Source organism: Massilia eburnea (assembly GCF_009720745.1).
GTDB classification, from domain to species: Bacteria; Pseudomonadota; Gammaproteobacteria; order Burkholderiales; family Burkholderiaceae_D; genus Rugamonas; species Rugamonas eburnea.
Window position 1 is genome coordinate 1 of record NZ_WNKX01000021.1, and the last position, 57,671, is coordinate 57,671.

Consider the following 57,671-nt stretch of genomic DNA (forward strand, 5'->3'; position numbering starts at 1 on the left):
GCCATTGCCGGCAGTAGCGCTGCCGTTCACAGCCACCCCGCCTGCAGCGCCGGTTGCCCCAGCACCGCCATTGGCCGTTCCGCCGCTGCCGCCGCTGCCGCTGGCGCTACCGCCGGTCGCGCCGCCGCCCACGCCAACGCCGGCCGCGCCGCCGTTGGCATTGCCGGCATTGGTGGCCACGTTGCCGATATTGGTGATGGTGTTGTTGGTGACGGTGCCGGTCAGGTTGCTGACCGCTGTCGCCGTCGAGGTGTTGAAGGCATTGCTCATTGACGATGTCGACGTGGCGCCGTTATTTGCGGCCGCAGCGCCAATGGCTGCGGCGTCGGCTGCCCCGCTGCTGTTGTTGTTGGCATTGGCCTGGCTGCTGTCCTGGGTCGAAGTGGAGCCATCGTTGGACTGGGCGCCCGGCCCGGATTGCGTCACGTTCGGTGGCGTTGTCGTTTGCGCGAATGCACTACCCATCGCCAAAGCGATGGCTGCTGCAATCAAAGTTCTCTTCATCTCGTCCTCGCTCATGTCGTGTTTTCAAGTGCCCGCAACACTGGGGCCAGAAGCCATATCGCAAGCTTGATGCCACCCTCCCTAAACCCTTGATATTCCTGGCTTTTGATGTGGTATTGCAGCATTCGACGGGCCCCGGCAGAGGTCAGACTGTCACGCCGTTGTGACATGCATGCGTCAATGCGGGCCAAGCCACAGAGGGAAGTTCAGGAGGCAGCGCATGTCACAACTTTGTGACGCGGCCGTTCGCCTGCTCAGTCGTTGCCGCGGCGCGATGGGCGCTGGATGCCGTGCTTGGCCATCAGGCGGTAAAGGGTCATGCGGGACACGCCAAGCTCGCGCGCCACCGCAGTAATGCTGTGTCCGGCGTCAATCCGGCCTTGCAGCGCCATCCTTTCGGCGCCGGCGCGCGCGCTGTCAAGGTCTTCGGCGCCGGGCGCACCGTCGAGTCCGTCGAGTTCCAGGTCATGCGGCTGGATCAGCGCGCCATCGGCCATCACGGCTGCGCGCCGCACGCGGTTCAACAGTTCGCGCACATTGCCTGGCCAGTCATGCGCGCGCAGCGCACGCAGCGCGCTGCTGCTGAAGCCGCGCACCCGCCGCGCGCGTTCGGTGGCAAAGCTGTGGAACACTTCTTCCGCCAGCGGCACCACATCGTCGCGCCGTTCGCGCAAGGCCGGCACCTGCAGGGTCAACACGTTGAGGCGGTAAAACAAGTCTTCCCGGAAATGGCCGCGTTCGACGGCGTCGCCCAGCTTCACGTGCGACGCGGCAATCACCCGTGCATCGACCGGTACGCTGCGCGTGGCGCCCACGCGGTAGATGGTCTTCTCCTGCAGGAAACGCAGCAGGTTGGCTTGCAGTTCGAGCGGCAAGTCGCCGATCTCGTCAAGGAAAATGGAGCCGCCGCTGGCCGACTCAACAAGCCCGACCTTGCCGACACCGGCGCCGGTAAAGGCCCCTTTCTCATAACCGAACAGCATGGACTGCACCAGCGAAGCGGGAATCGCACCGCAGTTGATGGGCACGAAGGGGCCATCGCTGCGGCCCGAATGCTCGTGTATCGCGCGCGCCACAAGTTCCTTGCCGGTACCGCTTTCCCCCCAGATGAGCACCGGCGCATCGGCGCCTGCGACTTTCAGTATCTGCTGGCGCAGCAAGGCAATGGCAGGACTGTGGCCCGTCAGGCGCATCGACTGGTTGACCTCCGCCGCATGGGGTGAGGCCGACAGTGCAGCCAGCCCAAGCGCATGGCCGAGCGTATGGCCGAGCCGCGCCGCATCGAGCGGCCAGGTGTGGAAATCCACGCAGTGGTCGTGCACCAGTTGGCGGAACGGCGCCTGCTCCAGCGCCTGCGGACGGAATACCGCCACCCAGCGTGGACGGCTGTGGCGGCGCAGGAAATGGTCCAGTTCGTCGAGCGGACCGCTCCAGCCGTCCAGCACCAGCAGGCCGACCGGGTAGTGCTGCTCGCGCAGGGCCGCTCCCGCCTCGGCCAGACCGGCCACCAGGCAGACATCGAAGCTCTGGACGGCGGCAAGCAAATCTGCCGGCAATCCTGCTGTTGTAGCAGCGACGCACAAGACTTGTCTTGTCATAATTTCACCTTGCTGCCCCATTGAGCGGCGCGATAGAATACCGCCGCATAATTTTTCAGCACCAAAAGTCAAAAACTCAACGGTGCCAATAAAACAATGGGTGAGGAATGGATCAATATAAGCTAGAGGCGGGCAATCTGCCAACACTGAAGCAGCGCCTTGCCCTGCGCACGCTGCACGCCTTTGGCTGGCAAATGAAGTTCAAGCCTTTACCCGAACCACGAGGCATTGCCGTGGTGTATCCGCATACCTCCAACTGGGATTTTGTGGTCGGCGTGCTGTGCAAATGGGCGATCGACCTGCCCTTCCGCTGGCTGGCCAAGGACAGCCTGTTCAAGATCCCGCTACTGGGCCGCTGGTTCTATTACCTGGGCGGTGCGCCGGTCGACCGCAGCGCGCCGCAGGGCCTGATCCAGGCCCAGGCCGACGCCATGATGAAGGAAGACTGGTACTGGGTCGGCATCACGCCGGAAGGCACGCGCGGCTACAAGCCTTACTGGAAGAGCGGCTTTTACCAACTGGCGCTGGCCGCCAAGGTGCCGCTGGTGCTGGTGTATCTCGATTACCCGAACAAGACGCTGGGCATGACCGAGCATGTCTGGCTCACCGGCGACGAGGAAAAGGATATGGCGGCCATCCGCGCCGGTTTCGACGGCCACCTCGGAAAGCATCCCGAGCTGATGGCGCCTATCGTCTTGCGCCAGCGCTGAAGCCAGCTACCTCCGCATCGCCTTCAAGGCGCACCAGCGCGATGGTGTGCGCCTTGCCTGGTTCGAAACGCAGCGCCGTTCCCGGCGCGATATCGAGCCGCATGCCATAAGCTTTCCAGCGCTCGAACTGCAGCGCCGAATCAACTTCAAAAAAATGAAAATGGGAGCCGACCTGGATAGGACGGTCCCCCTGGTTTGTTACGGTAAGCGTGGTGCGATCGGTCATATGCATCAAATTGCAAAATGCGTGCCTGCGAAAACCACGTGTTTACGTGCTGATCGCCGCACCAAAGCGGCCCACCCGCACCAGGCTGGTGCAGCGCATCAGCAGATAATACAGCTGTAATGCGCGGGCCGGACTAGCTTGCTGCTCGAAGTTGCGGATGGCATCGCATATCAGGTCGATCCCCGCCGATTGCAAGGCCTGTCGCAAGCCCGCAAGTTCTGCGCGCTGCGCAGGATCCGGCGGCAGGCGGCCGCTCATTGCAATGCGCTCCAACACAGCGCTGGCCTGTTCAAGCAGGCGTTCCATTGCGCTGGGAGCGGCCAGGGCCGGCGCGGCGCTGCGGCCTTCCACCATGCCGGCCAGGGCGCGCATGAAGCGGCCCATATTCCCCAGGCGATGTTCGTGGGCGAAGTCCAGCGAGACCACGCGCAGCTTGCCGTTCTCCACCACCGTCAACGCGACGGGTTCCAGCGCCGGCGCCGCTTCGCCGCGCGGAATGCGGGCCAGGACCAATGGTATGGGCAAAGCTTTTTCCGCCAGCTTTTCCAGGTTGCCGATGCGCTGCTCGCAGGCCTGTTCGGCGGGGATGCGCAGCACCAGGCCCCGGCCTTGGCTGTCGTTGACGCGCCATTCGAATTGCTGGCGCACTTCATTCAGCACCGGCTGCGCATAGCTCCCGGGCCGCAGCAGCACGCAGTCCGGCGCACCGCCGGCCAGGCCGCCGCTATCGCGCAAGACCGCTTGCAACTCCTGCCAGTCGCCGAGGCCTGGTGCAGCCGCCTCCAGCTGCGCAGGATTCCAGAGCGGAGCGGTGCTGGCCTGTGCGCCCGCGCCTGCAATGCGGCCGTCGTCGGCAACACGCGCCCCTTCCAGGCGCAGCATGTGCTGGCAAATGCGGCCGGGACTCCCGGCGCCGGCCCACACGCTGCCCGCGTCCCAGATCGTATGCCGGTGGAAGGTTGGGTCGCTGCCGTCCGGCCGGGCCAGCACGCCCTGCACGATGGCGCGTGCGTCCGGGTCCCACAAGCTGAGGGTCATGCCGCGCGCCCCGCCGCGCGTCGTCCACCAGTAGCCGCCCAGTGGCAGCAACGCAGGCAGCGTGCTGCCTTCGAAGTCGCGCCGGACTTTCCCGCGCAAGCCCTGAAGCCGCACGGCGTCGGCCTGCTCCAGCGCGACGCATAACGCCTCGATGCGCGCCATGTGCGACAGTGCCTGGCGCTCGTCGGCGTGGTAGCTGCGCTCGGCCAGCAGGTCGATGGTGCCGCCCAGTTCGCGCAGCATGGCGGCAAGGCGCGGCATGTCTTCAGCGCGTGCCGACATGTTCAGGGCGCGCAGCTGCGGCGGCACCAGGGCACTGACGTGGGACAGGCCGTTGCGCAGGATGTCGTGCAACAGCGCGCGCAGTTGGGCGATGAAGGCGCGTTCGCTGGCACTCAGGGCACCGGCGCCAGGTTCCAGCGCATCCCCGGCGCCGCCCTCGCCCGCTGCCAGCCCGCCTGGTTCGCCGGGTGCAGCGCCTGCCGCTGCGGCCTGGAGCGGCACGCCCTGCTCGCGGCGCACCGCCAGCAAGGCCGCCAGGTGCAGCGCGCGTTTGCTGCCGGGCGCCGCTTCCGACAGCATGCCATCGTAGCCCAAGCCCGCGACATAGATGGCGCGCTGCTGCAGCCCCGGCAGCACGATGGTGGCGCTGCCGCCTTCCACGCTGACTTCAGGAGCGCCGCAAGTCGCCAGCCAGGCCAGCGCTTGGGTGCGCCCTGCCTTGCCGGCCGCCTTGAGCAGCGCGGCCTCCGGCAGCGCACAGATTTCCGCGACGACGTCGACTGCCGGCGCCGCGTCTTCCCCGGCCGGCTGGGCGCGCAGCCAGAGCGCGGCTGCAAGGATATGCTTGCACATGCCCGGCGCCGGACAGTCGCAGCGCGCCTGGCGCGGACCGGCAGACGTCAGTTGCACCTGCTGGCCGTCCGCCAATACCGTGGCGCCGTCCTTGGCCGCATGGAGGACTGCGTCCAGGCCGGCGCCTTGCGGCCAGCCGACCTTGCCCGCTTCCACATCCTTGGCCGCGCGGCGCAGCAGGCCGGCGTTGGCCAGCGCCTCCAGCGCGGCATCGTCGATATTGCGGTAAACCGCGTACCAGGAAGCGCTCACGCCATCACCTCGCCCAGCCATTCCGCAAAATGCAGGGGCGTCAGCGCCGCCACCTCCATGCCGGCAGCGGCCAGCTTCTGCGCCATCTGCACGTCGTAGATCGGCTGCGCCTCCGCATCCAGCGCGGCCAGGCCAAGCAGGCGCACGCGCGACTCGGCCAGGCGGCGCACGGCCGCCAGCAGGGCCTGCGGCGGCGCGCCTTCGCACATATCGCTGACCAGGGCCACCACGGTGCGCTGCGGCTGGCGCACCAGCTTTTCGCAGCGTTCCAGCGCCAGGCCGATATTGGTGCCGCCGCCCAGCTGGACGGTCATCAGCACTTCCACCGGGTCGGACGCAATGTGGCTCAGGTCGACGACGGTGGTGTCGAACACCAGCAAGCGCACGTTCACGCCCGGCAGGCCGGCCAGAATCGAAGCGACCACCGCGCTGTACATCACCGAGTCGCTCATCGAGCCGCTCTGGTCGACGCACAGGATCACGTCCCACGGCAGGCTGCGCTTGATGCGGCCGTTGAACAGCGGGCGCTCGATCACCAGCCGCTGGCGCTCGGGGTCGTAATGGCGCAGGTTGGCGCGCACCGTGGCGCGCCAGTCGAAGTTCTGCGCCGACGGCAATTGCGAACGGCGGAAACGGTTGCGGCGCCCGGTCAGCGCGTTGACGAAATCCTGCCGCAGCTTCTGCACGATCTCCTCGACCGAGCGGCGAATCACCTTGCGCACGGCTGCCAGCACGTCGGCGCGCAGCTTGCCGCGCATCGACAACAGGGAGCGCGCCAGCGCCTGGCTCGGCTCCAGCGACTCGATCACCTTGGCGTCGTTCAGGACTTCGCGGATCTGGTAGCGGTCGACTGCATCGGCCTGCAAGCGCTCGTAGACATCGCGCGGGAACAGCTTGCGCGTGGTCTCAAGCCAGTCCACGGCGCGCAACTGGCTCGGATCCAGGGTGCCGCTGCCGCCGCGCTGCACCAGGCCCTTGCGCTCGTATTCGCGGCCATACAGGTAGTCCAGCGCCTGGTCGATGCGCCCGTCCTGCCGGCCCAGCGCCTGCGGCATGGACTCGCTGGCGTAACGCCCCAGCACCAGGCGCCAGCGGCGCAGTTTGTCAGTGCTCATGCGGGCTCCTTCCCGGCCAGCCAGCTGTGCAGCCCATCGCGCTCCAGCCCTTCGCGCAGCAAGGATTGCAGCTCGGCGCCGGCCAGCATATCGGCTTCGGACAGCACGGCGCTGGCGGTCTGCAGCTCTCCCGGCTCCACACCCAGGCCTTGCGCCAGAAGGCGCGCCACGTCGCTGGTTTCGGCCGGTTTCAGGGCGCTGAAGGCGCGCCGCAACTCCGGCAGGCAGCGCATGAAGTCGCGCTCGTCCCAGCCATCCAGCACCTGGTCCAGTGCCTGCAACAAGGCGGGCTGCGTAACCAGCAGCTCCGGCGCCGCGGCCATCAGGCCGGAGAGGAAGCGCACTGCGTCGACCGGCTGGGCGCCGGGACCGAAGCGCCGGGCGGCGGCCTGGGCAAGCTGCTGCTGGTCCCACGCAGCATCCAGGTAAAGGATGGCGGCGGCGGCGCCGGCGATGCCGGGAGCGCAGCCCTTGCGTGCCGCCATGCCGCCCAGCAAGCCGTGCAACTGCTGCAAAGGCTCGCCGCCGGCGTCTTCGCGGCTGTATTCGCTGCGGCCGAATTCACGCAGGGCCAGGACCGCATCGACCAGCGCAGCCTCCTCTTCCTCCTTGCAGCCGGCCAGCGCCGGCAGCAGGAACAAGGCCGCCGGCCAGCAAGACTGCATCAGACGGGCCAGGCCCGGCTGCCCCTGCATGCCAAGCGGTTCGCGCGCTCGCCACAAGGTTTGCAGCTGGCGCGCGCACTGCACCACCGACACGAAGGAGGCATCGGCTTGCAGATGGCGCGAAAGCAGGTCGAGCAAGGCCGGCAAGCGCTCGTGCAGCCCTACGGCTGCCGCCTGCACCAGCAGACCCACCGCACGGCCGGCCGATTGCGCCTGGCCCGCCGCCCCCAGCGCGGTTTCCTGTTCGCGCAGGCGGCGCAAGGCCACCTCCTGCAACGTGGATCCTTGCGGCGCCAGCTCCACCAGGCGCGCCTCCACCAGCGGTGTCCAGGCCACCTCCCATTCTTCGACCATCAGGTCCAGGCGGGTGCCGGCCAGGTAGTCCGGACCCGATACCTGGCGCCCCAAGCCGCAATCGAGGTAGCGCATCAGGTGCAGGAAGCGGCTGCGCAGGCGGTGGGCGGGCTTGCGGTAAATTTCCAGCCGGCTGTTGCGCGGCTGCGCATCATCGAGCCGGATGCGGCACTGGCGCGCCAGGCGGCGGCCATCTTCCAGCAAGGGCGGCGCACCGGCGCTGGCGGGCACCTGGCCCAGGCGCGAACCACCGAGATAGCGGCGCAGGATGTCCGGCAGCCCGTGCGCGGATTCGCCCAGGGCGCCCTTGATGAAACAGGACTGCATCGCATCCATCAGGTCATGCCGTCCCGGGCCGGGGTGGCCGCGCAAGCCGGCAAGGCGCATCGCCTGCAGCGCCGCCGCCTGCACGTCGGCAGTGCCGATGCGCTCCACCAGCCCCAGGCCGCTGTATTGCTGCGCAATGCCGCCCAGGCAATCGAGCGTGACGCTGCGCTGCGGCTCCTGGTCGCCCGCTTGCAGTGCCTCCCAGATACGCTGGTAATAGGCCGGCGCCGGCATGCCGGCGCCATAGCCGTTCAGCGCATCGAGCTGGTCGAAGCTATAGCGGATCAGCCAATCCTGCGCTGCCGCGCTGCCCGGCGCACTGCCGCCGCCGCTGGCGCACAGGTCCAGCAAGGCTGGCGTATGGAAGCCGCCGGTCAGCACGACGATGTTGCCTTGCGCTTGCGTGCGCCAGTGGCGCACGTGCGCCGCCATGTGGCGCTCGCGCGGCAGGCTGCCGTCTCCTTCCAGCACCTCGGCCTCGTAATCGACGCGCGTTTCGGCGCAATAGTGGTAGATGTCGCGGAACAGGCTGCGCCAATCGGCCAGCGCGGCTGGCGGACGCAATTCAAACAGGTGGTCCCACAGTTCATTGTGGTCGCGGCAGCCGACGCGCGCCGCCAGTTCATCGATATGCCGGCTGTGCTGGAAATAGCGCTCGGCCATCAGGCTGTGGTCTTCGTCTTCGCCCCGCCCGCGCAGCTGCGCCTTGTCCGCCCAGGGCAAGTCGATGAAAGCCAGCTGCGCGCCAAGTTCCTGGCCGGTGCGCAGGCCCACCCATTCAGGGCTGTAGTCGCAGAACGGGAAAAAAGCGCTGGCCGGGCTCTCGCCGCCGGCATCGGCCTGGCACAGGACCGCCAGCGGCGGCTGGCACGCGGGGTCCAGCAGCAATGGCAGCAGCGGATTGAAACTGTCCGGCCCTTCCACCAGCACGGCGCACGGACGCAGCTCGTGCAGCATGGCGCGCACCGCCCAGGCGCAGGCCGGGGAATGGTGGCGCAGCGGCGCAAAGTAGATGCCCTGCGCCTGCAGGCTGTCCAGGGACGGGTAAGCTACTGCCACAGTTGTTTGGCCGCGTCGTGGAAGGTCTTCCACAAGTCGTCGCGGCGGGCACGCTCGCGCATGACGGTATCCACGTAATGGCGCATGCGGCGCGCATCGTCCGCGTTATCCTTCAGCACCACGCCCTGCAGCTGGTTGGCCAGCTCGCGCGGCGTCAGGCGGCCCTGGCCGAAATGCAGGGCTTCCAGCGCCGCGGCATAGCTCAAGTTGACCGCTTCCGCGGTGGACAGCACGGCGTCGGGCGATTTGATGGCCGTGCCTTCGGCGGTCTGCCCATTGCGCAGCTCCTGGAACGTCGTCACCAGCAGCGCCACCACGTCGCGCTCGACCTGCACCTCGGCGCACACGGCGCCCAGTTCGCGTTCCAGCTGCTGCATCACCAGTTCGGTCTCGAAACGATGGTCGCGGATCGGGCGCACCGTTTCGAAATTGAAGCGCCGCTTCAGCGCCGAACTCATTTCGTGCACGCCGCGGTCGCGCAGGTTGGCCGTGGCGATGATGTTGAAGCCGCGCCGAGCGTGAAGCCGGGAGTCGCGGCCCAGTTCAGGCACCATGACCTGCTTCTCCGACATCAGCGAGATCAGCACGTCCTGGATTTCGGGCGGGCAGCGCGTGATTTCCTCGAAACGCAGCAGCCGTCCGGATTCCATCGCGTGGTACATCGGCGACGGCACCATGGCGCGCGGGGTCGGCCCCTCGGCCAGCAGCAAGGCGTAATTCCAGGAATACTTGATATGGTCTTCCGTGGTGCCGGCCGTCCCCTGGATGGTCAAGCCCGAGTCACCGCTGATGGCGGCCGCCAGCAGTTCGGACAACAGCGATTTGGCGGTACCCGGTTCCCCCACCAGCATCAGGCCCTGGTGGCCCATCAGGGTCACGATGGCGCGGTCGACCAGCGGGTCGTCGCCATAGAACTTGCGGCTGATGCCGCGCTCCTTGTCACCCAGGATAAAGCTGCGCACGGCGCGCGGCGAGAGCAGCCAGCCTTCCGGCCGCTTTGCCTTGTCGTCGGCGCGCAGGCGCTCCAGTTCGTCCTTGTAGCGCTGTTCCGCGCTGGCACGCACGACGGCGTGCGATCCACCCATAATGTCTACCACGGTACTTTCTTCTCCCAGTCGGGGTCAAAGCCAACACATTGCTTCGCTACCGCATGGTAATCGGCATAACACTCGGCCAGCAAGACCGGCGGCACTTTGTCCAGCCCAACCTCGTTCTGGGCGTAGCGTCCCCCCGACATGGACTCGAAAGTAAGCCGCTTGAGGGCTGCGGCGACGTTTTCTTCCGGCAGCGTATTACCGCTAAATTCCATCACGGTGCGGATCCGCGCCGGTCCGAATTCCTTGAAATAGCTGCAGAAGAAGCCACCGTCTTCGGCTGCGCTGCGCTGGTAGCCTACTTTGGTAAAGGCGCCGCGCAGCGTGAAGGTGTCGCTCATCCAGCCCTTGCGGTCCTCCACCGCCTTGCCCTCCAGGCTGTCCGGCGGCAGCGGGCGCGCCATCTGGCCAAACAGGACCGGCACCTTGTAGTCCTTCAAGTGGGCCTGCCACTGGCCGGCCAATGCCGCATCCACCAGCGCGCTATGCGCCAGTTGCAGCTGGCTGCCTTCGTCAAGCTCGACCTCGTTGTCGTCGGCGTCAATCAGGCTGCCGTCCTCCGTCGGGCGGAAAACGTGCAGCAGCTTGCCGTCGGCGTCCGTCTCCATCCACACCAGGCGCTGGACCAGGCGGCCCATGACCGGGTGGGCGTGCAGGAATTCGCGCCACTCCGGCACGCTCCAGCGGCGGCCTGCGCACATGGCGTCGTACAGGCGGGCCTGCTGCATGGCGACGATCTGCTTCAGCTCTTTTTTGCACGACGAGAATTGCGACTTCGCTTCCTTGCCTGCGTCTTCCGGTTCGCCCTGGCGCGGATCCGGCAATGCTTTCAGCACCTTGCCCTCCTCGTTGCTGAGGCGCGGCTTGAGGTCTTCGTCCAGCGTGACAAAGAAGCGGCGCTCGCCGATCGTGAGTTCCAGCGTGCCGCCATCATCCAGCCCGGCGGTCGGCACGGTGCGGTCCGACAGCTGGTCCTCGCTCCAGCCATTGCGTTCGGCCACGCGCAGCACCAGCAGTCGCGCCTTTTCCTGCACGCTGGCGGTACGGTAGCGGCGCGCGATGCCCAGCAGGAACTGGATCACCTGCGGGTCGTCGTTGACGGAGCCGCCCTCGATCATGGCCTCGATCTGCGAACGGCGGATGTAATGGTTCTTCATGAACGGCTGGACAATGGACACGAACTCCTGTCCCTGCATGGCCGCCGTCAGCGCCAGGGCGCCCTTTTCGCCGATGGCGCTGCCAAGGTACTCGCCCATTTTTTCCTGTTTGGCGCGCTCGAACACCTGCTCCATCGACAGCGCCGCCAGCGTGGCGTAGTAATCCGGCCAGCGTTTGGCGCCATCCTGGTATTCCTTGTAGCGCGCCGCCGCCACCTGGTTGGCGAAGGCGATACCCTCTTCCAGCGATGGGCCGCGCGTATCCTGCGCAATGAACATGCGCAGCACAGTGCCGCCCAGCGCAGCGGCGCTGGCAGGCGCCAGCTGCTGCAGGTACAGCTGCAGCAGCGCATTCGCAGCGGGTTCCTTGAGTTTGCAGGCCAGCACCACCCACCATTGGACGATGGCGGGATCGACAGTGCCGCCCTTGCGCCACGCGCATTGCGGCAGCGTGGCGTAATTGAACCAGGCCAGGCCCGCCGGAGCCTTGCCCTTCAGTCCCTTCTGCGCCTCTTTCAACAGCATTTCCGGCGAGAGGTAATGGCTGATGTCTTCGCCCAGCCGCTCCAGCGCCGCCAGCAGCGCTGCCTTGGCCGTTTCGCGGCTTTCCTTTTCCAGCGCCTTGTTCAAGGCAGGAATGGCGGATGCCTCACCCATTTCCGCCAGCCAGCGCGCCGCCTCGATACGGGTTTCCTGCTTGCCCGAGCCGAGCGCTTCTATCACGCGGCCAGCGATGCCGGGCGTGCGCAGCAGCACCTGCTGCGCCTCGCGGCGATAGCTCTTGCCTTCACCCAGCGCGATCTCGAGGAGGCGTGGCAGCCAGCGCGCGGGGACCTGCGGGAATTTGCCAAGCAAGTCGATGGCCAGGCCTGAATCGGGCTGGTCGGGCGACCACGAATTATCGCCAATCCGGGCCAGCGCCCTGTCGATCAATTCCGGATGCTGCAGGAAGAACGGCCAGACGAAATCCGGCGGCAATACATCGGTCGGTCCGCCTTCCGAGCCCCAATATTTTTTCAGGCAGGCCTTGGCCATTTCGTCGCTGCCCAGGCCAACACGCGTCATGGCTTTTTCCAGCACCCGCAGGTCGACGCCGCCTTGCCCGTTGCGCTGCAGCCACGCGTCAAACTCGGGGAATCCAACCACGCTGACCTTGTTGTTGCGCAGGCGGGAGGTGCGCACCAGTTGCATCACCCCGAATTCGGGCAGGGCCATCAGTCGCCCTTCACGCGAGATCATCTCGTAGGTCAGGTGCCACTGTTCGCCAGCCACCTTGGCGGCATCGCCATCGCCGTTCAGCACAGCGACCAGCTTTTCCGCAAAACCCTTTCCGAGTGAGGACAGCTGACGCTCACGCCGTTCGGCGTAGTTGGTCTTGTACTGCGCCTCCTTGTTGCGTTCGCGCTCCTCCTCCGCCCCTTTGCGCGCAGCGGCCATCATCTCTTCCCAGTTCCTCTGCAGGATCTCGACGGCATTGCTGCCAAGGCGAGTCTCTTCCAGCTCAGGACAAGGCGGCGCAACCAGGTCCTCGACGGCTTGGGCCTCGCTCACCGCTTCCAGGCTCGCAATGGCGGCTCGGATATCGGTCTGCACTGGCTTGCTGGTCTCCTTCGCCAGCGCTTCTTCGAGATGGGGCACCGCATCGCTGCCGAGCAAGCGCGCAACCAGGCCGGCCGCGTAGCCACGCTCATCGCGGTCGCCAGTGGTGAGCAGGCCAAACAGCAGTGCGCGCAGCTTTTCCGGCTCGACCGCGGCCAGGTAAGGCGCGGAGTCGCGCCGCACGGTGGAAGAGCCATTGACGGCCAGGCGCACCAGCATGCCGGCATATTGCGTCGCTACCGCCTTGCTGCTGCCGATGCGTTTGGCGAGCAGCGCACGGCCTGCCGCCGACATTGCGGGGAATGCCTTGTCGATATCATCCCGGTGCGCCAGCATGAAATCGTCCAGGGGACCGGGCTGCAGCATGCGGTCATGCTTCAACTGGTCGAAATAAGTGCCACCCGAACTTTTGCGTTCGAAGACCATCAGCACGCCCAACACCAGCGGCAGTTCTTCGTGCGCCAGGATCGTCTGCAGCAGCCTGATGTCCCAGGCCGAGCGCTTCTTGAAATCCTGCTTGCTGTATTGATCGAGGACGCTGGCGCCCAGCGCGTCGTTGAACAAGACCTGCAGCCAGTCCGGCACCGATGGCGCGCTGCGCTCAATCTTGTTGCCGCGATCGGCCGCCTCCAGTACCTTGCCGAGACGGACCAGCGCCTCAAGCGGCGCCTCTTCCAGGCTGATGCCTGCGTAAAACTGGCTGCGCGCATGCAGCCGGTCGCGGATCGCCTGCGGATGGTAGCTGCCCCACGCGCCGGGATTGGACGCTGCGCCAGGCGAACCCAGTTCCTCGCCAGCCTTGGGTGCATGGCGCGCCACATCGGCCAGCACGGCCGGATCCCCGCCATCTTCAATGAATACCAGGCAGCGCTGCGTCAGGCCGCGCTCGAATTTGTCCAGGCCATCAAGGCCGTTTCGCAGATAGGTGCGGGAGTCCAGCGAAAACGCATTGCGCACAGCGCGCAGCAGCTTGTCGAACATGGGCGTACAGCCTCCAAACAATGACAGATGCAGGATTGTGCCTGTGCGAGCCGCTGCTAAAACTCACACATTATCACCATCAGCGTTTTATTCTTTCGGATAGGGGCTCTTGCCGCCAGCTGCAATGAATTCATCGATGCGCGCTTTCAGCACCGGCAGCGGCACTGAGCCCAGTTCCAGCACGGTGTCGTGGAAAGCGCGGATATCGAACTTGCTCCCCAAAGCCAGTTCCGCCTTCTTGCGGGCTTCAAAGATCGCCATCTCGCCCAGGTAGTACGACAGCGCCTGGCCGGGCCAGGAGATATAGCGGTCCACCTCGGTCATGACTTCATGCGAGGACAGTGCGGTGTTCTCCATCAGGTATTTCTGCGCCTGTTCGCGGGTCCAGCCTTTGGCATGGATGCCGGTATCCACCACCAGGCGCGAGGCGCGCCAGGCCTGGTAGCTGAGCATGCCGAACACCTCGTACGGCGTTTCGTAGATGCCCATCTCCGTGCCCAGGCGCTCGGAATACAGCGCCCAGCCTTCGCCATACGCGGAAATATAAGCGTTGCGGAATGGCGGGCGCCCCTTCTGCTCCATCGCAAGCGGCATCTGGAAGGCGTGGCCGGGCGCCGATTCGTGCAAGGTCAACGCCGGCAGCGAATACAGCGGACGCGCCGGCAGGTTATAGGTATTCACCCAGTATCCGCCAGGCCCGCCGCGGCCGGAGGTGTAGAACGGCGCAATCTCCGGCGCCACCGGCAGGATGGCGAAGCGGCTGCGCGGCAGGCGGCCAAAGTAATCGGCGGCCTTGCCGTCGAATTTTTTCGCAATCCAGGCTGCGCGCATCAGCAGTTCTTCCGGCGTCTTGGCGTAGAACTGCGGGTCGGTGCGCAGGAATTGCAGGAAAGCCGGCAGGTCGCCCTTGAAGCCAACCTGCTCCATCACTTCCTGCATCTCGCCGCGGATCTTCGCCATCTCGTCCAGGCCAATCTGGTGGATCTGGTCGGCCGTCAGGTTTGTGGTCGTGAATTCAACAATCTTTGACTGGTAATACGCCTTGCCATCCGGGTAGCTCTCGGCGGCCAGCGTCACTTTGGCGTGCGGGATGTATTCATCGCGCATGAATTTCAGCAGTTCGGCGTGGGCCGGGATCACTTTTCCGCTGATCGCCTTCAAGCCCTCTGCCTTCAAAGCCTCCTGTTCAGCGGCCGGAATCGTGGCCGGCATCTGCCTGAACGGCTGGAAGAACACGACGTCTTCCGGCTTGGCTTCAGTGACCGAAGAAATCGACTTGTCGCGGCCTTCCAGCGTGATCTTCGGCGGCGTGAAGCCGCGCGCCAGGCCGGCACGCATATTAGCGATCTCCTCTTCGAAGTAGCGCGGCACGTCGTTCAGCTGCGCCAGGTAATTGCGGTATTCTTCCTTGGTGTGGAAAGTGCGGCGCGCTTCGGCTGCGAAATTGGACCAGAACGAAGAATCCCCGTTCAGCGGCTTTTCGTATTCCCGGAAACGCTGGTTGTCCAGCAGTGCTGAGATCTGCGCGCGGTAGACCTGGTAGTTCACGCGCTCCTTGCTCGAAAGCTGCGCGGGTTTGATGCTTTCGAGTTGGCGCAGCGTTTCTTCCCACTTCTTCTGGCGCTCCATCTGCACCGCAGCTCCCACGTGCGGCATGCCGCTTTCGACGCCCTTCACATCGTCCTCTTCGTCCTCCAGGCGCTGCTGCTGACGCCACTTCCATTCCGCGGTGTAGATGGCGGTGAAGCGGGCATCGGCGCTACCGGGTTTGGCTGCTGCATAGGATGGAGTGTGGAAGGCTGCTGCGACGGCAAGTGCTGCGACAAGCTGTTTCATGGTGCTCCTGGAGCTCAGATTGGTAACGGTCCCGGGAGTGTACCTTACGGTGAAATAGCCGGTGCCGTCAATGCCCGCATTGTGCAGCTTCCACCCGTCGCAGGCGCGAAATCAGGCGCTCCGCCGCCAGTGCGAAAGCAGGACCAGCACCAGCCCGGCCAGCAAAGCGATGATGGCAATCGCGCCCAGCATCGCGCCGCGATAGGCTTGCCACAGCGACGGCGGCCGATTCACGAAACTCGCTGCCGGCAGGAGCGATGGATCGATCTTCCAGCGTTCCAGCTGGCGCCAGTCGTACATGCTTTGCACCGGCCCTGCCGGCACCTCGGTCAGGGCCGCAGCGGCAAGCTGTTTGCCGGCCAAAATGGCCATCACATGGTCAGCCAGTTCAACGCCGGATTGCTGCAAGTTGCGTACCGCGCCGCCAACGGCGCCTTCGCCGACCACGGTATCGAACAAGGAAAACACTGGCACGTTCGCGGCACGCATCGTGTCGCGTGCGGCATCGATGGTGGGCAGGGTATAGCCGTCCCGGTCACGGTTGAACATACCCGTTACCACTACCGCATCCGGTGTCAGGTTCGCGATATAGCGCATCTGCTCCGCCCAGCTCATATTCTGTAAAAACTCCACCTGGAGCTGGCGCAGCCAGGGCGCCAAATCGACTTCCGCCTGGCGCTGGAAGGCCCGATCGGCCTCGCTTACCCCGCCGGGAATCACGATGCGCCGGGTGCGCGGCATCAGCTGCATCGCTTCCTTCACAGTGGCGCCAACGTCCGGCACGATCGGATAGTGGAAGATTGGGCGCTTGTTGACGGCCATCTGCTTCGACAGCGGCTGGCTGTCGGTCAGCAAAGGCGCCGACGGTGCGAGCTCCGCCAGCTGGTCAAACGCAAAGTTCAACGCCGGTTGCTGCAGCGCCAGCAGGATGTCGACCCGCTGCCCGCCATACTGCGCCATCAACAGCGCCCGCCGCGCCTGCGCCACGAGGTCGGCATTGGGCTGGTTCAGGTGGAGGTATTCGACGTGAATATGCTCAAGCGGGATGCCGCTGGCGTGCAGGCGGTTCACGAAAGCTTCCGTAACGCTGTCAATGCCAACCCTGCCCGGCCCATAAGAATTGAGCAGCAGGACATGAGCCTCGGCCGCCGCTCGTTCTGGCGCGGAAGGCGCATCCGCGCAGAACACCGCGTGCGCCCATGCCGCCAGGATCAAACCGGCCAAGAGTCGAATGAAGGATATGCCGCCCATGTTGGCAAGATCATACCCAATCCAGTGTCTACTGCAACTTTTTATCGGCGATATCGATACTGAGGAAGACTTCGCCGTTCAAGGCGTGCAGCAGGTCGGACTGGCGCAGGCGGTCCATGACGGGGCCTTTGACTTCAGCGAGGTGCAGGCCGATGCCTCGGCGGCACAGGCTTTGGTTCAGTTCCGACAAGGCGAACAGCGCGGAAGTATCGATCGAGCTGACGGCCGACATGACCAGAACGAGGTTGCGCGCCTGCGGGTGGCCGCGCAATTCATCTTCTATGCGCTGCTGCACCGCTTCCGAATTGCCGAAGAACAAGTTGGCGTCGATGCGCAGCGCCAGCAATTCCGGGCGGGTATCGGCCGAGTAGCGCTCGATGTTGCGGAAGTGCTCCGACCCGGGTATGCGGCCAAGCACTGCGATATGCGGGCGGCTGGCGCGCCAGATCAAGGTGCCCATGGACAGTGCCACGCCAACCAGCACGCCCGCTTCGACGCCCAGCACGACCACACCGGCGCCGCTGGCAAACCACGCCAACGCGTCGCCGCGGTCGTAGCGCCAGGCGGTGCGCAAGGTGTCCAGTTCCAGCATCCCCAGCACGGCGACAATGATGGTGGCGGCCAGCACGGGCATCGGCAGCAAGGCCAGCCAGCCGGTCGGCGCTACCAGCGCCATGGCCAGCAAGGCTGCGGTGATGACGCTGGCCAGCGGCGTTTGCGCGCCGGCCGCGAAGTTGACGGCGGAGCGCGACATGCTGCCGGTGACAGGGAATGCGCCGGACAGCATGCTTGCCACGTTCGCGGCGCCCAGGCCAACCAGTTCATGGTTGCTGGCCAGCTTCTCGTTGCGCTTCAGGGCCAGCGATTGCGCGGCCGACATGCTGATAAGGAAAATCACAAACCCCACCAGCAGGCCCGGTTGCACCAATTGCTGCCAGTGGCGCGACGACATGGCAAGGTTCAATTGCGGCAAGCCGCTTGGGACCTTGCCGGTGGTCTGCACGCCCATCGCTTCCAGGCCCAGCGCCTGAACCAGCAGCAACCCAAACACGACCACGAACATGGGCGCCAGGCGTGTCGCCATCTCGGCGCCGGGCGCCTTCATACCGCATGCGCGCAGCAGGTGCGCCAGATGGCTGCGCGCGAGCACGAGCAATAATACGGAGCCAAGGCCCAGGGCGGCGCTCGGGCCGTGCCAGTGCGGCAGGTCGGCGCCCAGCAAGGGCTTCAGCTGCCCCCCGGCGATGACCAGCGCGGAGCCGACGGTGAAGCCGCTCATCACGGGACGCGAAAAGAAGTTGGCCAGAAAACCCAGCCGCAGCAGGCCGCACAAGAGCAGCACCCCACCGGACACCAGCGCCAGTTGCGCGGCCAAAACCGAGTACAGACCCGATCCGGCAGGAGCCATCTGGCCGACGATGGCGGCCGTCATCAGCGAGACGATCGCCATCGGGCCGACCGACTGCGTCATGCTGGTGCCGAAGATCGCGTAAACAATAGGCGGCAGGATGCTGGCGTAAATGCCTGTCACGGGCGGCAAGCCGGCCACCAGCGCATAAGCCATGCCCTGCGGGATCATCATCATCGCCACCACGATGCCTGCGCTGATATCACCCGGCAGCAGCGCGCGCCGGTAATTCTTCAACCAGGCCAGCATCAATTGCCCTGTTCCAGCGAAGACAGCACGGCCGCCAGGATTTCGTCGGATTGCTTTTTATCGGCGACAGAGCGGGCCAACACCAGGCCGCCGACCAGGGCGGCATAAGTGGCGATGGCGTCGCGGCGCTGCTGGGCGGGATCGCCGGGCAGTGCTTGCGCCAGGGCTTCCAATTGCGCCTGGAAGCTGTCGGACATGGCTTGCCGTACTTCGGCGCCGACGCGCGAAACGTCGGGGCCCAACGCCGCCAATGCGCAGCCTTTGCCGGGATTGTCGCGGTGCTTGGCCGTCAGGTACATGTGCGCGAGCGCTGCCTTGGGCGCGGCGGGCTTTTCGGCCAGCAGTTCGCGCCAGCGCTCGGCCGAGTGTTCCATGGCTTTGCCGAAGGCCTCCGCCAGCAGGTCTTCCTTGGAGGCGAAATGGCCGTAGAAGCCGCCGTGCGTCAAGCCGGCGCTTTTCATCAGGTCGGCTACGCCGATGCCGTCATAGCCTTTCTCCCGGAACAGGCGGGATGCGGTTTCTACGATGCGCTCCCGGTTCTGGGCCGCTTGCTCCCTGCTAACACGCATGATCTTCTCCTTGATTATTTTTATTATGGATGTAATATATCACACGTGGATGATGATCGTCATTTATATCGATCGTGCTTTGCGGCGGCTGCGGCCGCCGTTTTTTTTAGCGGGCCATAGCGAGCTCGACACAGTTGCGGCCGCTGCGCTTGGCGCGGTGCAAGGCTGCTTCGAGGCGGGTGACCAGTTCGCTGGCACCTTCGTCGGGCGCCAGCTGGGCGACGCTGAAGCTGGCCGTGACCGTGTCGGCGCCGGGCAGCTCGGTGGCGGCGATTGATTGGCGCAGTTCTTCCGCCAGTTTGTAGGCGTCGATTGCGACGGTGTGGGTGGCGATGACGAGGAATTGTTCGCCGCGCATGCGCGCGAGCGTATCGGAATTACGCAGGCGCGACTGGACAGTGCCGGCCAGCGCCGCCAGGGCCCGGTCGCCGCTGGTATACCCGTACAGCTCGTTGATGGTGCGGAAGCTGTCGATGTCGAAGGCGATCAATGCCAGCGGCAGGCCGTAACGGCGTGCGCGGCGGATTTCATCGTCGAGCACTTGCTCCCCCTGGCGGCGGTTGGCGACGCCGGTCAAGCCATCGAACGGCGTGATCTGCGTCAGCTCCAGGCCAAGCGCATCGTTCTGATGGCGCAAGTCACTCATCACCATGCCGAAGCTGATCAATTGCGCAGCGGCGCCGAAACAGCTGAAATGTTCGCGGCTGAAAGTCAGCGGCCGGTCGAACAGCATGCAGATCGCGCCGAGCAAAGGCCCGCCGGGTTCGCCGCGCAAGGGAAACGCCAGCAGCATATGCACGCCCTGCTCTTCCAGCATGTCGGCCAGCCCGGTGTCGCCCGATTTCGCTGGTGCGTCAAGCAACACCAGCTCTCCACGCCGCACCGGCGCATCAAGCAAAGACATGCGGCCAGCCAGGACATCGGTGATATCCAGGTCGATGCGGCCGTCCTGGGCCACCAGCTGCAGCGTATCGTCGCCGATACCCTGGAACAAGGCTGCATGGCTGATGCCCGGATAACTGCACAGTGCATTGCAGATACGCGCGCCCATCCGTTCGAGCTCTTCCGAACCGTACAGTGCGCGCTGCAAGCTGCGCTGGATCGCCAGCAAATCGTTCAGTTCGGCTTCGCGGTCGAGCAGGTGCTGCTGGGCGGAAGCCAGGGTGTCGGCGGCTGGCGTGAGCAGGGCCGCGACGGCGTCGCGCAGGCATTCGGGGCGGATCGGTGTGATGCGGTAAGCCAGCGGCCCCTGCGCCATCAGCTCGGCCATGGTGGCGGAACGCGTGAACGGGCACAGCACCAGCACCGGCTTGCCGGCACGGCTGCGCACCAGCGCCGCCAGTTCGGTGCCGGCGGGGGTGACAGGGCTGTCCAGGTCGATTACCAGCAGTGAAATCTTGTTGTGCGCCATCGCATGACGTGCGCTGGCAATGCTGTCCGCAGTCAGCAAACGGTCGAACGATTCGGCGCACGCCGCGACAAATTCCTGGCGCCGCGCGGGATCGGGATGTAGGAAAAGGCCGGTGCGGTGACGGCGGCCTGGAGCGTTAGGCATATGGCTTAGTTTGCCACAAGATCAGGGCGACAACATCCCTATTATGTGAGGGAGCGCACGGTTAGCAACGTTGCCGGGGCGAATACTGGTCTTCCGAGCACAGGAGGAAGCCATGTCGGAAAACAGCTCACATTCGCAGCAAAAGTCTGGCGCGGGCAGCGAGCAGCGCACCGTCCAGCAGCAACAGGACCAGCGCGATGCTTCAGCACCGAAAGCCGGGGAAAAGAAGGAACCTGCCCAGGCGGGCAAACACGATTATCCCGCGCCACCGCTTCCTGGACAGCACCTGGAAAAGCCCGGCCTTGAACACCAGATGCAATTGAAGCCGCAATTCATGGCGCCCGACTATTGCGGCAGCGGCAAGCTGGCCGGCATGAGCGCCGTGATCACGGGCGGCGATTCCGGCATAGGCCGCGCCGTCGCTGTGCTGTATGCGCGCGAAGGCGCAGACGTGGCCCTGGTCTACCTGGCTGAGGAACAGGAAGACGCAGTCGAGACGAAAAAGCATATCGAGGCGGAGGGTCAGCGCTGCATCCTGATTCCCGGCGATGTGCGCGACCCGGCATTCTGCCGCCACGCCGTCGATGAAGTCCTGCATGCATTCGGCAAAGTCGACATCCTGGTCAACAATGCCGCCTTCCAGGAACATGCCGGGTCTCTGGAAGAGTTGTCGGAAGAGCGCTTCGACCTGACCATGAAGACCAATATCTATGGCTACTTCCACATGGCCAAGGCCGTCCTGCCCCATATGAAGCGCGGCAGTTCAATCCTCAACACCGGTTCGGTAACGGGCCTGCGCGGCTCGAAGAAGCTGCTGGACTATTCGACCACCAAGGGCGCAATTCATGCATTCACCATGTCGCTGGCTTCCAGCCTGCTGGACAAGGGCATCCGCGTCAACGCGGTTGCGCCCGGTCCGGTCTGGACGCCGCTGAATCCATCCGACCAGTCCCCCGACAAGGTCAAGGAATTCGGCGCCCAGACCGATATGCACCGGCCGGCGCAGCCGGAAGAAATTTCGCCGGCCTTCGTTTTCCTGGCAGCGCCATCTTGCGCCAGTTATATCACCGGTATCGTCTTGCCGATCACCGGGAGCGTGGGAGAATAAATCATGGCACGAGCACTCTGGAAAGGCGCAATCAGCTTCGGCCTGGTGCATATTCCGGTGGAGCTGCACAAGGCGGTCGAGTCGCACGACCTGGACCTGACCATGCTGGACAAGCGCGATTTTTCGCCGATCGGCTTCAAGCGCTACAACAAAGGCAGCGGCAAGGAAGTCACCTGGGACAATATCGTCAAGGGCTACGAGTATTCGGATGGCGAATACGTTGTGCTCAGCGATGAAGACCTGCGCCTGGCCAATCCCAAGGCAACGCAGACCATTGACATCATGGCATTCGTCGATGCCGATTCGGTGCCGCTTACCTACTACGAGACGCCCTACTACCTGTCGCCGGGACGCGGTGGCGACAAGGTCTACGCCCTGCTGCGCCAGACCTTGCAGAAAGCCGGACGCATTGCCATTGCCACCGTCGTGATCCGCACCCGCCAGCACCTGTGCGCCCTGGTCGCGGTGGGCGACGGCATCATCATGAACACCCTGCGCTATGCGACCGAAATCCGCAGCGTCGAAGACCTCAAGCTGCCCGGCGATGCCGGCATCACGGACAAGGAGCTGAAAATGGCCCTGTCGCTGGTGGAGGACATGAGCGAAAAATGGAATCCCAAGGAATATCACGACACTTACCGCGAGGACGTGCTCAAGCTGGTCGAGAAAAAGGTCAAGGCAGGACAAACGCATACGCTGACCGAACCGACTGGCGAAGCGCCGGTGCCCAAAGCAAGCAATGTGGTGGACCTGGTGGCGCTGCTCAAACAAAGCCTGGGCAGCAAGGGACGCCGCGCCAGCGCGGAGGAAACGGACGAGGAAGAGGAATCGGCGCCAGCACCACGTGCCCGCCGCAGCAGCGCCGGCGGCGCCAGCAAAACACGCAGCGGCACCAGCAGCAGTAGCGCCAAACGCAGCAGCGCCAGCAAACCCGCAGCCAAACGCAGCACGGCCACGAAAACTGCGACGACACGCCGCAAAGCCGCCTGACAATGAAAAAGACCTCCCACGGCAAACCAGCAGCCATGGAAGGAAAAGCCGGGCGCATGCAGTAAGCACCCGGCCAAAGAACGCTTACTGCACCGTCACCACCAGCACTGGCCGGCTGGCCGTCGTGGCGTTTTCACGCGACGCGTAATCCACCGAGCCTGCCGAACCATAGTTCTGCGCAGCCTCGATCTCAAACGACATCAGCTTGTTGCTGCCCATCGCAGCCTGCGCCTGCGCCGTCAGGTCCACCTGCATCTGGGTGTTGAGCACAGGTGTCCAGCTGGTCACCAGCGCACTATTCGCGGGACGGTTGTTCCATGTCACAGTCGCCTCGCTCCAGTTGGCGTCCACCGTCTGGTACAGGTTGTGGGTGATGCCCGCCATGCCCACCGAGACGGGCATCAGCTTCAGGGTTGCACCGGTGATGGTGCCCTCGACGCTGGACAAATCAAATTTCAGCAGGCCCTTGCGCGAATAGCTCAATGCATCGGACTTCACGGTAATGGTCGAAGCGGTACCAAAGCTGCTGCTGGCGTAAGTACCGTCGCGCACGTAGGCATCGCCGGCCGGCGTCAAGGACGACGTGCCGTTGATCGTGAAATGCGAAGCGAACGATTTGCCTGCCGCCCCATTGACCGCGACCTGAAGCTTGAGGGTCGGGCTGGTCTGCACCACTGTCACACCGGGGTCGGTGGACAGAACCGCCGTCACATTGCGGTTCACCTCAATATTCAGGTTGCCGGTATTGAGCTGGGTCGGATCAGCGATGCTGACTTGCAGGTCGGTGCCGTTCTGCTTCAGCATGACCGCCGACTTCTTGTCGCTGGTGATCAGCGGCTGCCCGCCGGCGCTCAGGACCTTGGTCGCATCGTTCCAGAATACGGCGCCGGTGACGCCCTGCGAGGTGTCCTTGACCGCCGTCGCCGAAGTAGAACGCTCCAGCACCGTGATGCCAGTATTGGCCGCCATTGCCGCGGTTTCGGCTGCCGTTTTGTTCGGCACCACGATATAGGTGTAGGCCGCGGCGGCCGGATTGACGCCATGGTCCAGCGCCAGGCTCAGGTAATTCTCCGCAACCTGGGTCGTGTCTCCCAGCGTGTACACGTCGCTCCAGGCGCCGCTGCGGCGTTCGCGCAGGCCGGTAACGGTCGGCGCATCCGGGAAGATGTAGCCGATGTCCGAACCCGGCACATTGCCGGCCAGATGGGCCCAAGTCACGCCCGGCATGGTCTCGCTCCAGGGCATGAACGCGTCCTTTTCCGTGCCGGCGACCGTCAGGGTATTGATCCCATCGTCGCCCAGGCGGCGGTTCTCCACGATGGTTTCGACGTCATTGCCATTGGTGTTGGCAATACCGGCGCCGACCGCCACCATCTTGTCGCCGAAGTAGAACCATGCCTTCTTGCCGGTCAACGGACTGCCGGTCACGTTGGTCATTGCGTAGTCCATGCCCACCGCCGCGTACTGGCCAAGCAGCTCGGCGCCGCCGGTACCGGTCTTGGTGTTGGCATAGAACTTCCATGCTACCGGCGTGCCGCTGCCGGTATGGTCGGTCGTGGTGCCGGCCAGGCGCGTCATGTCGACCGTGGCCCAGTAATTGCGGCCGTATTGGCTGTGGTCGGCATTGTGCAAGGCCGTGCGGCCGACGCCGCTCCACCAGCCCTTGAGGTTTTCGCCGTTGCCCGACTCAAAGGCGCCGGTGCGCTTGGACAGCAGCGACAGGTCGAACGCATAGCCCGGCTTGCGCTGCACCACGCGGTCCACCGAAGCAAAGATATGCGTCTGGTCCGGTTCGGCTGCCTCGACGATGGAAGGATCGTTCAGCACCGCCTTGAGCTGGGTGATGTCCGTTGCGCTCAAGCTGCTGCCGGAGACTGCCGCGAAATAGGACGGTCCAAAAGTATCGTCGCGCTGCATCCAGCCCTTGATCAGGGATTTGACCTGGTTCGCCTGGTCCGCAGGCAGCGAGCCCGCCAGGTTGACCAGAGTAGCGACGATGCCACGCCCTGCCGAATGGTCGGTCGTGAACTGCCGGCTCAACTGGCGGCCGCGCTGGCTATCCATCACCGCACCATCGTAAATGAATGGGCGGAATGCCTGCATGACCCAGTCGTACGGTTTGTTCACGTTGGGATCGTTGCTAATCGTCCAGCTGGAACCGTTCAGCAAATAGTACAAGCGGGAGATGTCGCTCAGCAGAACGGCGCCGTAGCCGCCGATATAGGGATGATGGGTGTGCTGGATGAATGAACCGTCGACGTAGAAACCGTCACCCGCCGTGACATAAGGCAGGGCCGGGCTGACGGCATTGCGGCCGGCCGTCATCTTGGCGCTATCCTTGCCCAGCAGGCCGCGCATGACCACCACCCACGCCTTGTCCAGCAGGTTGGCGCCGGTCTCGGTCGTGGTCGACGGCGTGCCGTCGGCATTGGCGCGGTTCGTGGGATCGGGCACATAGAAATCGATGATGGCCAGCCAGGATGCCAGCTGGTCCGCAGGGATATTGGCATACAGCGTCACCATCATCGAATTGAAGGCTTGCGGGCTGCCGATCTGCCAATCCCACCAGTTGTCGTAGTAGTTCATATTGACGTGGTAGTGGTTATCTACCAGCCATTGCGTGGCGCTCAGGATCGCTGCCAGTACATCGGGATTGCCACGCAAATTATCGTTGCCGTTGACGTAGGCTGATGCCAGGGTGTTCAGGCGGCCGAAGTTGGTGGTGATCGTCGCCGACGCGGCCCAGTTGGATGCGTTGTCCCACAAGAGCGTGCGGCCATCTTCGCGGTGCATGGTGTCCCACAGGTTTTGCGCAATTGCCTGGCTCGCCGCGACCTGCACCTGCACGTCCGCGTCATTCATGTCGACCGGGCCGCCGCGCGCCAGCCATTTGGCGCGCAGGTCGTCATATTCATCCGCCTTGGCCGCACCGCCCAAAGCCAACTGCGCAAGTGCTGCCGCCAACAAGCCGCGTAACAGCCAGTTCTTCTTTTGAAGCATATCTCCTCCAGCTTCGAATCCCCTGCATGGATAACGTTATCACTTTTACCTCAAAAATAGGGCGTGATAGACGCCTGCGCTGTATTTGTAATTATCGCGTGATAACGATACCACCAAACGAATTGCCCACACAACAGGCAACTCTACAGGCGTTGCTAATTTGCCGACAGGCCGATCGCCTTGATGGCCGGCGCCAGGCCCACGGCGGCTTTGGCGTAATCGGCCCACGGCGCATTGCCGACGTCCAGGCGCGTGTGGGCGTTGGCGACGGTCCACTGGTCGCCGCTGCGCAAGCCGGCCAGTTCATCCCAGGCGACCGGCACCGATATGCCCAGCCCTGCCCTCGCCCGCGCCGACCATGCGGCGACCGTGGTGGCGCCGCGCCCATTGCGCAGATAATCGATGAAGATCTTGCCGACGCGGTTTTTCGGACCGCTCTTGAAGGCAAACCTGTCCGGCAGCGTGGCTGCCATATGCTCGACGACCGGTTTGCTGAAGGCTTTCACTGTGTCCCAGTCGTAGTATGGCTTGATCGGCACCACGACGTGCAAGCCCTTGCCGCCGCTGGTCTTGAGGAAGCATGGCAGCCCGAGTTCATCGAGGAATGCGTGTACCAGTTGCGCGGCTTCCTGCATCTGCGTCCATTCCACACCGGAGCCGGGGTCGAGGTCGAACAGGATACGGTTCGGCTTTTCGTAGGTGCGGCCGAAGGCGTTCTGCGTGTGGAATTCGATCACGTTGAACTGCGCGGCGGACAGCAATGCCTCCGTGGTGCCGATTTCCAGCATGGGCGGATGGTCGGGATCGAGCTCGCGCGGGAATTCCTTCAGGCCGCGCAGCTTGCTGACGTCAGCGTGCTTCTGGAAAAACAGCTCCCCACCCACGCCTTCGGGCGCGCGCAGCAGCGCAATGGGACGTCCGCGCGTGTGCTCAAGCATCATGTCGGCCACCAGGGCGTAGTAGCGCACCACGTCGATTTTCTTCATGCCGCTGGCCTGGTCGACCATCCGGTCGGGATTGGTCACCTTGAGTGAGGCGGGCAGTTTGCTTTGCACGGTTTCCTCCGCTTCCATCGGCGCAGCTTGTTCGCGCTGGATTTCGCCAGCTTCCTTATCCTTGCGCAGGCCCTGGAACACGGCATGGCGCACGGAACCGCCGCGTGTCCATTCGCCGAAGCTGACTTCCGCCACCAGCTTCGGCTTGACCCAATGCGCCTTGCGGGCCACCGCTTTGCTGGCGGAGAAAGGACTTTCGTCAGCCTTCAGGCGCTTCAGCTTGTCGGCCAGTTCGCGCAGGGTCTTGTCGTTAAAACCAGTGCCGACGTTGCCGGCATAATGGAGTTTCCCATCTTTGCCATAGACGCCCAGCAGCAGGGAGCCGATGCCAGTACGGCTGCCCTGGGGATCAGTGTACCCGCCAATCACAAATTCCTGGCGCTGGGCGCATTTGAGTTTGATCCAGTCGCGCGAGCGGCGCCCGGTGTAAGTGGAATCGCGGCGCTTGCCGATCACCCCTTCCAGGCCCATCTTGCAGGCGGCGGCCAGCACTTCTTCCGGCGGGGCGGCCAGTTCGGCGCTCAAGCGCACCGTGTCGCCCTTGATTCCCGCCAGCACGGCTTGCAGCCTGGCGCGGCGCTCTTCCAGCGGCAATCCGCGCAAGTCCGCACCGTCAAGGTAAGGCGCATCGAACAGGAAGTAGACGATATCCTTGGCGCGCTTGCCGTCAAAGGCTTGCTGCAGCAGGCCGAAGTCGGGGCGGCCTTCTTCGTTGTGCACAACGATTTCACCGTCATACCAGCCGTCAGGCAGCTTGGCTTTTGCCAGCGCCGCGCGCAGCGGTTCGAGCTTGTGTGTCCAGTCGTTGCGGTTACGGGTGTGCAAGGTGATGTCGTCACCATGGATCCGTGCCAGCAGGCGGTAACCGTCGTATTTGACTTCGAACAGCCAGTCTTCCGGCGTTGCGGGAGGCGCATCGACCAGCGTTGCCAGTTCGGGCTCCAGCTCGGCTGGCAGGCGCTTGACGCGGGGGGCATCGGCATGGCGGGCGGCGCCAGCACCTTCATGCCCGTCGGGTACGGGGCCGAGCGTCTTGACGCTGTCGGGCATCTCATCGACCACGCTGAACTCATCGGCGGGTCGGACATATTCGTCCTTCTCCTTGATCAGCAGCCACGGTTCCTTGTCCTCCCCCTTGCCGCGCATGCGCACCAGCGCCCAGCGCCCATGCATCTTGTGGCCGTGCAGGTTGAATACCAGCTTTCCGGCGCGCAGCCCCTTGTGCGGGTCTTCCACCGGCTCCCAGGTGCCGCGGTCCCAGATGATCACTTTCCCGGCGCCGTATTGCTTTTCGGGAATCGTGCCTTCGAACTCGTTATAGGAAATCGGGTGGTCTTCAACGTGCACCGCCATCCGCTTGTCGTGCGTGTCGTAGCTCGGCCCTTTCGGCACAGCCCAGCTTTTCATGGTGCCGTCGAGTTCCAGCCGGAAGTCGTAATGCAGCCGCCGCGCCCAGTGCTTCTGGATGACGAATGCCAGGCGATCCTGTCCTGGCCGGCCACCCTCGGCAGGTTCCGGTGTAATGCTGAAATTGCGTTTGGCCTTGTAGGTCTTCAGTGCGTCCTTCATTCCCCTACTGTACGGGCAGCCGTGGGCGCAGACGGTTACTTGCCGCACTTTGTAAGAAGTTCTGGCAGTTGTAACGAGGTGTAATACCCGTCAACTGCTCGCGTCCAGCCGCCGTTTTTTGCTCAGTGACACGGCAACCATGCACGACACACGAAACGCAGTATCCACTTTACTAAGTTAGGAGCTTGACCATGAAGAAGACTATCGCCACCCTGATCGCCGGCCTGTTCGCAACCGCTGCCTTCGCACAAGCTCCGGCTCCAGCCGCTGCCCCTGCTGCCAAGCCAGCCGCCGCTGCCGCTCAAGTTTCCAGCGCTGCAACGCCAGCCACCCCTGCGACTCCAGCAACCCCGGCTACCCCAGCGGAAAAAGGCGCCAAGGCTACCCCGGCAACCGCAGCCACCCCGGCCGTCGCTGCTGCCCCAGCCGAGAAGGAAGTAAAGAAAACGACCAAGCATCACAAAAAGCATTCGACCAAAGTAGCCGCCGCTAAAGAAGCTGCTCCAGCTAAATAAGCTGACCGTTTCCCCGCCCTTCAGCGCGCCGCGCCCGCCCTGCCTCCATTCCGGGGCGGCGTGCTGACCCGGCGGGGACCAGAACCGAAAAACGACTTTCACCCCAATCATTGAGGAGCTTGACCATGAAGAAGACCATCGCCACCCTGATCGCCGGCCTGTTCGCAACTGCTGCCTTCGCACAAGCTCCGGCTCCTGCCGCAGCCAAGCCAGCTGCCGCAGCCCACGCTGCCAGCGCTTCGTCCGCTACTGCGGCAACGCCAGCTACCCCAGCTACCCCGGCGACCCCTGCCGTTCCAGCCGAGAAAGGCGCCAAGGCTACGCCAGCCACTCCTGCCACCCCAGCAGTCGCTGCTACTCCAGCCGCTTCGCAGGAGAAGTCCAGTGAGCACAAGGAAATGAAGAAGGCCAAGCACGAAAAGAAAGCTGCAGCAGCCAAGGAAGCGTCGTCCATGAAAGAAGCCGCCCCGGCCAAGTAAGCTGCAGCCAAGGCTCCCCAGCCGCCAGCGCGCCGCGCGCAAGCCGCCTCCAAAACGGTGCTGCGTGCTGGCCCGGCGGGGAGCCCCGCCCTTTCCGCCCGTCCTGGTTGGCGTCCCGCGCCGGCCAGGCGGGCTTGCCGCTTTCCTTCAGAGGCGAGGCACCGTATCATTGCCTTCTTTGGCAAACGATAGGAGTGCCCAGTTGAGACCTCGCACAAACCTGGTCATTGCGGTCGTCGCTGCCGCGATCCTCGCCGCTTTCGTGTTCAGAAGCTTTACCCGGCAGCCTGGCCACCTCGCAGCATCCAAGGCCACAGTTGAAAGCTGCACACCTGAAGCGATCAGGCAGGTGGCCGACGCGCTTGAACGCTCAGTACTTTCCGCCAATTGCGCGAAGCTGGACAAAGCGAGGGCCGAGACGCCGCGCTGATCAGCGCTTTTCGCTCGCCAGCCGGGTATCCAGGCGTTCACGTGCGGCCTTGACGATGCTCTTGCAGCCATCGGTGTTGATATAGGCCACGTTGCCCTCTTTTGCAGCGCGCTCCTGGCTGCCCCACAAATCGTTCACACCCGGATGCGCGGCGATGGCGATGTCGCAGGCCATGCCTTCGACCGCGGCAAAGCTGCTGCGGAACTGCGCCACCAATTCAGGATGGTCGGTGAAGCGGTAGCCATCGGCGGAAATCGCCGTCAGGCTGTCGGCAAAGACCACGGTCTTGCACTGCCCCGCTTCACACGACTGCCAGCTCCAGGTGGTGCCGCCCGGCGTATGCCCGGGAGTGCTGTGGGCGGTGACAGCCAGCGAGCCCAGTTTGACTACCTCGCCATCGGCTGCGGCACGCACCTTGGCCACGCCGGGGAATTGATCGAGCGTGCCGAATTGCGGATCCTCTTTCGGCGCCAAACCCGTGCGCAGGGTCTCCACATTGCCGGCGCCGGCCAGCACGGACGCTCCGCTCAGTTTCTGCAGCAGCGCAATGCCGCCGGCGTGATCGTGGTGGGCATGCGAACTGAGGATGTATTTGACGTCCTTCAGCTTGTAGCCGAGCGCGCGGATATTGTCCGCCACCACCAAACCGCCCTTCTCCGTCGCGCCATCAACCAGGATCAGGCCCGTCGGCGAAGCAATCAGCACGGCGCTGATGCCGGCCGTACCGACATAGTAAGTGTTGCCGTAAATTTTGAACGGCTTCTGCGCGCCGTTCCAGTCGTCCGAATGCCCGGCGGCGCCTGCAACGCTGGCGAATGCGGCCAGTACCATGGTGGTGATCAGTTTTTTCAAGTTGTCTCCTGGGAGGTGATGTACAGCCCCGAATGCATTTGCGACCCACGGTCGCCGCGCCGGTAACTGCGGTAGATTGGTTCGCCAGCGGCATCGCAAGTACAGCAAGTGCAGCCACCAACATGTTCGATTTCTTCCACGCCCGCTGCACGCAACTGCTGTTCGGCGATAGCGCGCAGGTCCAGGTGGCGAAATGCAGGCACCGCCGACGGTCCGAATTTGCCTGCAAAATCGTTCGCCAGCTCCTCGCTGACTTCGTAGCATTCGACGCAGATCGTAGGGCCGACGGCAGCCGCGATGGGCGCGCCCTCACCCATTTCCGCCAGTGCCGCAGGGATAATGCCATCGTACAGCCCGCGCCAGCCGGCATGCACGGCGGCTACCTGCGTTGCATCGCGCCGTGCCAGCAGCAAGGGCACGCAATCGGCGGTAATGACGCTGACCGGCAGGCCCGCAACGGCGGTCACGAAACCGTCCGCCTCGCCTACCGCTTGTTCGGGCAATTCAACTGGTGCAACATGTGTGCCGTGCACCTGGCGCTTCACTGGCCGCAGGCTCCACATGTTTTCCAATACGGGCGGGACCAGCGCGGCGGCGCATCCGAAGCCATGCCGGATGCCGGGAATGCTGTTTAAAAGACGGCTTGTGACCATGTTAGCCTTGTTGTGACATTTGTCGCAATCATAGGCTGATTCTGCTGGCTTGGCAAGCGAATCGGATCGTGATCAGCTGCGGTTATGGCGGGCCAGCTTTTCGCAGTGATGGCTGCCGCCGGCAAAGGACAAGGTACCGACGTGGCCCTCTTTTTGATCGTAGCGGGCGGAATATCCCTGTTTGCAGAACATGGCCATCTTGTCGTTTTCGGAGGAGAGTTTCAGCCAGCCCTGTGAAGCCAGGATGGAATCGGTCTGCTGCGCCGGGATGTCCGACCGGCCAAGATATGTAGATGCTGTCCAACGCTGTCTTTCAGCGATCTCGGTGGCCGGACAAACGCCGTCGGTATAGAGGCCGCCGCAAAAATCCTTCAGCGCCCCGCTGACGAAGGCCTTGGCTTCAGGACTGTGCGCACGCGCATTCAGCAACGGTTCCGGATTCAGGACCAGGAAGGACCAGACGACAACGAACACTGTGAACAGCGCAATAGTCACTTTATGCAGTAGCGGCATTTGAACGAACAGTAGGCCAAAGCCCGTGATTATACGTTGCTCGACCTGACCCCGACTTTCAAAAAAAAGACGGCGTCCGCGGGGAGCGGTACGCCGTCAAGGGCTAATCAATCGGGATGTCTTAGTTCCAGTCGCCGCCCAGGGAACGTATCAAGGCCACGGTGGTCACTGCGCGGTCACCGCGCAACTGCACGGCGTTGCGTTCAACGGCGGCCAGGTTGCGTTGCGCGTCCAGCAGGTCCAGGTAGCTGGAACGGCCGGCGTCGTACAGCTTCTGCGCCAGGTCGGCCGAGCGGCGCGCCGAGACCAGGGCGTCGTCGATCTGCGCGGTCTGGCCGCCCAGGATGCGCAAGCCCGCCAGGTTGTCTTCCACCTCGGCGAAGGCGCTCAGCACTGTCTGGCGGTAGGCGCCGACCGATTCTTCCAGGGCCGCTTCGCTGCGCTTGACGTTGTTGCTGTTACGGCCGCCGTCGATCAGAGGCATCGACAGCAAGGCGCCCAGTACCCAGGAGCGGCTGCTCCATTTGAACACGTCGCTGAAGTGGCCGGCCGCGCCGCCGCCGGTGGCGGTGATGTCGAGCGCCGGGAACATGGCCGCACGGGCTACACCGATGCGGGCGTTGGATGCTTCCATTGCCTTTTGCGCGGCGGCGATGTCGGGACGGCGCTCCAGCAGCGAGGACGGCAAGCCGGTCGGAATCGCCGGCAGCAGGGCCGAATCCAGCAGCGGGCTGTTGCCGGCCGAGTAGGCCGCAGCCGGCTTGCCCAGCAGGACAGCCAGTGCGTGCTCGGTCGTTGCGCGGCGGCGCTGCAGGCCGATCGCTTCCGAACGCGTGGTCGACAGCTCGGTCTTGGCGCGGGAGAGGTCGAATTCACCGATATCGCCCAGGTCGAAACGGCGCTGGGTGACCTTCACACTCTCTTCGCGCAAACGGACCGTCTGCTCCACAGTCGCCAGTTCGGCGTCCGTGGCGCGCAGGCGGAAATAGGTCTGTGCCACGTCGGCTTGCAGCGACAGCAGGACGGAGCGGTAATTCGCTTCCACCTGCAAGGCGTCGCCACGGGCCGCGGCCACATTGCTCGATACGCGGCCGAACAGGTCCACTTCGTAGCTTGCCGTCAGGTTCGCGTTGTAAGTGGTCTGCGGCGCCACGTCGGTGCCGGCTGGAAGGCCCAGGGACAGCGCCGAGGCGCGGCCGCGCTGGGCGCCCACGCCGACGCCGATTTGCGGAATGCGGTCCGCTTCGGCGATGCCGGCGATGGCGCGCGCCTGCTTGACGCGGGCGGCCGCCACGGCCAGGTTGGCGTTGTTACGGGTGGCTTCGGCGATCAGCTCATTCAGGGCCGGGTCACCGAAGGCCAGCCACCATTCGCCGCGCGGCTGGCGCTCGGCGTTCTGGGCTTGCTTCCAGCGGGTGCCGTCTTCTGCCGTCACCACTTGCGACTCCTTGAAGGCGGTCGGGGTCTCGACTTGCGGCTGCTTGAATTCAGGTGCGGCGCACGCCGTCAGCAGCAGTGCTGCCAGCAGCGGGGCGACACCCCGTGCAATCATGTTTTTCATATCAGTGGGTCCCTTCCAGTTGCGGGGCGGTTTCTACCGCCGGGGATTTCTTCTCAAGGCGCTTGGCCAGGGTGCGCAGCAGGACGTAGAACACCGGCGTCAGGAACAGGCCGAAGAAGGTCACGCCCAGCATGCCGGCGAACACCGCCACACCCATGGCATGACGCATTTCGGCGCCTGCACCATGCGAGAACACCAGCGGTACCACACCCATGATGAAGGCGATCGACGTCATCAGGATCGGGCGCAGACGCAGGCGGCAAGCTTCCAGTGCGGCCTGCAGGATGGTGCGGCCATGGTCTTCCAGCTCACGCGCAAATTCCACGATCAGGATCGCGTTCTTCGAGGCCAGGCCAACCAGCACGAACAGGGCGATCTGCGTGAACACGTTGTTGTCGCCGCCGGTCAGCTTGACGCCGATCAGGGCGCACAGGATCGACATCGGCACGATCAGGATCACGGCCAGCGGCAGGGTCCAGCTTTCGTACTGGGCAGCCAGTACCAGGAACACCAGCAGCACGCACAGCGGGAACACGTAGATCATGGTGTTACCGGCCAGGATTTCCTGGTAAGTCAGCTCGGTCCATTCGTAGCCCATCCCTTTCGGCATGGTTTCCTTGACGATTTCTTCCAGCGCAGCCTGCGCCTGGCCGGAGGAGAAACCAGGAGCCGGGCCGCCGTTGATTTCAGCCGACACGTAGGCGTTGTAGCGCTGCACGCGGTCCGGGCCATAGCTGTCCTTGACGCGCATCAGCGACGACAGCGGGATCATCTCGCCCTTGCTGTTGCGGATCTTCAGCTGCGCGATCTGCTCGGCTTGCGAACGGAACGGCGCGTCAGCCTGCACGCGCACCTGGTAGGTACGGCCGAACTGGTTGAAGTCGTTCACGTACAGCGAGCCGAGGTTGATCTGCAAGGTCTGGTAGATCGACTGCAGCGGCACGCCCAGTTGCTTGGCCTTGGCGCGATCGATGTCCGCGAACAGCTGCGGCACATTGATCTGGAAGCTGGAGAACACGCCGGCCAGGCGCTTGTCCTGCCATGCCTTCATCTGGATCGCCTGGATGGTCTTGTACAGCTCATCGTAGCCGGCGTTGTCGCGGTCCTCGATCATCATCTTGAAGCCGCCGGTGGTGCCCAGGCCGTTGACTGGCGGTGGCGGGAACACCATCACGAACGCATCCTGCACCACGCCCATGCGCTTGTTGATTTCCGCGGCGATCGCTTCGCCCGACTGGGACTTGTCGGTACGCTCGTGGAATGGCTTCAGCGTGGTGAACACGATACCTGCGTTCGGCGCATTGGTGAAGCCGTTGATCGACAGGCCTGGGAATGCCACGGATGCTTCCACGCCTGGGATCTCCTTGGCAATGTCGGACATCTTGCGGATCACCTGGTCGGTGCGTTCCAGCGAGGCAGCGTCAGGCAGCTGGGCAAAGCCCACCAGGTATTGCTTGTCCTGGGCCGGCACGAAGCCGCTCGGCACCAGCTTGAACATGATGCCAGCAGCAACAGCCAGCACCAGGTACACCACGACCGAAGCGGACTTGCGCTTCAGGACGCCCGACACGCCGGTTTCATAGCTGTGCGAAGCGCGGTTGAAGAACTTGTTGAACCAGCGGAAGAAGCCGCCGAACAGTTTGTCCATCACCCGGGTCAGCGCATCTTTCGGTGCGTCGTGCGGGCGCAGCAGCGAGGCCGACAGGGCCGGAGCCAGGGTCAGCGAGCAGAAGGCCGAAATGACGGTCGAAATGGCGATGGTCAGCGCGAACTGGCGGTAGAACTGGCCGGTCAGGCCGGATACGAAGGCGATCGGCACGAACACGGCGCACAGCACCAGCGCAATGGCGATGATCGGGCCGGACACTTCCTTCATGGCCTGGATCGTCGCATCGTGGGCCGACAGGCCGTTGGCGATATTACGCTCCACGTTCTCCACCACCACGATCGCATCGTCCACCACGATACCGATTGCCAGCACAAGGCCGAACAGCGACAAGGTGTTGATCGAGAAGCCGAAACCGATCATCACCGCAAAGGTACCGACGATCGACACAGGCACCGCGATCAGCGGGATGATCGATGCGCGCCAGGTCTGCAGGAAGATGATCACCACCAGCACCACCAGCGCCACCGCTTCCAGCAGGGTGTGGATCACGGACTTGATCGATTCACGCACGAACTGGGTCGGGTCGTACACGATGTCGTAGGCCACGCCTTCAGGGAAGTCCTTCTTCAGTTCTTCCATCTTGGCGCGCACATTGGAAGACAGTTCCAGCGCATTGCTGTTCGGTGCTTCGAAAATACCGATACCGACTGCCGACTTGTTGTTCAGCAGCGAACGCAGGGAGTAGCTGTTGGAGCCCAATTCAATGCGGGCCACGTCTTTCAGGCGGGTCAGCGCACCATCTTCATTGGTCTTGATGATGATGTCGCCGAATTCCTCGACGGTGCTCAAGCGGCCCTGGGTATTCACGGTCAGCTGGAAGTCAGCCGACTTGGACGGCGCAGCGCCGATCACACCGGCAGCCACCTGCACGTTCTGCTCGCGGATCGCGTCGACCACGTCGGAGGCGGTCATGTTGCGGCCAGCGACTTTCTGCGGATCGAGCCAGACGCGCATGGCGTAGTCGCCGGCGCCGAAGATCTGCACGTCGCCCATGCCTGGAATACGGGCCAGCTGGTCTTTCACGTTCAGCACGCCGTAGTTGCGCAGGTACAGGTCGTCGTAACGGCCGTTCGGCGACAGCAGGTGGACCACCATCGTCAGGTTCGGCGAGCTTTTCACCGTGGTCACGCCGATCTGGCGCACTTCTTCCGGCAGGCGTGGCAAGGCGCGCTGCACGCGGTTCTGCACCGCGGTTTCAGCCTTGTCGACGTCGGTGCCGATCTTGAAGGTCACGGTCAGCATCAGCGCGCCATCGGAGGTGTTTTGCGAGGACATGTACAGCATGCCCTCGACACCGTTGATCTGCTCTTCGAGCGGCGCGGCGACGGTTTCCGCAATCACTTTAGGGTTCGCGCCGGGGTAGACGGCGCGCACCACGACCGATGGCGGCACCACTTCCGGGTATTCGGAGACGGGCAGCTTGAAGATCGAGATCAAGCCCGCTACGAATACAATGATCGACAAAACCGCCGCGAAGATCGGCTTATCGACAAAGAAACGTGAGAAGTTCATTGTTTATTCCTTGTTTTTCTTGGCTTCGGTGGCGGCCACTTTTTCGGCTGCCATCGGGTCGAAGGTCATTTCAACCATTTGCGGCGTGATCGGCGCACCAGGACGCACGCGCTGCAGGCCGTTGACGACGATCTTCTCGCCCGGCTTCAGGCCGTCGCGCACCACGCGCAGGCCTTCGATGTTCGGGCCCAGCACCACCGGACGGTATTCCGCCTTGTTGTCGGCGCCGACCACGAACACGAACTTGCGATTCTGGTCCGTGCCCACTGCGCGCTCGTTGATCAAGAGCGAATCGCGGGTGGCGGTGCCGCCATCCAGCTGGACGCGGGCGAACAGGCCTGGCACCAGTATGCGGTCCTTGTTGTCGAAGGTGGCGCGCATGCGCACGGAGCCGGTGTGGGTATCGAGCTGGTTGTCGACGAATTCCAGCTTGCCCTCATGCGGGAAGCCGGCTTCGTTGGCCAGGCCGACCTTCACGGCAACCGGCTGGCCTTTGTGGGCCTGGCCGCCCACGCGCAGGAAGGTGTCTTCGTCGCCGTCGAAGCTGGCGTAGATCTTGTCCAGCGATACGACGCTGGTCAGCACGGCGTTCGGGTCAACCAGGTTGCCGAGGGTGATCTCTGCCTTCGACACGCGGCCGTTGATCGGCGATACCACCTGGGTGTAGGACAGGTTCAGGCGCGCCGCATCCGCTGCAGCTGCGGCGGCGCGGGCCGATGCATCGAGTTCCTTCAGCGCCGAGGCGCGTTCATCGAACTCGCGCTGGGCGATGGCTTTATCGGCCAGCAGCTTTTCAGCACGGGCCAGCTCCACTTTGGCCAGGTCGGCCTTGGCGCGCGCCGAAACGGCGGCGGCGTCGGCGCGGCTGGCTTCTGCCTGGAATGGACGCGGATCGATCACGAACAGCACGTCACCCTTTTTCACCTCGCTGCCAGGCTTGAAGTTCACGGCAGTAATGAAGCCACTCACGCGTGGACGGATTTCCACGCGGTCGATAGCTTCGATACGGCCCGAGAATTCCTGGGTCTCTGCGACCGACTTCTGCACCACAACGGCTGCCGATACCGGCGGGCCGCCTGCAGCAGGGCCCTGGCTTTCGGCCGGCTTGCTATTGGCGTTGCAGCCGGACAGGATGGCCGCCGCCAAACCGCCCATCGCCAATGCGGCAACCAGCGGCCGTACAAGAGTGGATTTTTGATTCATCTTCTTCATTCTTAACCTCTTGGGGGTGAGAGTAATAAAATTTGGCAAAAAGGAGCCCATGTGCCTCGCAGGCACTATTTTTTAACGACTGTTTTTTGGTAAACCGGCTTTACGCCGACGGCTGTTCCGGGCCGTCGATGGCGCTGATAAAACTGGCCATCTCTTTCAACGCAAAGCCCCTGCACGCGCATTCATTCCTGGCTCCCGGCTCCTGCAGTGGCGCCGGTGGCATGCGTCTGACTGTTGTCTTTACTCCGCAGGCGATCAGTTTCGCCCCGTATTGTTCTGCTTCGTCCCTCAGCGGGTCGTCTTCGGCCGAGAGGATCAGGGCCGGCGGTAAATTTTTCAGGCGGCTCGATTGCAGCGGCGACGCGTAAGGGTGGGCGCGGTCGGCGGCATTCGGCAGGTAGCCGCGGTAGGCGGCGGCGCAGGTATTCGCTACCTGCATCTTGTCCGGGCAGTTCGGCAGCTCGCGCATGGAACAGGTGCTCAGGCCAGGATCGAGCATCGGCATGATCAGGATCTGGCCCGCCAGCGCCGGGCCGCCGCGGTCGCGCGCCATCAGCGCCGACACTGCCGCCAGGTTGGCGCCGGCCTCGATGCCGGCCGTCAGCAGCTGCTTGCCGCTCCAGGCCAGCTTGCTCTTGTTCTTCTTGGCCCAGGCCAGCACGGCGTGGGCGTCTTCCACCGCAGCCGGGAACGGGCTGACGGCCGCCAGGGTGTAATTGGTCGCCAGGATCACGTGGCCAGGATTGCAAGTGACCAGGTGGCGCAGGAATTCGTCCGCCTCCTCCAGGTCGCCGGCGACAAAGCCGCCGCCGTGGAAGAAGACAATCAGCGCGTCGCGCTTGGCGGACGGATTCCCGGCCAGGTACAGGCGTGCGGCGAGCGGCCCCTGGGCCCCGCGCACTTCGAGTTCGCGGATCTTCAGGTCCGCCGGCGCCTGCGCCGTCACTCTTTCGCCTCCGCGGAGGCGTGGCCGCTGGCCGATGCCAGCAAGGTGTGCGCCGGCGCCGCGCCAAAGCCTACCTGCGCGCCGTAAGAGTATTCATCGGTATACAGGACGCCTGCCAGGGCGATCGCGCCCAGCGCCAGCGATACCATTGCAAAGAATCCATCCCGGTTACTCATGACTGCTCCTTTTCTCTGTTACCGAAGCCACTGTAATCTTTCCCATCGCGGGAAGGTCAATAGCTTTTTCATGCTGCAATACGGTAATAATAAACTTCCACTAGAATAAGAAAAATACACTAATGTTGAATTGATTGTTCAGAATCTCGAACAATGGGGTGGACTCATGAATAAGCTGCAAGCAATGGAAGTCTTTGTCCAGGTGGTTGACGCCGGGGGCTTCACGCGCGCCTCGGAAACCCTGCAACTGCCCAAGGCCACCGTCTCCACCCTGGTGGCCAGCCTGGAAACCGCGCTGGCGGTCAAGCTGCTGCACCGGACCACGCGCCAGGTATCCGTCACCGCCGACGGCGCTGCCTACTATGAAAGATGCCTGCGCATCCTGGCCGACGTCAAGGATGCCGAGGAATCGCTGTCACGCACCCGCCTGAGCCCCAGCGGCCGGCTGCGGGTCGACGCGCCGACCGGATTGTCGAATGAAATCCTGGTGCCCGCCCTGCCCTCATTCTTTGAACAATACCCCGATATCCAGCTTGAACTCGGTTGCAGCGACCGGCCCGTCGATTTGATCGAGGAAGGCGTCGATTGTGCAGTGCGGGGTGGCCAATTGGCCGATTCCACGCTGATCGCGCGGCGCGTCGGCCTGCTCAATTTCGTCACCTGCGCGGCGCCCTCCTACCTGGAACGCTTCGGCACGCCGACGCACCCGCGCGATCTGGAACGGCACCGCTGCATCAATTATTTTTCGTCCAAGACCGGAAAAATCTACAACTGGGATTACGCGCGCGACGGCGAGCGCATCGAAATGACCTTGCCTGGCATGGTCGCGCTGAACGATTCCAACGCCTACCTGACCGCAGGGCTGGCCGGCCTGGGTATCATCATGATGACGGACGTACAGCTGGACAACCACGGCGGCAATGGCAGCCGCCTGGTGCGCGTGCTGGACGACTGGATTACCGACCCGCTGCCGATCCACGTGGTGTACCCTCAGAACCGCCACCTGTCGGCCAAGGTGCGTGTCTTCGTCGAATGGGTGGCGGACCTGATGGCCAGCCACCCCCAGATGCGGCTGCGCCCACTGGCCAACGCCCCTGCCCTGCCTTTGGAGCTGACTGCATGACCGAACGCCTTGTCTTCCTCGACCGCGACAGCATTATCGCCGACATCCGCCGGCCGGCCTTTGCCCACGAATGGGCTGAATACCCGGCCTCCAGTGCAGCCGAAGCGATCGAACGCCTGCAGGGCGCAACGATCGCCATCAGCAACAAGGTGCCGCTGCGCGCCGAGGCGCTGGCCGCCCTGCCAAGCCTGAAGATGATCGCCGTCGCCGCCACCGGCACCGACATCGTCGACCTGGCCGCGGCGCGCGAACGGGGCATCACGGTATCGAATATCCGCGGCTATGCGCACGCGGCGGTGCCGGAGCATGCGTTCGCCCTGATCCTGGCGCTGCGCCGCCAGCTGCTGGCCTATCGCGCCGACGTCGAGGCGGGCCTGTGGGAGAAGTCGCCGCGTTTCTGCCTGTTCCACCACCCGATCCGCGACCTGCACGGCAGCCGCCTGGGCCTCCTGGGCTACGGCGACCTGGGCAAGCAGGTGGCCCACCTGGGCCGCGCCTTCGGCATGGAAATCGTGGTCCACACCCGCACGCCGAGCGACGACCCGAACGTACGCAACGTGAGCTGGGATGAGCTGCTGGAAACTTCCGACGTATTGAGCCTGCATGCACCGCTCACCGACGCCACGCGCAACATTATCGGTGCGGACGAACTGGCGCGCATGAAGCCAAGCGCCATCCTGGTCAACACCGCGCGCGGCGGCCTGGTGGACGAAGCTGCGCTGGCCGACGCCTTGCGGCGCGGCGTGATCGCCGGCGCCGGCTTCGACGTGCTGTCCAAGGAGCCGCCCGTGCCCGACAACCCGCTGCTGCAGCTGCGCCTGCCCAACTTCCTGCTCACGCCCCATTCGGCCTGGGCCAGCGGCCAAGCCATGCAAGGCCTGGCCGACCAGCTGATCGACAATATCGAAGCCTTCATCGCAGGCCGTCCGGCCAACCGCGTCGCATGAAGCCCGTCCGCTACAAGGCGGCCCTCGGCACCTACCTGGCGCTGGCCTTCTGCGCACTGGCCATGCTGATGGGCGCCATTCTTGCCGCCATCATCGGCCACACCGCCGGCGACCAGGTCAAGGCCGATATCGGCAATGCGCTCTCGGACCTGGCCCTGCAAGCGTCGGACAAGCTCGATCGCAATATGTTCGAGCGTTACCGCGAACTTCAACTGCTGGCCCAGCGTCCCGACATGGGCGCCGCCGCCCCGCCCGCCGCCCGCCGCGCCACGCTGGAAACGCACCAGCGCAGCTACCCGCACTATGCCTGGCTCGGCGTCACCGGCGAGGACGGCCATGTGCTGGCCGCCACCGGCACCCTGCTGGAAGGCCACGACGTCAGCGAGCGCCCCTGGTACCGCAACGCCAAGGCCGGCACCTTCGTCGGCGACGTGCACGATGCGGCGCTGCTGGCCAAGCTGCTGCCGGCCTCCGGCCCGGACGCGGCGCGCTTCATCGACCTCGCCTTCCCGCTGGCAGACGACAGCGGCGTCCTGGGCGCCCACCTGTCGTGGCAATGGGCGCGGGAACTGGAACGTTCGGTGATGGAACCGGTCAGCATCCACCGTGAGGTGCAGGCCATCATCGTCGACCGCGCCGGCAAGGTCCTGCTCGGCCCGCCGGAGCTGGAGGCGAAGACCTTGCCGCTGCAGGGCCGCCATGCCGGCTACCGCGTCGAACGCTGGTCCGACGGCGTCGACTACCTTGTTGGCTACGCGCGCACGCGCGGCCACGCCGCCTACCCCGGCCTGGGCTGGGCGGTCCTGGTGCGCCAGCGGGTCGACACCGCCTGGACGCCGGTACACGAACTGCAGGAACGCGCCTGGTGGATGGGCGTGGCGATGGCTGCCCTGTTCTCGCTGCTGGCCTTCCCGCTCTCGCGCCGCATCGCACGCCCGCTGCGCCAGCTGGCCGACGCCGCCGACCGTATCCGCCAGGGCGAGGCCGCCGCACTGCCGCAACTGGCGCCCTACGCCGAAGTACAGGCGCTGTCGCGCACCTTGATCTCACTGGTGGCCAACCTGGAAGGCCGCGTCAGCGCCCGCACCCGCCAGTTGCGCGAAGCCATGCAGCGCATCGGCGCCATCATCGACAGCGCGCAGGACGCCTTCATCGCCGCCGATCCCGATGGCCGCATCAGCGACTGGAACCCGGCCGCCGAGCGCATGTTCGGCTGGACGCGCGCGGAAGCCGTCGGCAAGAGCTATATCGCGCTGATGGTGCCGCAGCGCTTCCGCGCGCAGCAGGAAGCCGCCCTGGCCGCCGCCCGCGGCAGCGATGCCGCCTCCTTCGGCCGCCGCGTGCAGCTCGCCCTGATCCGGCGCGACGGCGCTGAGCTGGTGGTGGAAGCGAGCGTCAGCCGCCCCGCCGATGCCTTGTTCACGGCCTTCCTGCACGATATTTCCGAGCAGCGCAAGGTGGAGGAGATGAAGAACGAGTTCATCGCCACCGTTTCCCACGAGCTGCGCACGCCGATGACTTCGATCCGCGGCTCGCTGTCCATGCTCATCGAAGGCGCGGCCGGCGAGTTGCCGCCGGACGTGCGGCACCTGGTCAACATTGCCTACCAGAGCAGCGAACGCCTGGTACGGCTGGTCAACAATATCCTCGATATCGAAAAGATCGAGGCCGGCAAAATGGATTTCCGCAGCGAAGAACTGACCGTCGCCCCACTGCTGGAAGAAGCCTTCAATGCGGTGCGCGGCAGCGCTGCCGAGCGTCCGGTGGCGCTGGAACGCCAGGGCGATGGGCGCGGCATGAAAGTGCGCGGCGACCGCGACAAGCTGGTCCAGGTGCTGGTCAACCTGCTCTCCAACGCCATCAAGTATTCACCGCAGTTCAACACCGTGACCCTGGCCTGCGCCGCCACGCCGGAAGGGATTCGCATGTCCGTCAGCGACAACGGCGCCGGCATCCCGCAGGAATTCCAGGCTCGCGTCTTCGAAAAGTTCGGCCAGGCCGACAGTTCCGACACCCGCATCAAGGGCGGCACCGGACTGGGTCTGGCGATTTGCCGCGCCATCGTCGAACAGCATGGCGGCAGCATCGGCTTCGAGACCAGGGAAGGCCAGGGGACGACCTTCCACGTGGTGCTGCCGGCCGTTAGCTGATGTCGCGCTGCCAGCCGGCCTTGCGGTTCATTACGCCCCACTTGGCCTCGCCGCCGCGCAACCACTTGAACAGGCCCACCAGGCGCCACCAGCTGTTCAGCTGCCGGTACCCGAAATTCTCGGCGACCACCACCACCGCCAGCATCAACAGCTGGCCCGGCCGCTGGTACAGGTGGAAGGATAGCTCCTCCAGCAACAGGCCGAAGGCGGACAGCAGGATGCCCAGTCCGATGGCGACGAAGAAGAAGATGGCCGCCGAATCCCAGGAAATCCAGCCCTGCCACCAGGCCACCGCCATGAACACATAACCGAAGATCTCGACCAGGCCGCCCAGCCATTCGAACAGGACGAAGAACGGGAACGCCAGCCAGCCCGCTACCCCGCCGTGCCGGTTGAACATCAGGCCCCAGTTGCTGTTCAGGCTTTCCGACAAACCGCGCTGCCAGCGGATGCGCTGGTTGCGCAGCTGCTTGTGGTCTTCCGGCGCCTCGGTCCAGCACACCGGGTCGGCCACGAATTCAATCTTGTACGGAGTGCCGCGCGCGCGCAGCTTGCGGTGAATGCGCACCACCAGCTCCATGTCTTCGCCGATGGAGCCGGGCGTATAGCCGCCGACCGACACCACGGTCTCCTTGCGGAACAGGCCGAAGGCGCCGGAGATGATCAGCATGCCGTTGATGACGGACCAGCCCAGGCGGCCGAACAGGAAGGCGCGCAGGTATTCCACCACCTGGAACAAGGCCCAGGGATTGTGCGGCATGCCGATGCGCGTCAGGTAGCCGCCGCGCACTTCGCAGCCGTTGGCGATGCGCACCGTGCCGCCGCTGGCCACCATCTGCGGGTCGCCCAGGAAGGGACGCACCAGGCGCTGCAGGCTGTCGCGCTGCAGGATGGAATCGGCGTCGACGCCGCAGAACAGCGGGTAGCGCGCGGCATTGATGCCGGCATTCAGGGAATCGGCCTTGCCGCCGTTGGCCTTGTCGATCACGCGCAGGTTCGGGAAGCGCGTGGAGCGGTAGATCGCGCGCACCGGCTCGGTCTCCAGCTGGATACGGTACGCCTCGGGGAAAGGCGCCAGCGAGAACTCCTCGGTCAGCACTTGCAGCGTGCGGTCGGTCGAGCCGTCGTTGACGACGATGACTTCCATCTCGGAATACGACAGCTGCAGCATGGAGCGCACCGAGGCGGCGATGGTGGCCTCCTCGTTATAGGCCGGCACCACGATGCTGATGGGCGGCTCCAGCGCGGAATACACCTGCGGCAGGTCGTCCAGCACCGCCTCCTGGGCGCGCTTGCGCAGCGCGAACATGGCCAGGATATTGAGCAGCAGGTAGCCGCCGTTCAGCAGCACGAAGTACACCAGCACACCAACGGTGAAGATCTGGATCACCAGCGAGTCGGGCTTCATGCCACCTCTCTTTCAGCCGCCACCTGCTTGAGCATATCGGCGGCGTAGCGGTCGTCCGCATTGCGTAAATCGGCCAGTTCGGCCTCCGTCAGGAAAGGCAAGGACAGCAAGGCCTCTGCAGCGCGGTAGCGCACCCACCATTCCGGGTCGGACAGCAAGGCGCGCAGCCGGTCGACGTCGCTGCGGTCGCCCAGTTCGCCCAGCGCACGCACCGCCTGCAGGCGGATGCGCCAGTCGGCGCTGCCCAGGTGTCCCCGCACCTGTTCCAGGACAGCCGGCGAGCGGGCCAGGCGCAAGGCGGCCAGCACCACGTCGGCCTGGTCGCTGGCCAGGTAGCCCTTCAGCTGCGCCAGCGGCAGGTCGATGCGCAAGGCCGCCACCAGGCGCAAGGCTTGCGGCAATTCTTCCGGCGTGACGCGCAACAAGGCCAGGGCCAGCACCAGCTGCCATTCGCCGCGCACGTTCTGCAGGATATTGGCCAGCTGGGACAATGGCCAGTCGTCGCGCCGCAGCAGCACGGGGGCCATTTCCTGCGCGGAGCGTGCTGCATCGGTCTGCACCAGCGCCCACAGCGCATGCACGGAGGAGGCACTGTCGGCGGCATGCGCCGCCCGCGCCAGCGGTTCCCAGGATGCCTTGTCGCGCATATGGCCCAGCGCCAGCGTCGCCAGCAGCCGCTCGGCGCGGTTGCCGCGCACCAGCAGCTTGCGCATATACGCATCGCAGCCCACGCGGCGGGCGATGCGGTTCAAGCCTTCGCTGGCTTCGCCGCGCACCGCTTGCTGCAGGTGCAGCCAGAGCTTGATGAACAGGACCTGGTCGCGCCGCGCCAGTTCGGGCAGGTTGGCCAGTTCATCGCCGGCGATCGCGGCATTCAGCAGGGGGCGCCATTTCAGCGTCAAGGCCTGCTCGCGGCGCTGCAGACGGCGCATCGAGAAGCGCAGCCAGACGATCTGCAACCCGACCAGCACGGTCAAAACAATGGTACCAATGCCGGCCCATAATGCGACCTGCAGGTAGATGTCAGAAGGCGGTCTGTAGTCCAAACTATTCCTTCAGGTGGCGGCGCACGCGCGCCAGCAGTTCATTGGGCTGGAATGGCTTTACCACGTAGTCGTTGGCGCCCTCGTCGAGTGCGCGCACGATGTCTTTTTCAGTGTGCTTGGCGGTCAGCATGACGATCGGCACCTCTTGCCAACCCTGCTGCGCACGAATGATCTGCACCAGCTCGAAACCGTCAATATAAGGCAGCATGACGTCCAGCAGCACCAGCGATGGCGGCGTGTTGGTGGACATGATTTCCTTGCGCGCCGCCAGGCCGTCGGCCGCAAGAGTGGTTTTGTAGCCCTGCCGCTGCAGGATGAACGTCAGGATTTGGCCAATGTGTTCGTCGTCTTCAATTACCAGTATCGAGGTATCAGGCATAGGCTTCCAGCATTATTGCGCATCAAATTCCGCGGCGGCCTTGGCTGACCACAGCGCTTCGTTATAAGTGGCGAAGGGAATGTCGTAGCGTTCGACCGCCCCGTCTTCGCCGATGAAGTAGGTCCACCATCCTGCCGGGTCCGAGACCAGGGCAATATCTCTCGGCTTGCAATGTTCATGCAAGTCGTCCCCCGCTTCCAGGGTAATGATGCGGGTCTTGCGGTGTCGGATCAGCGTTGCCATGGCGCATTCTCCTGATGGGCGATGCAAGTATTGTAATGCGTTATGCGGGCAACGGACACAATGTATTTAAATTGGCAGCCTGCTGGCAGGAGGAGCGCACCATGAATGCATCGAATACCCAGCCCCCACTGAATCCGGGCGACCAGGCCGCGCCGGGCACGCCGGGCAGCGGCGAAGGCATTTGCCCTGTCTGCAGCGGCAGCGGCAAGACGCCGGACGGCAAGGACTGCCCCAACTGCGGCGGCAGCGGCCGCATCATCGAAGGCATCGGCGGCGGCTAGCCTGCGCGATTCAGCCGGCGCCGAGGCGCTGCCGCAGGAAGTCGATGAACAGCCTGGCGCGGGCCGGCAGGTGGCGCGTCTCGGTCAGCGCATGCACCATGATCGGTTCCATATGCCAGTCCGGCAGCACGCGCTGCAGGCGGCCGGTCTGCACCTCGTGCTTGACCAGCAGCGGGTCCAGGGCGGAAATGCACAAGCCGTTGGCGGCAAAGGACATGCTCAGGGCCGCGCTATTGGTGGCATAGCGCGCCTGCGCCATCACTTCCACCACCTCCTCGCCGCGATACAGCTTGCGCCAGATATCGGGCACGCGGCTCGAGAAAAAGCGCCCGCACATGACGTGCTGCACCAGGTCGCAGGCATGCTCCAGCGGCGGCATCTTGGCCAGGTAGACCGGCGAGGCGTACAGGTAGCGCGGCATGTTTGCGATGCGCCGCACCACCAGCGTGGACGGTGCGGTAGGCGGCTGCCCCATGCGGATGGCGACGTCGAAGGGTTCCGACTGCAAGTCCACGGTGCGCGATGAAATGTCGAATTCCATCTTGATGTCCGGGTACATGTCGGCGAATTCCATCAGCACCGGCGCCAGGTAGCCCACGCCGAAACTGGAGGTCATGGTTACGCGCAGGATGCCGGCCGGTTTTTCCGACCAGTCCAGCAGCGCTTCATGCGCATTCATCGCTTCTTCCACGATGCCCTGGCAGCGCTTGAAGTAGGCCTCGCCCGCTTCGGTCAGCTCCACCTTGCGGGTCGAGCGGTGCAGCAGGCGCAGGCCGATGCTCTTTTCCAGTTCGGCGATATTGCGCGACAAGGTGGAATTCGACATGTCCAGCGCCTCGGCGGCCGCGCGGAAGCTCTTGCGCTTGGCCACCTCGACGAACAGGCGCATATGGTGAAGCCTATCCATTCATTGCTCCATTTTTGGGATATTCAATTCGATTATAAGCATTTATCCCAACAATGAAACAGTTCACAATGCGCTTACTTCGACCTTTAGCAGAAAGGAAACGCAAATGAACAACACCAAACCCACCGTGTTTGAAGAGTTATGCAAGCTCCTGGCTGGCCTGGTGTTCAGGGCAGGAGGATCTCCCTGCTGACTTGCTGGATGTCCCGCTTGCCGCAGAAGGCCATCGAGATATCCAGTTCGTTGCGGATGATGTCGAGGCAGCGCGTCACGCCTGCCTCGCCGAGCGCCCCCAGCCCGTAGAGGAAGGGGCGGCCGATGTAGACCCCGCGCGCGCCGAGCGCCACAGCCCGCAGCACGTCCTGGCCGGAGCGCACGCCGCCATCCATATGCACTTCAATCTGCTGGCCGACCGCATCCACGATGCCCGGCAGCGCGGCGATGGAGGATGGTGCTCCATCCAGCTGGCGGCCGCCATGGTTGGACACGATCAGTGCGTCGGCGCCGCTGCTGGCGGCCAGGCGCGCATCCTCGGCGTCCATGATGCCCTTGATGATCAGTTTGCCGCCCCAGCGGTTCTTGATCCACTCCACGTCGTTCCATGACAGGCTCGGGTCGAATTGCTGGCTGGTCCAGGACGAGAGCGAAGACATATCCGATACCGATTGCGCGTGGCCGACAATATTGCCGAACTGGCGGCGCGAAGTGCCCAGCATGCCGGCGCACCAGCGCGGCCTGGTCGCCATATTCAGCATATTGGCGAGGGTCAGCCGCGGCGGCGCCGACAGGCCATTGCGCAAATCCTTGTGGCGCTGGCCCAGCACCTGAAGATCGAGCGTCAGCACCAGTGCCGAACAGTTGGCGGCCTTGGCCCGGTCGATCAGGCGGTTGATGAAATCGCGGTCCTTCATCACGTACAGCTGGAACCAGAAGGGTTTGGTCGTGTGCGCCGCCACGTCCTCGATCGAGCAGATGCTCATGGTCGACAGCGTGAACGGGATGCCGAATTTTTCCGCCGCGCGCGCGGCCAGGATTTCGCCATCGGCATGCTGCATGCCGGTCAGTCCGGTCGGCGCCAGCGCCACCGGCATGGCGACTTCCTGCCCCACCATCGTGGTGCGCAGGCTGCGGTTGTTCAGGTCGACGGCCACACGCTGGCGGAACTTCAGCTTCTGGAAGTCAGCTTCATTAGCGCGGTAAGTGGATTCAGTCCAGGAGCCGGAATCGGCATAGTCATAAAACATGCGTGGCACACGGCGCTTGGCCAGGCGGCGCAGGTCTTCAATGCAAGTGATGAGTGTCATTCCTGCATATTAACGCAGGAATTGCACCACAGCCGTGATCATCGCCGCGTTAATGGCAGTTTGTATCGTGATAATTCCAAGGGCGAAGGTGAGGAGATCTTTACGACTTTCAGCCTTCGTTGCGACCTGCTTGAATTCCGATTCGATACGCTGCTCAAGTCGAGTCATCCGCTCTTCCAGATGGGCGATGCGCTCCTCCAGCCTCTGGACACGCCTGTCAAGCCGCTCGACGTCGGCACGTATGCCTTCAATCTGACGCTGCAAATCAGCAAACTCGGCTTTCGTCGCATAGTCGCGCTTGAACTCCTCGAATTTGCCAAGCAAATCATCGACTTTCGATTCCAGAATGGCGATCCGCACGTCCATACTTTCATCTTTGGGCATGGTCTTTTCTCCGTCAAGCAGGCACAGGTACGATTGTGCGCGCGCAACGGCGGTGCGGATTTGATGCAGCTCAGTGACGCTTGAGGACTTCTTTACGGAACCAGTCGTCCAGCATTTGCTTTTCGTAGGGGTAGGCGTCCGTGTTGTAGCGGTTGCCGTTCATCAGGTAGCCCGGATCGGAGAGCTGGCTCTCGCCGCTGGCGACGACCTTGCCGTCCTGCTCGATGCTGTAGCGCAGGTGCATGCGCGGCCAGTCGGCCTGTCCTTTCAGCACCCGGACGTCCTGCACCGACACGCGCGGGAACTCTTCACCGGCCAGGTCGATGTCCAGGATGTCCACCTTCAGCACCTGCCCTGCCGGCAATTGCTCGGACAAGCGGTTGAAGTGCTCGCGCAATACAAACTGCATATCTTCCCGCTTGTGGAAGTCGCGCGGCACGTCCGTCATCTTGTCGACATTGATGAAATTGACGGTCGCGGCGGCAAAGGCGCTCGCCGTAGCGATGAACAGTACGGCAGCGGCGCTGGCTTGAATGAGCTTGTTCATGATTAAAGTATAGCACTCGTATTATTGTCCAAGAATGGCAATGGCGACCGGCGTCACTCCGGTGGCCATCAGGCCTGAGAAGGCAAGTGCGCCGGTGCCAGGATGGATGTCATACACCGACACAGCATAGTCACCCTGGTTAACGACATAGGCGAACTTGCCGCCCGGATCAACATTCACCGCCACCGGTTTCCACCCGGCGTTGACACGCCCCAGGGACGCGAGCGCACCCGTGCTGGAATTGATGGCGTACATCGACACCGTATCGCTGGCAGCGTTCGCCACATAGAGAAACTTGCCGCTCGGGTCGGTGGCCAGCGACGAGGGCGCAAGTCCCGCAGCAATCGCGCCGATGGAAGTCAGCGCGCCAGTGCTGGCATTGACCGCATACATTGACACATCATCGCTGCCGGAATTGCTCACATACAGATATTTCCCACCCGGCTCAATCACTACCGACGAAGGGAAGGCACCGGCCGCAAACGTGCCCGCAGCCGTCAATGCGCCGGTCGATGCGTTGATCGCAAACATCGACACTGCATTGCCGCCGTTATTGGCCGCATAGACAAATTTGCCGCCCGGGTCCACCGCCACCGTGCCCAGCCCGGATCCGGCATCGACCTCGCCGACAAAAGCCAGCGCCCCGGTGTTCGCGCTGATGCTGTAGGCCGACAACTTGCTGCCGTTGACCAGGAAGGCAAATTTGCTGCTGGGGTCGATTGCCAGGGAAGTCGGCTTGAATCCCGTGCCAACCTTGCCGGCAAAGCTGAGCATGCCAGTGCTGGCATCGACGCCATACCACGACAAGCTCTCGCCAACGTTGTGCACCACGTACGCAAATTTGCCGTTGGGAGCGACGACGACGGAACGGGGCCCGCCACCAACACTGAGATTGTTTTTGGCGGTCAGCCAGCCATTCGCAGCATTGATGTCATATGTCAGCACGGTGTTGCTGACGATATTGGCCACATAGGCAAAGCGCGGCGTCGGCGTCACGCATTTGATCGCAATATTGTTTACGGCCCCGCCGACTGTGCCGCTGCCGCCGGTCACGCTGCAGTTCTGCCTGGGCGCGCCCGGCTGATTCTTGACGGTGACGTCGTAGCGGGTCCCGCTTGCCAGCGAAGCGCTGAAGGTAAAGTTGCCGTTGGCGGAAATCGGCAAGTCATTCGCCCCCTTGTTCTGCAGCACCAGGCCACTGCCGGACATGCCGGTGACGGTCCCGCCCAAGGTATAGCTTGGCGGCGGGTTCGCCGATCCGCCATTGCCGCCGCCGCCACCGCATCCGGCAAGCATCAAGGCCGCAGCGCATGAAATTGCCGCCGCAATTGCCGCGGCAGGTAAGCTGGAATGCATCGAACGCTCCAATGATTAACTATTTAGTAATTTTCAACCAATAGGATGTCATGAGCGCAATTCGAGCGTTGTATTCGTTTGCAGTAAAAATGTAAAAAGGGTCCACACCTCCCGGTATGGACCCTCCTCAATTTGGTGCGGCTGGCAGGAATCGAACCCACGACCCCTTGGTTCGTAGCCAAGTACTCTATCCAGCTGAGCTACAGCCGCAAAAACTGCTTTTTCCACATCGCTCGACAGCGACGGGTACAACACTTACAAAAACTGGTGCGGCTGGCAGGAATCGAACCCACGACCCCTTGGTTCGTAGCCAAGTACTCTATCCAGCTGAGCTACAGCCGCAAAAACTAAATTATAACAGTCAGTTATGCATACTACCAACTTCCTGCTATTCCCTTCGCTCGACAGCGAAGGGCCCAAACATTTACTGCAAATTCTGGTGCGGCTGGCAGGAATCGAACCCACGACCCCTTGGTTCGTAGCCAAGTACTCTATCCAGCTGAGCTACAGCCGCTTAAGAAGCAGGATTATATCGCATGAATTTCGTTTTGGAAAGCTTACGTTCTGCTCAACTTTCCGAGGCGAAACCGGCGTTTCCGGCTCTTTCCTGCGCAGTATCCTGTGCAAGGAGGCAGCATTATATGCGGGTGTTTCCCATCTGTCCAGCGTCGCGAAACAATTTTCTTTATTGCCTTACAGACATCATTACTTCATTCATGAAACGTATTTCTCTCATCATGAATGGAAATTGGATCTTTATGCGGCAATGCAGCATCATTCACCTGTCTCCTCTATTCTCCTCCAAGAAAATAGAATTCGGGCCCGCCAAGCAGCGGGCCTTTTTTTTTGCCGCCCTTGGTGTAGCATTGCCCATATTGACATCGAGGCACTGATACGGACATGGCGCACATCGCAGGTGAAAGCATGGCAACCCAGGACTGGTCGCGTGCCGATCTCGGCCCCCAGGACAGCTGGCCGCAAGCCCTGCGGCTGGCCCTGGACATCATGCTCAACACGCCGCTGCCCATGCTGCTGATGTGGAGCCGGCGCCAGGTCATGCTGTACAACCAGGCTTATGCCAGCAACGTCGCCAGCGCCGCCGCCGTGCCGCCCGGCGGCACCGTGCCGGCCGTGCCGCCTTCGGCCTGGAGCTGGAACCCGCAAGCAATGGAACAAGCCTGGGCCGGCCAGAGCCTGGTTTTCCCGCGCCAGCCGCTCAAGCTCTGGCGCGACGGCAATATGCTGGAAGTGCCCTTCGACCTGCATTACACGCCGCTGCGCGCCGGCGATGGCGAAGTCGCCGGCATCCTCTGCACGCTGGCCCCGGCCAGCGCGGCCGCCCTGCCCGGCGCGGCCGCCAATGACGCCCACCTGCGCATCCTGGTGGTGGAAGACAACCAGGACGCGCAATACCTGGTCTGCGAAATGCTGCGCGCCTTCGGCCACGAAGTCAGCGCCGTCGCCAATGGCGAAGCGGCCCTGGAGCTGCTGGCCGGCAGCGAATTCGACGTGCTGTTCAGCGACGTCAGCCTGCCCGGCATGAGCGGCGTCGAACTGGGCCGCACCGCATTGAAGCGCCAGCCGCGCCTGCGCATCATCTTTGCTTCCGGCTACAGCCAGTCGCTGACCAGCCACCTCGATTTCCCTGCCGTCTCCATGCAAAAGCCCTACGATATCGAACAGCTGCAACAGGCATTGCAAGATTTACATTAGGCAATAGTGCGGCGGCAAGGACTTGCCAACGCTACAATCGAACGTTATGAGTCCCGATCCCCGCACGCACAACGTACTGGATAGCATGGGTGACGGCTTCGCCGTCATCAGCAGGGACTGGACCGTCCAATACCTGAACCCGAGAGCAGCGGAAATGCTGCTGCCGCCCGTGCCCACGCTGCGCGACCCGCGCGGGCAGCAGCTTTGGCAAGCGTTTCCGGGCCTGGCCGACGGAGCGCTGGAAGCGCCCCTGCGCCGCACCCTTGAGCAAGGCCTGCCTGCCACCTGCGAATTGTTCTACCAGCCCAGCCAGCGCTGGATCGAGGTGCGTGCCTGGCCTTCGCCCATGGGCATGACTTGCCTGCTGCTCGACATCCACCAGCGCAAGCTGCACGAGCGGGGCCTGCGCGAAAGCACCAACCGGCTGCAGGTGGCGCTCGCCGCCGGCCGCCTTGGCGACTGGGAATGGAATGCCGCGAGCAACCTGGTGCGTCTGGGCCGCCGTGCCGCCGAGATCTTCGAACTGCCTGCGGAAATCCCGATCACCTGGCAGGTGCTGCGCGACCGTATCGCAACGGACGATTTCGCGGCAGTCGAGCAAGCCTTCATCGACGCTTGCCTGGCGCGGCGCGACTTCAACATCGAATGCCGCGTGCAACGCCGTGACGGCGATGCCTGCTGGCTGTCGGTGATCGGCCACGGCGACTTTGGCGACGACGGCAAGCTGCGCGGCGTGATCGGGATGGTGCAGGACATCACCCAGCGCAAGAAGGCCGAAGACGCCCTGCGCAACAGTGAAGAGGAGCTGCGCGCCCTCGCCAACAGCATCCCGCAACTGGCCTGGATAGCCAGCAGCGACGGCGTCATGACCTGGTACAACGAGCGCTGGCGCGAATATACGGGCATGGAAGAAAAGGATCTGCTGGGCGACGGCCGCCTGCAGGCCTACGCGCCGGAAGTGCTGCCGGCCATGCTGTCGCGCTGGCGGCTCTCGGTCGAGACCGGCCACCCCTTTGAAATGGAATTCCCGATCCGCGCCCGCGACGGCCAGTACCGCTGGTTCCTCACGCGCGCCAACCCGATGCGCGATTCCGGCGGGCGCATCCTGCGCTGGTTCGGCACCAGCACCGACGTCGACCAGGTCAAGCGCGTGCAGGAACAACTGCGCGACGAAACGAATATGCTGGAACTGCTGAACAGCACCGGCACCGCGCTGGTGCAGAACCGCGAGCTGCATTCGCTGCTGCAGGAGGTGACCGATGCCGCCACCAGCATTTCCGGGGCGCGCTTCGGCGCCTTCTTCTACCACGGCCCCGGCGCCGATGGCAGCCGCCAGGCCATGCATACGCTGTCGGGCTCGCCGCCGGCCGATTTCCAGGGCTTGCCGCATCCGCAGGTGCGCAGCGGCCTGGCCGTCCCGATCCTGGCGCGCGCCGGCGAAGTGGTCGGCACCCTCTTCTTCGGCCACCCCGAACCGAATATGTTCAACGAGCGCACCGAGCGCCTGGTCAGCGGCGTCGCGGCGCAAGCCGGCATCGCCATCGATAATGCGCGCATGGTGGAGGCAGCCCAGCGCGCCGCCGAAGAACGCAAGGTGCTGCTGGACCGCGAGCGCAGCGCGCGCGCCGAGGCCGAGCGCAGCAACCAGATGAAGGATGAATTCCTGGCCACCCTGTCGCATGAGTTGCGCACCCCGCTGACCGCCATCCTGGGCTGGTCGCAAGTACTCCGGCGCGGCAACCGCACGGCGGAGGAACAGGTGCGCGGCCTGGAGACCATTGAACGCAATGCGCGCGCCCAGGCCCAGCTGATCGAAGACTTGCTGGACATGGGCCGCATCACCTCGGGCAAAGTCTTGCTGGACATGAAGCTGCTGATGCCGTCCGTGGTGGTCGACGCCGCGCTGGAAGCGGTGCGCCCGGCCGCCGAAGCCAAGGGCATCCGCCTCGAACGCGACTTCTCGCCCACCGGCCATGTGGCGGGCGACGCCAACCGCCTGCAGCAAGTGGTGTGGAACCTGCTCACCAATGCGCTCAAGTTCACGCCGCGCGGCGGCGCCGTGCGCGTCTCGATCTGGGCCCATGCGGGGCATGCTGAAATAACGGTGACCGATAACGGCGTCGGCATCCGCCCTGAATTCCTGCCCTATGTATTCGAGCGCTTCCGCCAGGCCGATGCCTCCACCACGCGCCGGCACGGCGGCCTGGGCCTGGGCCTGTCCATCGTCAAGCACCTGGTCGAGCAGCATGGCGGCACCGTGTCGGCCGCCAGCGAGGGCGAAGGCATGGGCTCCAGCTTTACCGTGCGCCTGCCGCTGGCCAGCGGCGAGATCCGCGCCCAGCGCATGCACAGTCCGCCGCGCGCCGAGAAAGTGCCCCTGCCGGACATGGGCTTGCGCGACCTGGGCGGCCTGAAAGTGTTGCTGGTGGACGACGAGGCCGATGCACGCGAGCTCATCAGCCGCATCCTGCGCGATTGCGGCTGCACAGTGCAGTGCGCAGGCAACGCCGCCGAAGCCGTGGCACTGGCGCGCGCCGGCCAGTATGACCTGCTGCTGAGCGATATCGGCATGCCCGATGTTGACGGTTTTGAATTATTGTCACGCATACGCGCCCTGGGTGCGGGACGCGGCGGCGCCATGCCCGCCATCGCCCTGACCGCCTTCGCGCGCTCGGAAGACCGCCTGCGCGCCCTCGAATCGGGCTTCCTCGACCATGTGCCGAAACCCATCGAACCTTCTGAATTAGTAGCAACGATTGAGCGCGTTTGTTCTGCAAGCAAGCATGGTTGAGGACTACCCGAACACGGGAAAATGTCCTACAAGCAATGGCCGAAATCTTTGCTAGACTGGTTAATGACACGTGCGCCACGGCAAACTGCCGCAAGCTACACTGAGACTCCAGTTCCCGAGACCGCCATGCCAAGCCCAGATGAGATCCTTAATGCCAAGATCCTGGTAGTTGACGATTGCGCTGACAATATCGACCTGATGTTGGAAATCCTGCGCGATGCCGGTTACACCAATGTGACGGCCACCATGTTGCCGGAGCAGGTTTGCCCCCTGCACCGCCAGCATCGTTACGATCTGATCTTGCTGGACCTGCAAATGCCGGAACTGAATGGCTTCCAGGTCATGAAGGGCTTGAAGGAAATCGAACAGGAAGGCTACCTGCCGGTGCTGGCCCTGACCGCCCAGCCCAGCTTCAAGATCGCCGCACTGGAAGCCGGTGCGCGCGACTTCATCAGCAAGCCCTTCGACCTGCTCGAAGTGCACAAACGCATCCACAATATGCTGGAAGTGCGCCTGCTGTACAAGGAGCTCGCCTCCTACAGCAAGCAGCAGCAGGAACTGGCGCTGCACGACCCGCTGACCGGGCTGCCCAATCGCCGCCTGCTGGAAGACCGCATCGCCACCGCCTTGCAGCACGCCGCGCGCGCCCAGCGCCGCGCCGCCGTGATGTACCTCGACCTCGATGGCTTTAAGGGCATCAACGATACCCACGGCCACGCCTATGGCGACGAGATCCTGAAGCAGGTGGCGCAACGCCTGGTCAATTCCGCCCGCAAGGAAGACACCGTGGCCCGCATCGGCGGCGACGAATTCGTGATCGTGCTGGGCGAGGTCGGCACACTGGCCGATGCGCAGGAGCCGGCAAGCAAGCTGATCGAAGTGGTGGCCCAGCCCTACCAGGTCAATGGCCTGACGCTGCAACTGTCCACCAGCCTCGGCATCGCGCTCTATCCCGACGATGCCGGCACGGTCGACAACCTGATGCACGTGGCCGATGCCGCGCTGTACGAAGCCAAGCGCAGCGGCAAGAACCGCTACTGCTCCGCCAGCCATGAAAGCGCGGGCCAGGCGCAGCAGCCAGTGCAGGTAACGGCGGCCTGAAACGCCAGGCCGCCGCGCGGGTCAGGCAGTGGTTTCAGCTTCTGCTTCGCGGCCCGCATCGGTCGATTCTTCCACCTTGCCGGCGTGCTGGTGGTCTTTTTGGGCATCAACTTTTTCCGGCGCCACTTCAATGCGCGTGATCCCTGCATCCACCGAGATCGGATCGCTGGCCGGGAAGGTCATTTCGACCGCATCGTCCAGCAGTTCCTCCTTGGCTTTTTCAGCCGGGGCCAATTGTTCTTCGTCGGCCAGGATGGCAATGGCGCAGGCCCAGCGCACGAAGTTGAGCTGGGCAAGGTCGCGCACGGTACTGACGCCGAATGCCGCCTGCAGGTGCTTGGCATCCTTGGGGCTCAGGCCGCGCAAGGCGCTGACCGGAGCATCGGCCAGTTCGCGGAAACTCTTGTCCACATACTCTTTGTCAACGATGGTGTCGATATTCATGGTCACTCCTTCATTGGACGAGTTTTCACTATGGCAGCAGGCTTCCCGCCTGACTGTGCGCGTGCGTACACACCGCGTGTACGATTGGCATGGGTTCTTTTGACACAGTAAAAAGGCAACGCTATGATCAGACTGGTGGACAAGCCAAAGATCCTCGTCGTCAACGACGATGCCAACAGTCTTTTCGCGCTGACCAACCTGCTCGAGCAGTGGGCGTCGCAAGAAAATTACGAAGTAGTCGCCGCGCGCTCAGGCGAGGAAGCCCTGCGCGAGGTGCTCACCCATGATTTCGCTGTCATTCTGCTCGACGTCAACATGCCGGGCATGGATGGTTTCGAAACGGCCGAAGCCATCCACCAGCGGCCGCGCTCTTCGGACATCCCCATCATCTTCATTACCGCCTTCGTGGCGGACGAACTGGACCGCCTGAAGGCTTACCAGAAAGGCGCGGTGGACTTCCTGTTCACGCCGGTCATCCCGCAAATCCTGTATGCAAAGATCAGTGTCTTCGTGTCGCTCGCCACCAAGAACGAAGAATTACGGCGGCAGGCGCGCCAGCTTAGCCAGCGCACCGCCGACCTGATTGCCAGCAACCAGCGCCTGCTGCGCGAAATCGAAGAACGCAAGACGGCGGAACGGGCCAGCCATGCCAAGGACGAATTCCTGGCCATGCTGGGGCACGAGCTGCGCAACCCCCTGTCTGCCATCAGCAGCGCCGCTTCGCTGATCGGCCTGCCGGGTGTGAACGCGGACAGCGTCGGCCATGCCAAGAAGATCATCCAGCGCCAGAGCCGCCACCTGGGCCGTATCGTGGACGACTTGCTTGATCTGAGCCGCGCCATGTCCGGCAAGATTCTGCTCAACCGCCTGCCGCTGGACATGGGGGCCTTGCTGAAAACCACGCT

At 63.9% G+C, this 57,671-nt stretch carries 46 protein-coding genes, 3 tRNA genes and 1 pseudogene (1 of these 50 running past the window's edge); 14 read left to right on the forward strand and 36 right to left on the reverse strand.

What is annotated here, in order from left to right:
• Positions 1-504 (reverse strand): annotated as a pseudogene (locus GM658_RS22135) (hypothetical protein); the annotation flags it as partial.
• Between the two features lie 254 nt (positions 505-758).
• Positions 759-2,102: a sigma-54 dependent transcriptional regulator gene (locus GM658_RS22140; protein ID WP_155456237.1), complete on the reverse strand. Its 1,344-nt coding sequence runs from the start codon at positions 2,100-2,102 to the stop codon at positions 759-761.
• Between the two features lie 107 nt (positions 2,103-2,209).
• Between GM658_RS22140 and GM658_RS22145 the strand changes: the two genes are divergently transcribed.
• Entirely contained in the window at positions 2,210-2,812 is a 603-nt protein-coding gene (locus GM658_RS22145) for a 1-acyl-sn-glycerol-3-phosphate acyltransferase (RefSeq protein WP_155456238.1), read from the forward strand.
• On the opposite strand, the gene ureB is transcribed toward GM658_RS22145, so the two are convergent.
• The 11 genes from ureB to GM658_RS22200 all read right to left on the reverse strand — a co-directional run bounded on the left by ureB (position 2,790) and on the right by GM658_RS22200 (position 20,402).
• Complete coding sequence (gene ureB / locus GM658_RS22150; RefSeq protein ID WP_155456239.1) at positions 2,790-3,044, reverse strand: urease subunit beta; 255 nt, start codon at positions 3,042-3,044, stop codon at positions 2,790-2,792. The two genes, GM658_RS22145 and ureB, sit on opposite strands and share 23 nt — an antisense overlap.
• A 36-nt stretch (positions 3,045-3,080) precedes the next feature.
• Positions 3,081-5,183: an SWIM zinc finger family protein gene (locus GM658_RS22155; RefSeq protein ID WP_155456240.1), complete on the reverse strand. Its 2,103-nt coding sequence runs from the start codon at positions 5,181-5,183 to the stop codon at positions 3,081-3,083.
• On the reverse strand, positions 5,180-6,298 hold the full coding sequence (locus tag GM658_RS22160) for a VWA domain-containing protein (protein WP_155456241.1): 1,119 nt from the start codon (positions 6,296-6,298) through the stop codon (positions 5,180-5,182). The genes GM658_RS22155 and GM658_RS22160 overlap by 4 nt, the downstream gene beginning before the upstream one ends.
• Positions 6,295-8,703 carry a DUF5682 family protein gene (locus tag GM658_RS22165; protein ID WP_371865219.1) on the reverse strand — a complete coding sequence of 803 codons (2,409 nt, stop codon included), beginning with the start codon at positions 8,701-8,703 and terminating at the stop codon, positions 6,295-6,297. The genes GM658_RS22160 and GM658_RS22165 overlap by 4 nt, the downstream gene beginning before the upstream one ends.
• Entirely contained in the window at positions 8,694-9,788 is a 1,095-nt protein-coding gene (locus tag GM658_RS22170) for an ATP-binding protein (RefSeq protein WP_155456323.1), read from the reverse strand. Before GM658_RS22170 ends, GM658_RS22165 begins: the two co-directional genes overlap by 10 nt.
• Positions 9,789-9,793: 5 nt before the next feature.
• Positions 9,794-13,534 carry a DUF4132 domain-containing protein gene (locus GM658_RS22175; protein ID WP_155456242.1) on the reverse strand — a complete coding sequence of 1,247 codons (3,741 nt, stop codon included), beginning with the start codon at positions 13,532-13,534 and terminating at the stop codon, positions 9,794-9,796.
• An 87-nt stretch (positions 13,535-13,621) separates the two neighbouring features.
• Complete coding sequence (locus GM658_RS22180; protein ID WP_155456243.1) at positions 13,622-15,370, reverse strand: DUF885 domain-containing protein; 1,749 nt, start codon at positions 15,368-15,370, stop codon at positions 13,622-13,624.
• A gap of 111 nt (positions 15,371-15,481) precedes the next feature.
• The gene (locus tag GM658_RS22185) at positions 15,482-16,594 is read right to left on the reverse strand and encodes a hypothetical protein (RefSeq protein WP_211841912.1); all 1,113 of its coding nucleotides are present in this window, start codon (positions 16,592-16,594) and stop codon (positions 15,482-15,484) included.
• Between the two features lie 55 nt (positions 16,595-16,649).
• Entirely contained in the window at positions 16,650-18,278 is a 1,629-nt protein-coding gene (locus tag GM658_RS22190) for a SulP family inorganic anion transporter (protein WP_155456245.1), read from the reverse strand.
• Entirely contained in the window at positions 18,278-18,847 is a 570-nt protein-coding gene (locus tag GM658_RS22195; RefSeq protein ID WP_155456246.1) for a TetR/AcrR family transcriptional regulator, read from the reverse strand. The genes GM658_RS22190 and GM658_RS22195 overlap by 1 nt, the downstream gene beginning before the upstream one ends.
• Before the next feature lie 106 nt (positions 18,848-18,953).
• Positions 18,954-20,402, reverse strand: coding sequence for a GGDEF domain-containing protein (locus GM658_RS22200; RefSeq protein WP_155456247.1), 1,449 nt, complete (start codon positions 20,400-20,402; stop codon positions 18,954-18,956).
• Positions 20,403-20,514: 112 nt separating this feature from the next.
• Here GM658_RS22200 and GM658_RS22205 point away from each other — a divergent pair, with 112 nt between their 5' ends.
• Positions 20,515-21,510, forward strand: coding sequence for an SDR family oxidoreductase (locus GM658_RS22205; protein WP_155456248.1), 996 nt, complete (start codon positions 20,515-20,517; stop codon positions 21,508-21,510).
• Positions 21,511-21,513: 3 nt separating this feature from the next.
• A complete protein-coding gene (gene ku, locus GM658_RS22210) occupies positions 21,514-22,500 on the forward strand; it encodes a non-homologous end joining protein Ku (RefSeq protein WP_155456249.1) in 987 nt (328 codons plus the stop codon).
• Between the two features lie 84 nt (positions 22,501-22,584).
• Here the strand turns inward: ku and GM658_RS22215 are convergent, their stop codons facing one another.
• A complete protein-coding gene (locus tag GM658_RS22215) occupies positions 22,585-25,500 on the reverse strand; it encodes a polysaccharide lyase family 8 super-sandwich domain-containing protein (protein WP_155456250.1) in 2,916 nt (971 codons plus the stop codon).
• Positions 25,501-25,655: 155 nt separating this feature from the next.
• On the reverse strand, positions 25,656-28,124 hold the full coding sequence (gene ligD / locus GM658_RS22220) for a DNA ligase D (RefSeq protein WP_155456251.1): 2,469 nt from the start codon (positions 28,122-28,124) through the stop codon (positions 25,656-25,658).
• 191 nt (positions 28,125-28,315) lie between these two features.
• Between ligD and GM658_RS22225 the strand changes: the two genes are divergently transcribed.
• From GM658_RS22225 to GM658_RS22235, 3 genes are all read left to right on the forward strand, one after another.
• Positions 28,316-28,639, forward strand: a complete 324-nt coding sequence (locus tag GM658_RS22225) for a hypothetical protein (RefSeq protein ID WP_155456252.1) — start codon at positions 28,316-28,318, stop codon at positions 28,637-28,639.
• A gap of 125 nt (positions 28,640-28,764) precedes the next feature.
• Positions 28,765-29,118, forward strand: a complete 354-nt coding sequence (locus GM658_RS22230; RefSeq protein WP_155456253.1) for a hypothetical protein — start codon at positions 28,765-28,767, stop codon at positions 29,116-29,118.
• Positions 29,119-29,320: 202 nt separating this feature from the next.
• Positions 29,321-29,548 (forward strand): entry exclusion lipoprotein TrbK, encoded by a 228-nt coding sequence (locus tag GM658_RS22235; RefSeq protein WP_155456254.1) that lies wholly within the window; start codon positions 29,321-29,323, stop codon positions 29,546-29,548.
• Here GM658_RS22235 and blaSMB read toward each other — a convergent pair whose 3' ends face one another.
• The 8 genes from blaSMB to GM658_RS22275 all read right to left on the reverse strand — a co-directional run bounded on the left by blaSMB (position 29,549) and on the right by GM658_RS22275 (position 38,642).
• Positions 29,549-30,400, reverse strand: a complete 852-nt coding sequence (blaSMB, locus tag GM658_RS22240) for an SMB-1 family subclass B3 metallo-beta-lactamase (RefSeq protein WP_229417020.1) — start codon at positions 30,398-30,400, stop codon at positions 29,549-29,551.
• Complete coding sequence (locus GM658_RS22245; protein ID WP_155456255.1) at positions 30,397-31,053, reverse strand: purine nucleoside phosphorylase YfiH/LACC1 family protein; 657 nt, start codon at positions 31,051-31,053, stop codon at positions 30,397-30,399. Before GM658_RS22245 ends, blaSMB begins: the two co-directional genes overlap by 4 nt.
• A gap of 72 nt (positions 31,054-31,125) precedes the next feature.
• Positions 31,126-31,566, reverse strand: a complete 441-nt coding sequence (locus tag GM658_RS22250; RefSeq protein ID WP_155456256.1) for a hypothetical protein — start codon at positions 31,564-31,566, stop codon at positions 31,126-31,128.
• 121 nt (positions 31,567-31,687) lie between these two features.
• On the reverse strand, positions 31,688-33,127 hold the full coding sequence (locus GM658_RS22255) for an efflux transporter outer membrane subunit (protein WP_155456257.1): 1,440 nt from the start codon (positions 33,125-33,127) through the stop codon (positions 31,688-31,690).
• 1 nt (position 33,128) lies between these two features.
• Positions 33,129-36,308, reverse strand: coding sequence for an efflux RND transporter permease subunit (locus GM658_RS22260; protein WP_155456258.1), 3,180 nt, complete (start codon positions 36,306-36,308; stop codon positions 33,129-33,131).
• Positions 36,309-36,311: 3 nt separating this feature from the next.
• A complete protein-coding gene (locus GM658_RS22265) occupies positions 36,312-37,520 on the reverse strand; it encodes an efflux RND transporter periplasmic adaptor subunit (RefSeq protein WP_155456259.1) in 1,209 nt (402 codons plus the stop codon).
• A 100-nt stretch (positions 37,521-37,620) separates the two neighbouring features.
• The gene (locus tag GM658_RS22270) at positions 37,621-38,466 is read right to left on the reverse strand and encodes an alpha/beta hydrolase (protein WP_170298918.1); all 846 of its coding nucleotides are present in this window, start codon (positions 38,464-38,466) and stop codon (positions 37,621-37,623) included.
• Positions 38,463-38,642, reverse strand: a complete 180-nt coding sequence (locus tag GM658_RS22275) for a hypothetical protein (protein WP_155456260.1) — start codon at positions 38,640-38,642, stop codon at positions 38,463-38,465. Before GM658_RS22275 ends, GM658_RS22270 begins: the two co-directional genes overlap by 4 nt.
• A 166-nt stretch (positions 38,643-38,808) precedes the next feature.
• Here GM658_RS22275 and GM658_RS22280 point away from each other — a divergent pair, with 166 nt between their 5' ends.
• The 3 genes from GM658_RS22280 to GM658_RS22290 are packed head-to-tail and all read left to right on the forward strand — an operon-like array spanning position 38,809 to position 42,862.
• The gene (locus GM658_RS22280; RefSeq protein ID WP_155456261.1) at positions 38,809-39,765 is read left to right on the forward strand and encodes a LysR family transcriptional regulator; all 957 of its coding nucleotides are present in this window, start codon (positions 38,809-38,811) and stop codon (positions 39,763-39,765) included.
• On the forward strand, positions 39,762-40,712 hold the full coding sequence (locus GM658_RS22285; protein ID WP_155456262.1) for a D-2-hydroxyacid dehydrogenase: 951 nt from the start codon (positions 39,762-39,764) through the stop codon (positions 40,710-40,712). The genes GM658_RS22280 and GM658_RS22285 overlap by 4 nt, the downstream gene beginning before the upstream one ends.
• The gene (locus GM658_RS22290) at positions 40,709-42,862 is read left to right on the forward strand and encodes a sensor histidine kinase (RefSeq protein WP_155456263.1); all 2,154 of its coding nucleotides are present in this window, start codon (positions 40,709-40,711) and stop codon (positions 42,860-42,862) included. The genes GM658_RS22285 and GM658_RS22290 overlap by 4 nt, the downstream gene beginning before the upstream one ends.
• Here GM658_RS22290 and GM658_RS22295 read toward each other — a convergent pair.
• Genes GM658_RS22295 through GM658_RS22310 form a run of 4 tightly spaced genes read right to left on the reverse strand, consistent with a single transcriptional unit; the run spans position 42,855 to position 45,938 of the window.
• On the reverse strand, positions 42,855-44,270 hold the full coding sequence (locus GM658_RS22295; RefSeq protein WP_155456264.1) for a glycosyltransferase family 2 protein: 1,416 nt from the start codon (positions 44,268-44,270) through the stop codon (positions 42,855-42,857). The genes GM658_RS22290 and GM658_RS22295 overlap by 8 nt on opposite strands.
• Complete coding sequence (locus GM658_RS22300; protein WP_155456265.1) at positions 44,267-45,316, reverse strand: HEAT repeat domain-containing protein; 1,050 nt, start codon at positions 45,314-45,316, stop codon at positions 44,267-44,269. Before GM658_RS22300 ends, GM658_RS22295 begins: the two co-directional genes overlap by 4 nt.
• A 1-nt stretch (position 45,317) precedes the next feature.
• Positions 45,318-45,695: a response regulator transcription factor gene (locus tag GM658_RS22305; protein ID WP_155456266.1), complete on the reverse strand. Its 378-nt coding sequence runs from the start codon at positions 45,693-45,695 to the stop codon at positions 45,318-45,320.
• Positions 45,696-45,707: 12 nt separating this feature from the next.
• Positions 45,708-45,938 carry a hypothetical protein gene (locus GM658_RS22310; protein ID WP_155456267.1) on the reverse strand — a complete coding sequence of 77 codons (231 nt, stop codon included), beginning with the start codon at positions 45,936-45,938 and terminating at the stop codon, positions 45,708-45,710.
• A gap of 101 nt (positions 45,939-46,039) precedes the next feature.
• Here GM658_RS22310 and GM658_RS22315 point away from each other — a divergent pair, with 101 nt between their 5' ends.
• Positions 46,040-46,219, forward strand: coding sequence for a hypothetical protein (locus tag GM658_RS22315; protein ID WP_155456268.1), 180 nt, complete (start codon positions 46,040-46,042; stop codon positions 46,217-46,219).
• Between the two features lie 10 nt (positions 46,220-46,229).
• Here the strand turns inward: GM658_RS22315 and GM658_RS22320 are convergent, their stop codons facing one another.
• The 8 genes from GM658_RS22320 to GM658_RS22355 form a co-directional block, all read right to left on the reverse strand.
• On the reverse strand, positions 46,230-47,126 hold the full coding sequence (locus GM658_RS22320) for a LysR family transcriptional regulator (RefSeq protein ID WP_155456269.1): 897 nt from the start codon (positions 47,124-47,126) through the stop codon (positions 46,230-46,232).
• Positions 47,127-47,293: 167 nt separating this feature from the next.
• Positions 47,294-48,430 (reverse strand): alpha-hydroxy acid oxidase, encoded by a 1,137-nt coding sequence (locus GM658_RS22325; protein ID WP_155456270.1) that lies wholly within the window; start codon positions 48,428-48,430, stop codon positions 47,294-47,296.
• Positions 48,431-48,439: 9 nt separating this feature from the next.
• Positions 48,440-48,814 carry a hypothetical protein gene (locus GM658_RS22330; protein ID WP_155456271.1) on the reverse strand — a complete coding sequence of 125 codons (375 nt, stop codon included), beginning with the start codon at positions 48,812-48,814 and terminating at the stop codon, positions 48,440-48,442.
• A gap of 70 nt (positions 48,815-48,884) precedes the next feature.
• Positions 48,885-49,361 (reverse strand): DUF3016 domain-containing protein, encoded by a 477-nt coding sequence (locus GM658_RS22335; RefSeq protein WP_155456272.1) that lies wholly within the window; start codon positions 49,359-49,361, stop codon positions 48,885-48,887.
• A gap of 21 nt (positions 49,362-49,382) precedes the next feature.
• Positions 49,383-50,717: a lactonase family protein gene (locus tag GM658_RS22340; RefSeq protein WP_155456273.1), complete on the reverse strand. Its 1,335-nt coding sequence runs from the start codon at positions 50,715-50,717 to the stop codon at positions 49,383-49,385.
• Between the two features lie 133 nt (positions 50,718-50,850).
• A tRNA-Arg gene (locus GM658_RS22345) sits at positions 50,851-50,927 on the reverse strand.
• Positions 50,928-50,982: 55 nt separating this feature from the next.
• Positions 50,983-51,059 (reverse strand) — tRNA-Arg (locus tag GM658_RS22350).
• Between the two features lie 95 nt (positions 51,060-51,154).
• A tRNA-Arg gene (locus tag GM658_RS22355) sits at positions 51,155-51,231 on the reverse strand.
• A 410-nt stretch (positions 51,232-51,641) separates the two neighbouring features.
• Between GM658_RS22355 and GM658_RS22360 the strand changes: the two genes are divergently transcribed.
• From GM658_RS22360 to GM658_RS22370, 3 genes are all read left to right on the forward strand, one after another.
• Positions 51,642-52,430 (forward strand): response regulator, encoded by a 789-nt coding sequence (locus GM658_RS22360; protein WP_229417021.1) that lies wholly within the window; start codon positions 51,642-51,644, stop codon positions 52,428-52,430.
• 46 nt (positions 52,431-52,476) lie between these two features.
• Complete coding sequence (locus tag GM658_RS22365) at positions 52,477-55,221, forward strand: hybrid sensor histidine kinase/response regulator (protein ID WP_155456275.1); 2,745 nt, start codon at positions 52,477-52,479, stop codon at positions 55,219-55,221.
• A 126-nt stretch (positions 55,222-55,347) separates the two neighbouring features.
• Positions 55,348-56,322 carry a diguanylate cyclase domain-containing protein gene (locus tag GM658_RS22370; RefSeq protein ID WP_155456276.1) on the forward strand — a complete coding sequence of 325 codons (975 nt, stop codon included), beginning with the start codon at positions 55,348-55,350 and terminating at the stop codon, positions 56,320-56,322.
• A 21-nt stretch (positions 56,323-56,343) separates the two neighbouring features.
• Here GM658_RS22370 and GM658_RS22375 read toward each other — a convergent pair whose 3' ends face one another.
• Positions 56,344-56,766, reverse strand: coding sequence for a hypothetical protein (locus GM658_RS22375; protein WP_155456277.1), 423 nt, complete (start codon positions 56,764-56,766; stop codon positions 56,344-56,346).
• A 123-nt stretch (positions 56,767-56,889) separates the two neighbouring features.
• On the opposite strand from GM658_RS22375, the gene GM658_RS22380 reads away from it, so the two are divergent.
• Positions 56,890-57,671, forward strand: partial view of a response regulator gene (locus GM658_RS22380; RefSeq protein WP_155456278.1) — the 5' end (the start) only. The gene runs 850 nt beyond the window's last position; 782 of the gene's 1,632 nt are visible here — the first part of the coding sequence; its start codon is at positions 56,890-56,892; the stop codon falls past the right edge of the window.

Coding starts and splice junctions, on each gene's coding strand:
- GM658_RS22160 (WP_155456241.1), bottom strand. CDS start 6,298: ATGAGCACTGACAAACTGCGCCGCTGGCGCCTGGTGCTGGGGCGTTAC.
- GM658_RS22140 (WP_155456237.1), bottom strand. CDS start 2,102: ATGACAAGACAAGTCTTGTGCGTCGCTGCTACAACAGCAGGATTGCCG.
- GM658_RS22305 (WP_155456266.1), bottom strand. CDS start 45,695: ATGCCTGATACCTCGATACTGGTAATTGAAGACGACGAACACATTGGC.
- GM658_RS22225 (WP_155456252.1), top strand. CDS start 28,316: ATGAAGAAGACTATCGCCACCCTGATCGCCGGCCTGTTCGCAACCGCT.
- GM658_RS22375 (WP_155456277.1), bottom strand. CDS start 56,766: ATGAATATCGACACCATCGTTGACAAAGAGTATGTGGACAAGAGTTTC.
- GM658_RS22330 (WP_155456271.1), bottom strand. CDS start 48,814: ATGCCCAAAGATGAAAGTATGGACGTGCGGATCGCCATTCTGGAATCG.
- GM658_RS22365 (WP_155456275.1), top strand. CDS start 52,477: ATGAGTCCCGATCCCCGCACGCACAACGTACTGGATAGCATGGGTGAC.
- GM658_RS22180 (WP_155456243.1), bottom strand. CDS start 15,370: ATGAAACAGCTTGTCGCAGCACTTGCCGTCGCAGCAGCCTTCCACACT.
- GM658_RS22325 (WP_155456270.1), bottom strand. CDS start 48,430: ATGACACTCATCACTTGCATTGAAGACCTGCGCCGCCTGGCCAAGCGC.
- GM658_RS22200 (WP_155456247.1), bottom strand. CDS start 20,402: ATGCCTAACGCTCCAGGCCGCCGTCACCGCACCGGCCTTTTCCTACAT.
- GM658_RS22320 (WP_155456269.1), bottom strand. CDS start 47,126: ATGGATAGGCTTCACCATATGCGCCTGTTCGTCGAGGTGGCCAAGCGC.
- GM658_RS22255 (WP_155456257.1), bottom strand. CDS start 33,127: ATGAAAAACATGATTGCACGGGGTGTCGCCCCGCTGCTGGCAGCACTG.
- GM658_RS22285 (WP_155456262.1), top strand. CDS start 39,762: ATGACCGAACGCCTTGTCTTCCTCGACCGCGACAGCATTATCGCCGAC.
- GM658_RS22230 (WP_155456253.1), top strand. CDS start 28,765: ATGAAGAAGACCATCGCCACCCTGATCGCCGGCCTGTTCGCAACTGCT.
- GM658_RS22340 (WP_155456273.1), bottom strand. CDS start 50,717: ATGCATTCCAGCTTACCTGCCGCGGCAATTGCGGCGGCAATTTCATGC.
- ligD (WP_155456251.1), bottom strand. CDS start 28,124: ATGAAGGACGCACTGAAGACCTACAAGGCCAAACGCAATTTCAGCATT.
- GM658_RS22315 (WP_155456268.1), top strand. CDS start 46,040: ATGAATGCATCGAATACCCAGCCCCCACTGAATCCGGGCGACCAGGCC.
- GM658_RS22245 (WP_155456255.1), bottom strand. CDS start 31,053: ATGGTCACAAGCCGTCTTTTAAACAGCATTCCCGGCATCCGGCATGGC.
- GM658_RS22195 (WP_155456246.1), bottom strand. CDS start 18,847: ATGCGTGTTAGCAGGGAGCAAGCGGCCCAGAACCGGGAGCGCATCGTA.
- GM658_RS22310 (WP_155456267.1), bottom strand. CDS start 45,938: ATGGCAACGCTGATCCGACACCGCAAGACCCGCATCATTACCCTGGAA.
- GM658_RS22175 (WP_155456242.1), bottom strand. CDS start 13,534: ATGTTCGACAAGCTGCTGCGCGCTGTGCGCAATGCGTTTTCGCTGGAC.
- ku (WP_155456249.1), top strand. CDS start 21,514: ATGGCACGAGCACTCTGGAAAGGCGCAATCAGCTTCGGCCTGGTGCAT.
- ureB (WP_155456239.1), bottom strand. CDS start 3,044: ATGCATATGACCGATCGCACCACGCTTACCGTAACAAACCAGGGGGAC.
- GM658_RS22265 (WP_155456259.1), bottom strand. CDS start 37,520: ATGAAGAAGATGAATCAAAAATCCACTCTTGTACGGCCGCTGGTTGCC.
- GM658_RS22280 (WP_155456261.1), top strand. CDS start 38,809: ATGAATAAGCTGCAAGCAATGGAAGTCTTTGTCCAGGTGGTTGACGCC.
- GM658_RS22145 (WP_155456238.1), top strand. CDS start 2,210: ATGGATCAATATAAGCTAGAGGCGGGCAATCTGCCAACACTGAAGCAG.
- GM658_RS22205 (WP_155456248.1), top strand. CDS start 20,515: ATGTCGGAAAACAGCTCACATTCGCAGCAAAAGTCTGGCGCGGGCAGC.
- GM658_RS22260 (WP_155456258.1), bottom strand. CDS start 36,308: ATGAACTTCTCACGTTTCTTTGTCGATAAGCCGATCTTCGCGGCGGTT.
- GM658_RS22370 (WP_155456276.1), top strand. CDS start 55,348: ATGCCAAGCCCAGATGAGATCCTTAATGCCAAGATCCTGGTAGTTGAC.
- GM658_RS22250 (WP_155456256.1), bottom strand. CDS start 31,566: ATGCCGCTACTGCATAAAGTGACTATTGCGCTGTTCACAGTGTTCGTT.
- GM658_RS22335 (WP_155456272.1), bottom strand. CDS start 49,361: ATGAACAAGCTCATTCAAGCCAGCGCCGCTGCCGTACTGTTCATCGCT.
- GM658_RS22275 (WP_155456260.1), bottom strand. CDS start 38,642: ATGAGTAACCGGGATGGATTCTTTGCAATGGTATCGCTGGCGCTGGGC.
- GM658_RS22190 (WP_155456245.1), bottom strand. CDS start 18,278: ATGCTGGCCTGGTTGAAGAATTACCGGCGCGCGCTGCTGCCGGGTGAT.
- GM658_RS22290 (WP_155456263.1), top strand. CDS start 40,709: ATGAAGCCCGTCCGCTACAAGGCGGCCCTCGGCACCTACCTGGCGCTG.
- GM658_RS22360 (WP_229417021.1), top strand. CDS start 51,642: ATGGCAACCCAGGACTGGTCGCGTGCCGATCTCGGCCCCCAGGACAGC.
- GM658_RS22215 (WP_155456250.1), bottom strand. CDS start 25,500: ATGCTTCAAAAGAAGAACTGGCTGTTACGCGGCTTGTTGGCGGCAGCA.
- GM658_RS22170 (WP_155456323.1), bottom strand. CDS start 9,788: ATGGGTGGATCGCACGCCGTCGTGCGTGCCAGCGCGGAACAGCGCTAC.
- GM658_RS22295 (WP_155456264.1), bottom strand. CDS start 44,270: ATGAAGCCCGACTCGCTGGTGATCCAGATCTTCACCGTTGGTGTGCTG.